We start from the raw sequence: 57671 nt of genomic DNA on the forward strand, positions 1-57671 counted from the left end.
CCCGTTGCGACCCGTAATTCAAGCCGACCCCAAACAGACGTTTTTTGTCAGGCTACGTTGGCAACCGCCGTTATCGGGATAGCTAGATATCTATCCGTGACGTTTTGCACTTCTTAGATTGCTCAATAACGAATAAATCCAGGTGTGGACAGTGACAGTACGGTGGTTTCCAATTCTGTTATATGCCGTCTCCCACACTCAACCTGGCCTTACCCCTCCGTAATTATCTCGGCAACACGGTCGCGGTCGAAGAGTTGCTCATCCGATGGAATCTCCGGATAGTGATCGCCGTCTTGGTAGGTTGGCCACGCACCGAAGATATCCGGGTACAGTTGTTTGGCAGTCATTTCGATCTGGAAGAGGTTCATGATCGGGCCGTGATATCGCATTCCGTGTGCGTACACACGGTCGTTTTTGACCGCCGAGAGTTCGCTCCCGACGTTGTGAGAGGTGAGTTTCTCGCGGACGGTTTCCATGTCATAGCGTGGTGTCATTCCCCAGAGGTGGAGGATCACGTCGGGATCGGCCTCGGCCATCGTTTCGTAGCCGACCGACCCCCAGAGGCCGTCCCACGTTTCGTCCCCGAAGGCGTCGTTGGCCGCGAGCGGACGCGTGTCGGCGAGCCAGAACCCGGGTCGGTTCAGGTGGTACGTCCAGAACTGGCCGTCCCCCAGCGTGACCCGAACGGCGGTCGGCCGCTCCTCCTTCGGCGGGAGGTCTGTCTGGATGGTATTGACGAGGTCCTCGTGGACAGCCCTGAGCTGTTCGTACCGGTTTCGCTCTTGGAAGACCGTGGCAACACGCCCGAAGAGGTCCCACAGCGTGTAATACTGGTAGCTCTCGCCGTAGGGTGCCTGTGGCTCACTGTGGGTTCCGCTGTAGAAATTACCGAAGAACGGGCCGACGTTGTCAGCGATCTCCTCGATATCGGTCACGTCCCAGTTTTCCTGGGTAATCGCCCAGGCGGGGTCGAGGAGGTGAACGTCGCTGTCGAGGCTGTAAAAGAACTCTTTGCTGAAGTTGTTGTAGGGATTCGGGAGCTCCTCCCATTCGAAGGAGACGCCGCCGAGTCGCTCGTAGTAATGGTTCATCGACGGGCCGGCCATGTCCGGCACGAACATCGAGTTGACCGCGTCACCGTGGTTGAGCGCAACCAGCATGTCCGCGTACTGATTGTACATCGTGAAGACGTTCTGCGGGACCGAGTCGAATGCTACGTCTCCCACAGGCGCAATCGACGCGGTGTAGGAGCCGTCGTCTGTGGGTGTCGATGTATCCGATTCGCCGGTGGTCCCCGTCCCAGTCGCGGTGGTGCTTGGGTCGCTACTGTCACCGGAGCAGCCGGCAATGAGTGACGAACCGAGCACTGCACTCCCGGCGGTGAGGTAGTTCCGTCGCGTGAGATCGGCTTTCTCGCCCATACTTTTAGGTAAGCCTAATACACTGTATATGACTTTCGGATCGCTTGATACGGATTATTGTAGATTATTTTCAGATTACGCCGACCCCGAGGTCAGCGGACACCGGTAAATTGCTACAATAATCCGTATGAGAGTCACAAGACAACACGGAACGCGACGACCGCCCCGACACCCGTGACGAGTGCGAGGAAAATGTTACCGGTCCGCCAGGCGACAGCCGCAACGACGCTGCCGGCGAGCCACTCTGGGGGGCCACCGGCGGCCAGTTCCGGCCCGAGAACGGCAACGACAATTGCGCCCGGAAGCACTTCCAACGCTGCTTCGACCCGGTCACTGACACCAACGCGGGTCAGCAGCCACAGACCCCCTGTTTTCGTGAGATACGTGGCTACAGCCATCGCAGCGATAATCGCGACGACCGTCGGATCGAGCGCAAACGGATCAGCCACGCCGGACCACCTCGGCGACAGCAGCGGCGACGCCACCTGCGATGACGTGCCACTGACCGGTAAGGACCTCCGCGGTGATCAGCGCGGTGACCAATGCGACCGCCCACGGGATGGCTGTCGACGCACCGTCCCAGAGCTCGACCGCGAGGGCGACGAAGGTCGCAACGAGGACGAAGTCCAGTCCGAATGTGGCCGGATCGTCGATCACGCCACCGAATGCGACGCCGACGACCGACGAGACGACCCAGAACACCCAGATGGCAAGCCCGCTCCCGAGCAGGAACGCACCCCGGTTACTGCCGGATGTGAGGTCACGCATCGTCAGCGCCCAGTTCTCGTCGGCCATGAAAAACAGGCTCCCGTAGGTCTGTGTTGCCGACAGGTGCTTGAACCACGGTCGGAGCGCTGCACCCATCAGTGAGTACCGGAGATTCACCGCAAAAACCGCGAGCACGACCGTTGCGGCCGGGATCGGGTCAGCCCACAACTCGACGGCGATAATCTGGGAAGCGCCGGCCAGGACAGTGGCGCTCATTACTGCGACTTCTGCGGCGCTCAGACCGGCCTGGTCGGCGAGCACACCGAACGCGATCCCGTAGCCGGCGACGCCGAGCGCCACTGGGACGCAGGTCACGAACCCGGCACGTATGCCCGCCCGGTCGAACGTCACCGAATCCGGTGTGGCGTTGTCTGTCGACACCTCCGCCTCGTCGGGGGTGCTATCCGTCGGCTGCTTCGTTTCGGGAGGCGTATCTGTGGTGGGCATTTCGCTACTGACACTCTAATTATACCGGCGGTGAGACACCGTCGTCCCGGGGCCGTCACTTGATTTAATACAGGTAGCGGACTAAACGGTGTTGGAAACGGATCCCTCAGTAGCCCGTTCCTAGGTACGTGTAGACGGCGTTTTCCTCTTCGAGTTCGTCGGCGAGGGCGATTGCGAAGTCTTCCATCGAGATGTAGCTGTCCCCCTCTTCGTCGGCCACGAGTTCGTGCTCGGCGGTCCGGTACGCTCCGGTCCGCTCTCCGGGTTCGATAAGCGCTGCCGGCGCGACGTACGACCACTTCAGGTCATCGGTCTCGTCGAGGATGTCGTACGCATCGATGGCCGCACGGGCGATTGGCTCCCACTCCTCGGGGAAGTCCTCCGTTTCTATGAGCATCGTGTCCGGACCGACCTTGAGTCCGCCAGCCCCGCCGGTCCAGACGAGTCGGTCGACGGCAGCACGGCGGAGGCCGTCGATAACGGCCTCCATCATTTCAGTGAGCACCTCGGGTGACTCGTCATCGCTTGGGCCGAGCGCTGACACCACGGCATCGTGACCTGTCGCTAGTTTCGTGATGTCGTCGGCGTTGGTTGCATCCCCTGCCACGGCGACGAACTCGGCAGCCTCGACCCCGTCTACGGTCCCACTGCGGGAGACGCCTGTGACGGCGTGACCGCGGTCTGTGAGTTCTGTCGCTGTTCGCTGCCCGATTCGTCCGCTCGCACCGAGTAGTAGTACGTCCATGTATTGTGTATAGTAGCTGATAGTTGCGATGCGGTACAGGGCCATGAGTCCGAGATCCCAGTCACATAATCTCACTTGGTATTAGAGCATGACCGTAATATAGTTCAGCAAACGTACGCTTGACCAAGTCACACCGATGTCATCACAGGACTCCCTGGAAGCGAAATACGGGGACTGCCCGGTTATCCAAACCCTCGAAGAGATCGGCTCCCGCTGGCGACTGACGGTAATTCACGTTCTTCGGGAGGGCGAACTCCGATTCAACGAACTCAAACGTGCGACGAACGCGAACTCGCAAACGCTGTCCCGCGTACTCGATGACCTAGAGGAAACCGGATACGTGCACCGCCGTGTCGAGGAGGGAAGTCCGGTTGCGGTCTACTACTCGTTGACACCGAAAGGCGAAGAACTGCTTTCGGCGTTCGATGAGATCAACGAATGGGGGGAGAAGTGGATCGCCGATAGTGACTGAGTACCTGTTCCTTGATACCGCTCTTAACTGACCACGAACGTAAATACATGAATAAAATAGTAGTTTTCATATAAGAAATACAGGTCTTACTAACAGACCGCAGATATGCCATCATATATATCGAGTTTACCATATCAAATACCTGGAGATGGAGATAGCTATCCCGTGGCAAAATAAAAAAGGTTACACACATAGATATCCTACTGAATTACATAAGATCAAAATATAAATTACTTGTATATAAAGTTGATTTCCGGAGGCTACATCACGTTGGTACTGTAGCGTCACTCTGTGTCTGTTTACATAACATCAGTACAGATGTTATTGTATTTCATCGTTTGGTCTCAGATTACAATCCACGCACCTGACACTTGATGGACTGTACCGAGAGCCACATCATAGACCGACCGCTGTCACCCGACTGCATCCCATTCCGTATGGCTGAAAAACACCGATTCCTCTATCAGGGATCCCATCTGAGACCTTCTAGTGGTCGTTCTGTGGTTGCAACCGGTGAACCACAGGAACGCATCTATTCCGACCGGTTCGGTTCCGCAATCATGTCTCACCGACTCGATTTCGCGCTCACCTGAGTATAAGCACCGACAGCCTGCTGCGTGCCACACTGACGAGTCATACATGAAGACCGCAAGACCATGGGTAGCCTCCTCCTCGAAGTGGACTGAGAGAACCGACGGCACGACCGCTTTTGTTCGATTATTTTGAACATGCCTCGGTAATGACGAACGTCTCGTTTTGAGACAGGATGGGAAATGGCTACGTCTGCACGGCACCGACTCGAAATACCAAACAACCGACGGTCACACGAACCGAGTTACAGTTCGACGATATCGTCGCTCTCAGCGGCTTCGTGAATGGCCCGTATGATTCGCATGTCTTGGAGACCATGGTGACCGTCCGGGAATATCTCGCCGTCAGTCAATACGCGATCCGCGAAGTAGTCAAACTCTTCCCGCATTTCGTCTTCGGCATCAAATTCCTCGTGTTCGACGGTGATGGTGGTCCCGTTTCGGGATAGGTGGAGCTTTGCCTTGCCGTGGAACGCCGGATTGAGTTGGATCTGTCCCTCTGTCCCGGTTATCTTCAGTTGCGTGTCATCGTGTGCGTTCTGACTGTCGGTCGTGACCATCTTGATACCGTCTTCCAGCGCGAGCAGTGCCCCGGAGCGTTCGTCGGGTACGTCTTCGAAGGCTTCCGCATGGGCGCTCATCTGCGCCTGAACTGCCTGGGGTTCCCTGTCAAGCAGGAACCGGGTCGTGTTAATCGAATAAATCCCCAGATCCATCACTGACGTACCGTAACCCGACAGGTCCGGATTAAGTCGCCACTGGTCAGTGTTGGGATTCATCTCGAGTAACGGCTGGCTGTTGTTGCCGTATACGGACACCGGCTCACCGATGAATCCGTCCTCGATGAGTTCCTTGGCTCGTCTGACGGCTGGATCGGTCTGCATTCGATACGCGATCATAAGCGGCACGTCGGCGTCGTCACAGACTTCAACCATCTCTCGGGCCCGCTCGACTGTCGACTCCATTGGCTTCTCACAGAGGATGGCCTTGTCCAGATCCGCAGCTGTCTCAGCATATTCTAGATGGAAGGCGTTCGGTGTCCCGATGTAGATCGCATCGTATGCGCCGGCCGCTTCGCCCTCGTGGAATTCGTCGTAACTAATCCCGTGATCGACGCCGTTCTCGTCGGCGAGTCGTTCGGCCTTCTCCGTGGAACTGCTGACGAACGTCGTGACTTCGCCCAGATCGGAGTCCCGAATCGCGGGGAGCGCCAGGTCAATCGTCCACCAGCCAAGGCCCAACAGTGCGTACCGAACTGTTCCGTCAGTGGTTGTTTGCCAGTCGCGCTCCTCATACGCGTCAATCCATTCTTTCATAGGATCCAGATTTAACCGCTGGCGGTAAAAACTTCGGATTCCGGACACGGCCCTGACGCGTGGACTGTCGTGGCAGATACCGTTTCGCTACTCCCACCAACCGACTATCTTCGTTTTGACAATGGCCCTTGATATATATTCAATACTAGGAAAGATGACAAGCAGAAGCTGGTAATGCACTCCTACCGTGATGGGATTTGAACCGGTTGGCGGTAGCGACGATTCCATGGAGACAGAACAGATACTCGACATTTCGAAAACCTGGCTTGAATTGGCGGAAAATCTGCCGGAATTTTCTCTCAAGCAGTTGTTTTAGCCTGTTAATACATGATTATGATAGTAAGTTAATATTTATAAGCATGAATCCGGCAAAATCACTCACAAAATGTAGGTACTATATAGATATTACTTCATCAACATTTGGGAGTACGTAATAGCTCACATCTCTAATGATTTCTTGAGTCTCCCCCTTATGCCGATCACCAAACATATCTTTACTCTCTAGCCGAAGTTAGTTGGAGAGTAGACGGTCCATACCTTTCACTAAGAGAGTAGTATCCGAGCCGTATTAGTAGTTACACTATCAGCTGAAGCCATAGAATATAATAACCGGACAGTGAGCTGCTGGTAACCGATGTTCTGCGTGCTGCGGAAATACGGGATTAACCTGCGTGTTTTTCGACCAATGAGGAACCCGCTAAGTGAGGGCTCCTATTACATGCTACCGATAATACAGTGAAGTCATATGTTTCCACTCGATATTACACTGTCAGCCTGTTTTTAGCAGAATTGTGAACGGTTCCCAATCCTGATCATACATGGAAACACCTGCGACGCGAACATTCTCTGACAGTGCGCGTTTAGGCCTACTACATTTCTGTTGGTATCATTTTGGTTCGGACGCGACTCAACCGGTATCATAGACGGCCTCGCTTTTGGCGAAGTATCGCCGTACGGTCGTGTAGCTGTTCGGAAAGCGGCATAAAAAACGGAAAATGGAACCTACCAGCTCTGACCGACTACTACTCGTTGTCCGTCTCTTCTCGTTCGACTGACCAGTGAAAGACGGAACACGCGGCTGCGACTCCCACTACCAGCGATAATAGAGTCAGTACCGTGCCCCCGGAAAGCGAGAGAACGATAGAGGCAGCAAGGACGATTGCACCCAGTCCGGAAACAGCAGCGTAGTACCGGTACCACTGTCGATCCTGTTCCTGGTTGGGTTGGTCGAGATACTTTTCGAAGTCGCTGGCTTTCTCGGTGAGCGTGATATGGCCCCGGTCTTGATTGAAATCAACGACACCAATGTCGTCCATCTTCGGAAGATGGCACTGGTAGAGGCCTACGTACACGCGCTTGCGCTCACTAGATGTCAGTGCATCAGTGGTGGTGTCATTCTCGATAGCCGCGACGTGTTCCGCGAGCTCTCCAAGAGAGACCTGTTCGTCTCGCTCCCGGAGAAAGTGGAGGACTTCCCGTCGACGGCTGTTTTTCAGTATTTCAAAGATAACGTCCAGGGACGCACTCGCATCGTCGCCTTCCTGTGACGCTACTTGACCAGCGTTGCTGTCAGGCTCGCTGGGCTCCGATACGGACTCATCGCTCAATTCAGTACTCGGTTCTGCTTTCGTTTGTGCGGTGTCTTTGACTCCCATATTTACCCACTTCCTGTGTGCTGCGACATCGTTTACCCGTCTGGAATCGCGCTCACACAGCCCCCCGGCTGTATCGACGGAACGTTACGCTGTCAGCCAGCATTTCAATTCAACATCACCTTGCTACTTAATACTTTGTTATGTAATGAATTGGATGATTTTACTCTGGTTACCATCACAGGTAGTCAGTGATTGTTTCGGTATTCTGGGTGTAATAGTTCTCTTCCGACGGATCTCGGCCAATTCACACTACAGAGTCAGAGCTAATTCGTATCCTCACTGATGAGCTCACAGAGACTGAATACAACGGTTGAGATACGTTTCAGTGCAGTTAGTACGCGATTTCTCGACAACCCCTCCAGCAGGGTACATCCTACCGCCACAACATGTCAATGCCTACGATGTAAGTAACTTGATCTTACAGGTGGCTGCGAATGACTCTCGGCTTACACAGATCCCTTCAAGTGCATCGAAATGTCGATGAATGAGGACATTCTTTGATAGCCGTCAGAAATTGGAACAGTACACTCATACACAGCATCCTCGACGAATTGGTCGTCGTATGGGGTGGTTTACGGACAAAACGCCTGGGAATGTAGTTCTAGCGGCAGAGCGGTATTACTCACCATATACTCATTATGCGGAGTAATCAACTAAACCCGTGTATGGCTACGAAACGAGACCAATCGACACGAGCGAAACAATTAACCACAGGCACATGGAATAACAACGTACACGAGTCTCTGTCCAATGAAGGTAGTTGGTACACTCGTGCATACGAATAGATACGATGGCAGACTTTGATCAGTGGGACGAAGTGAGCTACGTTATCAGTTCACGGTATCGAGTCGAGACTCTCCGTAGATTGTCTGAAGGCCCGGCGACACCGTCTTTAATCGCGGATGACAGGGAAATGAGTATCGCTCACGTCTCTCGCGCGTTGCAAGAGCTTCGGGAGTCGGAACTTGTCGACCTACTCGTATCAGAAGACCGGAAAAAAGGGCGCGTGTATGATATCACCGAGAAAGGTGTCGATATCTGGGAAACGATCGAACGGAAGAACATGGCGTAACTATCACGATTCGGTTCCGGACTGATGACGCTTGCTTGCCGCTAGACGTATCGATCTAGCATCATCTCTTCTTCTGTCACCCGCTTGAAGCCCGCGTTCGTATCTGCGGGCAGGGCGCGCTTTGTAGACCGTCTTACTGCGTCAATTCTGTGTACACTGGTGGATGCTGCGTCGACAATCGGCTCACCTAGCAGCGCAGAGAGTGTATACCAACGAGTATAGCGGTCGTAACAATGGTGAATTGTATCCCACATTGTATGATGCTATCAATAGATCATGGAAAATTACTGGTCGGGTGCGTTGTTGGATTGCTAGTCCTCGGTGGGGCCACGCTTGGGCTCGGAATCGGTGGGTTCGCTACTGAGCAGGCAGGGTCCAACGTCACTGACAGCGGCGCCGAATTAGAAATCGGTACTGTGAATGCTCCAACCGAAGTCCGCCCCGATGAACCGCTACAAGTACAACTTCGAATCACCAACACGGGGAAGAGGACAGCAACCAAGCAAGTAGCATTACGACTGAACAGGAACGGAGATACCCAGGCTCAAGAGACGGTCGGGGCAAAACAGGTCGAACTTTCGGCGACCGAATCCACCAACGTGACATTGATCGCGGGGGCCGACCACATACGCTCCGGGGAATACACGTTTGCAGTTGCAGTCGGCGAATCGTCATCACCGGAGACGACTGGAAACGTGCGTGTTCTCACACCACCGACGTTCTCACTCGATGACACAACTGAGAACGCTACCGTCGTTCGCGGAACAAACAGCATGATCAGTGCAAACCTGACTAACGTCGGTGCGTATCGCGGAGTCAGGACCGTTGAGATCGCTGTTGACTCCGATCGAAACGGCCAGTACCCCGACAATGAAACCCTACACGAGAGCACCCTCTCGCTTGCCGGCGGCCAAAGCCAGGAGGTCACTGCCACAGTTAATACCACGAACCTGGAACCCGGGCAGTATCAGTACAGTATCGCCACGGCAAACACCACAACGAATGGAACACTACGTGTCCAACAACCGGCGACGATACAGGTGGTGAATACGAGCCATCGAGTCACTGTCACAAACGGAGAGCCGGCAAACGTCTCAGGAGTCATCCGGAACGTCGGTGATGTGAACGGCACCGATACTGTCACGCTGTGGAGCAATTCGACGAACACCACCTACTCGCGTACCGTTTCCCTCGGTGCCAACGAAACCAAAACGGTGTCAGTTGGTGTGAACACGACGAACCTGAGCCGTGGTACATACAACTACTCGCTCGGAACTACTGACGACAGAGGGACTGTCCCGGTGAGAGTACAGGATACCCAGTTCGAGGTGTCTGAGCTGAAAGGACCAAATGTCCTGTACCTCAGAGACACCGCTGTGTTCTCCGCAGAAGTGACCAATACTGGTGATATCAATGGGACCCAAACGATCCAGCACCGCATCGATAGCGATGGCGACGACCGACCGGAGGCCTACGGAGTCGAGAGGAATATAACGCTTGCCCCCAACGAATCGACCCGCGTTCGGTTCGAGGTCGAATACACGCTGGCTGATTCGACGGAGTATCCCGTCGAACCACTGCGCCTCCAGACGTACGTCTACGGTATTTATTCACGGGACTCGCGCGCGACGACGGCCATGTCGGTTAAACCACCTTGGGTTAAATACGACGATAGCGGCTCCAGTGCCGGCGGGAGCACCACCGTCTCCAACGGTGATCGCGCGTCACTCGATGAAATAACCCAGGACAAGTACGGCCTCTATTACGACGAGGTGAGCAGCGAGACGAAACGTCAGGTCGAAGAGATTCACGAGCGTCAACCGTTTGCTGACGGGCTTGTCGCTGCCGAAGTGCGGACGCGTGAGGAAATCGCCCGCCAAGACTACGGGGCCGATGTCAAGCCCGGAGAAAACTTCGATTTCACTGGCCTCAACATTGCGGTCCAACAGAAGGTCGAAGCGGACTTCGATGCACAGTTCCAGACCCAATCCGGTGACCGGATCGAGTCCTGGGACGAACTCGCGCGGGACACGTACGGAACTTCCTACGACAATCTCACTTCCAGTCGTCAAGCGGATATCAGGACGACGTATCAAGACCAATTCGAATAGCTCTCTGTAAAACGCGGATAACCGCATTACGTCGGCGTTTATCAGATCCGGTCTAACGCGATATTTATTATCGAACAATACGCTGTATACGACAGCTAATTCTGGAAAGTAAGGAATAACAATAGATCGATTTGTCCAACATGGGGATAGAGAGGGCCGCGTACTGATGACCGGAGCGTGGTCCTACGACCTACCATGACTATCACTGAACCGGAGGTTGCTATTGACGAATGGGTCTGGCACGGGAGCCGGCCCGAGACGAGTAGTTGCCAGTTCGGTACCTCTATCTGCACTGTTGTAGCGCAGCTTCAACGATGGACCCGCACTGTGCAACTCACAGAAACGAAACAGCGCTGCTCAGTTTCAAGGGGGGTATAACGTGTACAAAAGTTCGACAGTCGGCGTCGTTATCCCCGCGTACAACGAAGAGGGGTTCATCGGCGATGTCCTCGATTCACTCCCGGAATTCGTCGACCAGGTGTTCGTTATCGACGACTGCTCGACGGACAACACGTGGGCCGAAATCAAGGAGTACGTCGACGCAGAAGCTCACCAAGCCAGTGGAACCGTTGCTGGCACAGACCAGATGATGATTGCCGATGGGGCTGGGGAGGCGGTTCCCGAAAGCCAGCGGTTCCTCGATAGGCGAATCGTTCCGGTACGTCACCAGACCAACGGGGGTCGCGGAGCCGCCGTCCAAACCGGGTACGAACTGGCTCTGATGAGTGATATGGACGTGATTGCGGTCCTTGACGGTGACGGACAGATGGACCCGGACATTCTGGATCGGATACTCGACCCAGTCGTCGACGGGGATGCGGATTACGCGAAAGGCAACCGCTTGATATCCCGAAGCCACTGTGGACAGATGTCCAACTGGCGGCTGTTCGGCAACGTCGTCCTTACGATACTGACGAAAATAGCCAGTGGGCACTGGAACATGCGCGATCCACAGAACGGGTACACTGCTATTTCCACGACGGCGCTCGAACAGTTATCGTTGAACGATCTGTTCGATGACTACGGCTTCCTGAACGATATCTTGATTCACCTAGACGCACACGGGATGACCATCCAAGATGTTCCGATGGAAGCACTCTACGGTGACGAGTCAAGCGGTATCCGGTATGGCTCGTTCATCCCACAGCTCTCTATGCTGCTGCTCAGCGGGTTTTTCTGGCGGCTTCAGCGGAAATATTTCCCGGCTTGAGTAATTTCGAGCCACCGCGTTCCGGAGATGTGCTACCCGATACTTCTCTTGCCGGCAAACGGGTCCTGGGCTGTTCAGTCCGTGTGGATCGGGACACAGGCGATGGGGAGACAGATTATGCTGTTGCTACTTATGCGTCTGGAGTAGTGAGTTCCCGTCATGGGTCGGTGGTCAGATACGTTGACAGCGGTTTCAGATTTAGTTGGTATTGTTGTACTCACAGCGATTGCACTTGCTGCGACTATCTCACCCCTTGACGGACTGTTGCTTGCTGCCGTTGCGATCCCGTTTCTCCTGTTTGTGCCGGGCTATGCGCTCATTGCTGCCTTGTTCCCGGACCGGGAGTCAACGTACCAGCAGCACCGACTTATCGGTTTAGAGCGGATCTTGTACGCTGTGGTCGCGAGTATCTGCTTGGCGGTTATAGTCGGGGTGAACTTGGATTTCACCGGCTGGCCGATCCGACCGGTCCCGGTTATCTCGGTCCTCGCTGCGGTGACACTTCTGTCGACGTTCGTCGCTCTCTATCGCCGGTTCACCTCGGATTCGGCGGCGACTAAAACAGCGGTGCAGTTCAATACAGGTTCGAACAGTACGTCACAGTCGAGTGGCGGCGGCGTACAGCTAGTCTCAATCGTTGTCGCAGTGGCTATCCTGATTACCCTGGCCAGTGTGACCTTCGTCGCTGCACAGCCCCAACGTGGGGAAGCATACACCGAATTTGGACTGTTGATCGAGAACAACGGGACGTTGCAAGCGGACGGCTATCCCGAGGAGATGACGCTTGGTGAGTCGAGTGAGCTGTACTTCACTGTCACAAACCGTGAGCAGCAACAGACAAACTACATCGTCGTTGTCCAACTCACGCGAACAGCACCTACGGGAGATGTGCTCGAAAAAGCGCGCCTCGACACGTACACTAATACAACCGATCCCGGTGAAACGTGGCGACAAAGTCACACCGTCACTCCAGTTCTCGAAGGGGAACGGCTACGGCTAACGTATCTCCTGTACCGGGACGGCGTCCCTGCGCAACCGACGGTCGACAATGCCTACCGGGAGATCCACATCTGGGTGGATGTACTCCAGCGCAACTGAGAATAGGATTCTCCGTTCGTCGCCCTCAAAATGCGGCCGGTGATTCGGGGCTGGTCTCGACTGATTCTCTGGTGGCGGGCTCGACGTACTGGCGAACGAACGCCTCGTACTCGTCAATCACGGCATCGGGTGCGAAATCGTTTGCCCGCTCGATGAGTCGGTCCGCGGGCAACGGGGAGTCCAGTGTTGCTTCGATTGCCTCCGCAAGTGCTGTATCGTCTCCAACGGGTGTCAGACGACCGTAAGTGCCGTTGTCGAGTATCTCTGCGGGGCCGCTCGGACAGTCCGTGGAGACAACCTGACAGCCACAGGCGAGTGCCTCGATGAGAACCGTCGGGAGCCCCTCGTGGATCGATGACATCGCGAGGACGGACGCGCCGCCCATGTATCCGTATGGGTTATCGACGAATCCAGGAAACGACACCACATCTTCGATATCTAACTCAGCCGCTACCGCTTCGAGTTCCGCTCGTTTTGACCCCTTCCCGACAAGTATCGCTCTCGTCTGTGGCCGGTTCTCGTGTAGTTGCGCGAAGGCTCGGAGGAACGAACTGAAGTTCTTTGCCCGTTCAAGCCGTCCGACGCCCAAGATCACCTCGTACTCCGGGGAGTCGAGCCACCGGTGGTCGACAGCCTCACGAGCCTGTTGCTGGACTTCACGCACCGGAACAGGGTTGTGCAAGACCGAGACTTTCTCCCGGTCGACGCCGACGTTCTCGACCACGCTCTCTGCAACCCCCTCCGAGACAGCGACGAACTGATCGGCCTGGCCTGCCAGCCGCCGCTGCAGCAGCTGCACGAACTTCTCCTTTGGCTCTTCCTGCATGCCGAGTGTATTGTGTATCGTCCCGATCGATACGGTCTCGGACCTCGCCACCAGCTGTGAGACCAGATAGATCCCGTTGGCGTAGGTCATCTGTGAGAACAGGATGGCCGGTGACCGTGCCGAGAGATATCGCGAGAGACACGGAACGCTCGCTCCGATTCCCAGAACCGGGATCTTCGTCGTGTCTAGGTCGACGACCGTTACCCGCTCGTCAACTTCCGCTCGAAACGCCCCATCGTTGAACGATACTACCAGATCCACCTCGTATCCCCGTTTGGCAAGTCCGTTCGCGACGGAAACCGTCACACGTTCTGCCCCGCCGACGGTCAGTGACGGTAGATAGAAGGCTATCGGCCCAGTCTTTCCCATTACTGAGATACAGTGTGTGGGGGTGTTTGTTTATGCTGTCCCTACGACAGTCCAGAGACAACGCTACAATAGGGCTCTGAAACAGCATCTCGTGCCCATTCTCCGATAGATCCGGTAGAGTCCTCCTGTCCGTACAGCTGGCGTAACCGCTGTAAGCGGTCGGAAGTGCGGTCATAAATTCAGCAGTTTGACAACGATACAGCCGCATCTAACACACCTGAAACCCCTGGAATTTGCCTTTGGCTGAACTCAATCAAGTGAAAATATTTTGTGGCGTAGAAAGCCGTTACTCGGAAAATCTGATTATTAACTAAACCTGTCTCTGCATAAGTCTGGGGTGAACAAATGCGTATTCTTCGGGTGGCTCAGGATATCTTCCCTGAAACGGTCGGTGGTGCACCGTACCACATACACGCTCTCAGTCGCGACCAGGCCGCGCGCGGTCACGACGTAACTGTCTTGACCGTTTCGGGCGAGGTGGACCAGCGTGAGACCGTCGAACGTGACGGATACACGCTTATCCGCCAACCGCCGAGGGCTGAGATCCTGGGCAATCAACTCTTCACGAACACGATCGGGACGCTCCGAAACAATGCGGACTACGATGTCGTTCACGCACACTCCCACCTGTTTTTCTCATCGAACGTGGCCGCGGCCTACTGTCGACTGGAGGATATTCCCCTTGCCGTGACCTGCCACGGTTTGAACTCCCAACGTGGGCCGTTCTGGTTCTCGCGCGCGCACCTGCGAACACTGGGGAAGTGGACGTACGACTCGGCCGACGTGACGTTCTGTTACACGGACATTGAGCGGTCGAAACTCCGAAACCTGGGAGTCGACGCGGACATCGCAGTCGTAAACAACGGTATCGATACTGACCGATTCTCTCCATCGGGGCCAAAACACGAGGGGATCGATGCAACCCCCGGTCCCGCAATCGCTTTCGTCGGTCGGCTCGTGGACGGCAAACGCCCACAGGACGCGTTGGCGGCGTTTGCTGAAATCCGAGATAGATGCCCGGACGCACAGCTTTTCTTCTGTGGCGACGGTCCGATGCGTGACAGTCTGGAGAACACTGTCACTGAAACGGGGCTGGATGATGCCGTCACCTTCCTCGGACGTGTCCCTTACAGTGAGATGCCGACAGTGTTCAGAGCGGCTGACCTGTTCGTTTTGCCCAGTCGGACCGAGGGATTCCCGCGAACGGTCTTGGAAGCCCTGTCGTGTGAGACACCGGTCGTTGCCAGCAACCTCGAACAGACTTCGAAAATCGTCGAACAGACCGGTGCAACCGTCGAGGTCGGTGACATCGAGGGGCTTGCGACGGCCGTCGCCGATCTGATTGAAGACGAGCAACTCCTGTCCGATCTCGGAAACCACGGACGCCGGATCGTCACAACACGCTACGATTGGGAAGACACTGTTCGGGAAACGACGAACGTACTGGGACAGGTCGCTGCCATCAGTGAGCCAGCGACGACAGAACGCGAGGACCCGTCCCGTCCTCAGATTCCATTGACACGAGACGATCTGGAGTCCAAGTAAGAAAACACTCCCGTGATGGACCTGTTCCACGTGGGTTCTGCTATCAGCGCGTCGGCCGGAACTGCTCGGGTTCTTCGGTGCAACCGAGCGTGTAGTTCCCGCGACTGGGCCGTTAGTTTCTGATTACTTAAGAATGGGACGGTGTAAGAGTGGTTCAGGAATGGGTCGACAACGGAGCAATAGTAACTAAAACACATGGGCTACGAGACAGATATTGACAGGGGGATCTTCGACACCTATCAGTTTGCAAACCGGGATCTACAGGAGTACCTGGTAATCATACTGGCAGGGTTCCTCGTTCTGGAAACCGCTGTTTTCCTCACGATACAGCCGGCAACAGGGTACGAAACATCTCTCAGTGGTGCAGTCCCACAATCGTTCTGGTACCTGTTCTACATCGTCCTCGGGGGCGGGATACTGACGCTGGTTGCCGCTGCAGCGACTGGGTCGGGATACTGGCGGCACGGTCTCGGTCTCATCATCGCCAACTACGCGATGTACTTCTTTCTGCCGAAGGCACGCGGCTACCGGTTCTATGGACAGGGAACGGCGGACGCGCTCCGGCACTTTGGTGATGTGAAAGGGATACTGGCGACGGGGTCGCTTCCGGGGATCTGGTACCCCGGTGAACACGTCTTGATGGCCCAGATGACGATGCTTGGGGTTCCATTGGACGCTATTCCGTATCTGACAGCGTTGCTGTTTACAACGATACAGATCATCGGTATCGGCGTTCTCGTTAGGACCATTTCCGGACAGTCCGGGAGCATGGCGGCAGGACTGGCAGCCGGGACGCCGCTTATCTACACGACGTTCCATCTCTCGAATCACCCGGCCATGAACTCGTTCATGATCGTGCCGGTGCTGCTGACGCTGACGGAACTGTACCGTCGGAGCAACGACAAGGAGTATTTCATCCTGTTCCTGCTCATCGGTGTCTTTGTCATCTATTTGCACCCGATGACGACACTGTTCATGGTGGGGCTGTTACTGCTGACTGCGGTGTACTCCGGCGTGTTCAGCCGGCTCTCACTGACCCGTATCCGGACGCTCAGTCCGAGACTCGGCGTCGCATTTTTGCCACTCCTGTTTGCGTGGCTAACGAAGTTCGGTCAGACGGAACAGGCGATTATCCAGATCGTCAATTCACAGGACGACGCGACGCCCGCAGCGAGAGAGCTACAGCAGGCCGGTTCTGTGGAGTTCTCGGCGGCGCAACTGGCCGAGAAATTCATCACACTGTATGGCACCACGGCGATATACTTCACTATCGCTGGGCTGTTCACTCTGGTGACTATCTACTGGTTCCTGTGGCGCGGCCAGCGATATGACTGGGGACTCGGAACCACGCATTTCATCGCCGGTCTCGCTATCGCGGCGACGTTCCTGCTGGGCAATCTCATCGTCAAAGGGATTATCCGAGCGAACCGCTACTCGCTGTTGTTCGCCGCTGTCGTTGTTGCACTCGCCCTCATACACAGTGCAAGCGAGAAATACTCGGGTATGACGGTTGTCCTGGCGATCCTGCTGGTGACGAGTGGCGTTTTAGCCGCGGGTGCAGCGTACGAACCGAACAATCACATGACATACGCCGAATACGACGGGACTCACTACATAGCGACCCACTACGACCAGGGAGTTCCGATCCACGCGATGGACACCTCCCACAAGATGCAGGCGTTCGTCCTCGGCAAAGACAGCCCGAGATAATATCCGGCGGACATCAACCTCAACAACAACATCCCACAGAACCTCGGGTACTTCAGCCCAGATGTCACGGCGGCGGATACGTTCGGCCGAAGCTACGTCATGACGAAAACCCACGACACAGAGCAGCACACGGCGTCGTACTATACGGAACAGCAACAGGAGTATCTGTTCAGATATGGCGAGGAGAGCCTCGCACGGTTCCACAATGACCCGACCGCGAACAAGGTGTACACCAACGGTGGCTTCAGTGGCTGGTCGGTCTCACCCGATAGCTGATCCACACTGTGTATGGCGGCACATAGTGAGGCACTAACTTTACTCCGGTATCGCTAATCCCGGGACCAAGACCATGTCGCAACCGCTGGTAAGTGTCGTTATTCCGACGTACAAACGACCGGACAAGCTCAGGCGCGCCACACGGAGCGTCGCCGAACAGACCTACCCCAACATCGAACTCATCGTCGTCGACGATCACTCACCACAGCCAGCCAGCGACACGCTGTCGGGCGACTCCTTCGATACTCTCGATCTCGTCTGTATTCGCCACGAGGAAAACCGTGGCGCGAACGAGGCCCGAAACACCGGAATCCGCGAGGCCGACGGGGAGTACATCGCCCTCCTCGATGACGATGACGACTGGCGGCCGGAAAAGATCAGCAAACAGGTCGACGTGCTCCAGCGGTCCGAAGACGGCGTCGGTGTCGTCTACACCGGCTGTGAGTACGACTACGGCGCCTACACGCGCGAGGTTATATTCACCTGTGAAGGGAACGTGGCTGAAGACCTTTTCGTCGGGAAATCCTTCGGTGAGTTCTCGACGCTGATGGTCCGACGTGATGTCATCGAGGCAGCAGGGTTGCCCGACGAGCGATTCCCGAGCTGGCAGGACCGTGAGTGGCTGATTCGCCTCTCCCAACACACGGAGTTTCGGGTCATACAGGAGCTGCTGACGCGACGGCATTGCCCGGAAGACGAGGAGCGGATCAGCAACAACTACACCGAAAAACGCGACGTTTCCTTCCCGTTACTGGTGGAAAAACATCGAGACCTCGCCAGAAGCTACGGCCGCAAATACGAACGGCTGTTTCTGGCATCGCTCCTGTTCATCCTTGGACAGGACGCCCTCCGGAATCGGTTCTACAGCGATGCCAGGAAACAACTGCTGAAGTCCGTCTACTACTATCCCTTTGACGCTGACCGGGTGATCTACGCGCTCGTGGCCCTCGGTGGCCGACTGAGCTACGAACCAGCGCGATATCTCGCACGGACGATGCACGGTCGCTCTGACGGGACGATAACCGAATGACTGCCACTCTCGCTCGGATATCCAGAATGATGAATCGCCGTGCTGAAGGGCAAATATTCGGACACAGTAGGAGTTGACTTACAATGCAATTCGATACGCAGGGATTTGGCAATATGGGCAGCACTGCACCGATGGTCTGCGACCGACCCTGGAACCATGCCGTGGGGGAATTGTGTCCTGACTGTTCGACGGAGTGGATGGTGATGTTTCCATGACCACACTCTGGTACTTTATCGGCGCACTGGTCATCGGAGGCGCTGAGCGTACCCTCGTCGATCTGGTAAACGACATCGACCACGACGAGTACGACGTGACTATCTGGACGATGTTCTCGACGAACCCGCTCGAATCGGAACTCGATTCGGCGGTGACGGTACGCTGTCTGACCGACGCCGGCCAGTTCGAAAACGGGACGATTGCAGATGTCGAGACACCGCTGGCGTACGTCATCGCGCCACTTCGGTTCTGCATCGCGGCCCGACGTGAAGACCCGGATATCATCCAGTCGTTTCTCTTCTACGGTAACGTCATCTCTCGCATAGCGGGCCTCACCTGTTCGGCGAGGATTATCACTGGGGTTCGCTCCGTTCCTGATTCGGAGCCGCTCGTTCGCCGTCTCATCGACAAAGCAACACTGCCTCTTTCCGACGCTATCGTCTCGAACTCGACGGCTGGACGGGAGTTCGTCGTTGAGCGGGGGGCATCGCGGGACGACGTTGCTGTGGTGTACAACGGTCGAAACATAGATACCTACCGCTCCGCTACGCCGGCGTCGTTACACGAAGAACTGGATATTCCCGCGGATGCGACTGTTATTGGAACGGTCGGTCGTCTTCTCGAACGGAAGGGCCACTTCGACTTACTGGAAGCCTGGGTCACAATCACTAAAGAGGTCCCTGATGCGCACCTTGTGTTCGTCGGCGATGGCCCAGCACGCCAAGATCTCGAACGGCGTATCGAAGAGCTGGACTGTTCGGATTCGGTCCATTTCCTCGGGACCCGGGACGATGTCCCGTCGCTGCTCAACGCTATGGATGTCTTCGTCTTCCCGTCGCATTTCGAGGGGCTTCCCGGGGCAGTCATCGAGGCGATGGCAGCCGGTCTCCCTATCGTCGCAACGCCGGTCGACGGCAACAGCGATCTATTAGAAAACTACCGATCCGGTCTGTTCGTCGATGTCCGGTCGCCACAGCAACTCGCCTGGGCGACGATCCGGTTGGCGAACCACCCCGACTTCGCAGCGGATCTCGGTGCGACAGCAACCGATCGGGCAGCGGAACAGTTCACTGTTGCCGCCATGGTCGACGGATTCGAGACCGTGTACCGCCAGGTATCCATGAACGCAAAAGAAGAGACTGTTTACTAAAAGAACGCGCCGGATACTCTCCGAAACGGCCTCGTTGAGTCAGTAGCGACAGTATATTTTACTAGGCTGACGGGAACTACTGGATATGGCCGAGGACACTCCGAACCACAACTATCAACGCCCGGACCGTGGGGCACAAGACTGGCACGTTCCCCTCAACGAGAACTTCGCCCGCATCGATACAGATGTCGAGATCAAAGACGCCGCCGAGAACATGTCGGACTACGAACCGAAAGCCGGTGCGCGGTTCCTCGCGACGGACACACGCCGTATCTTCATGGGGGACGGCGAGCAGTGGCAGGAGTTCGGCAGTGTTGCGGGCAGCGCGTCAGCGGTTCCTCTCGATGACACCGGAGGGACAGCCACGCGCATGAGTGACGGGACGTTTGTCGCGGAACCCGGGCAGCTCCAGTCGGTTATTGACGCTGCCGCCACAGGGTCGGAGTTCGGAGAGAGTCCCGCACAGACGGTGCGGATGGTTTCGGGGGAACAGTACGACATCAAGGACACGATACGCCTTCAACGCGGTGTCCGACTCGAATGTAACGGGGCGAAAGTCGTGCCGGAGGGTGACTTCAACATCTTTGAACTCGATCGGGACACCCAGCTCGTGGACCCGTTCGTCGACACCCGCGACATGGGGTGGAGTTCGGTGCAGGTCGTCGTTGGTCCTGAGGACGTAAACAAACTGGATACCAGAAACCGAGCGTGGGTCAAAAACGCCTATCTCCACAGTGACCCCGGGAGCGGTATCGGTATTCAGTTCCGTGGCGGCTCCGCCCCCTGTTCGATGCAGGTCGCAAGCGGGACACTCAACGGGTTCGATCGGGCACTGGAATTCTACGCGGCCGGAGACAATACCGGCGGCCAGGGCGACTGGTCCAACGGAAACCAGTTCTGGGGACGATTGCAGGATTTCCGTATCGGTATCAGCATGCGTTCAGAGGGAGCGGCAGTGAGCGGGAACTCGGTCAGAGTTCAGGCTCAGACCGGGGGTGTGAGTGAGTGGCTCTGGAAGATGGACCGGGATCCCCGGGACTCCCGCGATGATAACAATTACGTGATGAACGGGAACACTGTCATTGCCCATCCCTGGGACACCGCTGCCTATGAGGCTAACAATGAGTACTACTCCGACGGAGATCGTGGCGCTCCGTTCTGGTTTATCGGCCGCGGGAAACGGTACGGGAATTCGCTGTTTGATCTCAGTGGTACCCGCGGAAACCAGTATCTGGTGAACAATTCGGATACGCCCGACCGGAACGGCATCTTCACGGCCCACGGGAGCTTCGTCTTGGGGACGACGGAATTTCAGATAGATCCGGCATACCAGCAAAACGATAGCCGAAACTGGCACTACGAGTCACGGAACTCCTGATTATCGGTGAGTATGTTATGACGACCGAACCGGTAACGCCGCATCAAATACTGCATTATAGATCCGGCACCCGAATCAAGCAACCCCTGTCAATTATAGTGACTTGATACTACATTTATTACAATAACTCACAAACTGACAGACCATTGTCTAGTTCTTCTATTACTTTGTACTTATCATCTGATTAATCGCCTATACAGATGCGGAAAATACTGGAACGGATGGCCTCCCCGCGTATGATTGCCACCGGAATCCGAGACCCGAGTGAGGTCTTTCATTACCTCCGCTCAGTCAGACACAGGCATCCCGACCCGGAGAACCGAGCGAGGCGTTTGCACCGGGACTTCAATACCACCAACAGTTTTGAAACGCTAACGGATGTTCTGCGCACTGATATCCAGTCCCTCCGTACGTATATCGACGAATTCTCGTCGGAAGTCAAACCACGCGTCGATGACTGCCGAACGGAGTTCGAGACCAAGCCCTTCGAGATCGGCGGTATCGAAGTCGAGGCACCGATTCTGTACGCTTCGATCCGTATTTTTCAACCGGAACGCGTCGTTGAGGTCGGGGTCGCAAACGGTGTCTCGTCGTACTATATCCTCTCCGCACTAGCGGCAAACGACAACGCCGGAACGCTGACCAGTATCGATCTCCCGAAGTACGAGGACGACCACACGGGGGAATGGGATGCAGACGCCGGGGCGTGGATTCCCTCGGGACGGGATGTCGGCTGGATCGTCCCGGACGAGTATCGGGACAAGTGGGAAATTCAGATCGGGAGCATGAGCGATCTGCTCCCCAACGAACTGTATTCCGGTTCTGTAGACGCGTTTGTCTATGACGGTCCAAAGCGGTACTCCGAACGGAAGCGAACCTTCGACATGGTCGCGAATAGCGCCGGAAACTGCCTGTATTTTTGCGATGACATCGCGTGGAACCCGTCCTTCGAGCGATGGGCGGACCAGAACCGGCTACGGTGGGACACGTTTGGCAACGCCGGACTCGCTGTGGACGGCGAACTCTGAGATAGTGACCGTGCTGCACGGTCCCCGTGACATGTCCTATCTTAGAACACCAGAATGCCCGACACGGTACAACCGAAATCGAGTGCGAGTGATCCTCAGTTGATCGACCCGTCGTGCCACATGCGGCTGTCGCTGTTTGGCTGATAGGACGGCGGGTGGAAGAACTGGCTCGTCCCGGTCACCTGGCCGCCGTGATACGTGAAGATACCGTTCCGGTCGGGGTGATCGGAGTTGTTGACGATGAACTGGTTCCCCAGCGTGCCGGACTGATCGACCAGCGAGTTCGCGTAGTTTTTCCCCTTTCCGAGGTACCAGATCGGTGCGCGGCGGTCACCGCTCTCGTGGTAGGGGTTATTGTCCTTGAACAGGGCGGTGTCCCACGGATAGACGACCATCGTGTTGCTGCCCTTGACATAGGAGTTGTCACCGCGTTCACTCTCCGAGCGCGGGTCGTCCTCCATGTACCAGAGCCACTCGCTTACGTCGCCCGATGGCTGGACCATGAGGTTGAACACGTTGCCGGACACTTCGGCCCCTTCGGACCGGTGGTTGACACCGATGCGGAAGTCCGTGATGGTGCCGGAAAAGCGGTTTCCGTTGGACCAGTCGCCCTGACCGGAGGTGTCGCTGCCGCTTGCGTAACAGTCGATTGCGATATCGAATCCTGAGATGTTGCCGCTTGCGACCTGCATCGAACACGGTCGAGACCCGCCGCGGAACTGGAGGCCGATTCCTTCACCTTTGTCACCCATGAGGTACGCGTCCTCGACAGTGGCGCGATTGGCCGGTTCGATCTTGTCCGCGTCCGGCGCACCGACGACGACCTGCGTCGAACTCCAGCCGACCGGCCGCGTGTCGATGAACGGGTCGACGAGCTCCGTGCCGCGGTACATCTCGATGACGTTGAAATCACCGTCCGGCACGATTCGAGCGCCGTTGCATTCGAGCCGGACGTTCCGTCTCAGCTTGATCGTGTCTGACGGGAAGTAGTTCTCCCCGGAGACGAGCTTCACGGTCCGACTCGGGCCCTGTGCCCAAGTGTGGGATTTGGACGCCTGATCGATAACGGACTGCACGTCTCCTGGCGGTGCAATGAGCGTCCCGTCGTCAGCCTCGGAAACCGAATCGTCGGACGCACTGAGGCTCCCGACGCGGTTCCAGTTGCTGCCGTCGCCGATGTACACCGTGCCGGTGTCGGTCGCGAGGAATTTCGATCCCGTTTTCGGTTCGTACTGGCTGAGGTTGGATTCGGCGTCCCGGAGCTCCACGTGACTGTCGAGCTTCTCGAAGTTTTCGTTGAGCGGTACGTGCCAATCGAGTGTGCCCTCAGCGGGCGTGTTGTATCGTTCTGCCATTGGTCTGTATTACTGGGTACCTCCGTACCCACCCATGCCGTAGCCTTCGCTGCCGAAGTCGTCAGTTCCCGATTCGGTCGCGGTCTCCGTTTCGGTCGGTGTCGCCGTTTCCGTCGGCGTCTCTGTCTGGGTCGGTGTTTCCGTCTCTGTCGGCGTCTCTGTCTCACTCGGGGTCTGTGTCCCACCAGATTCGCGCAACTCGAACCAGTTGAAATCGATGCCGGAGCCGACTGCTTTGACCTGGATGACGTGTTTGCCACCGGAATCGACCGTTACGTCAGGGAGCGTGGCCGTTTCCCAGGTGGTCCAGCCACCAGTGTTCGGGACATCCACAGTCCCGATTGCCTGGCCGTCGAGAGACACCTGTAGCTGTCTATTGTCTCTGGTTGTAGCGACGCGAACGTCGATGTCGTAGGTGCCGGCCGAGACATCGGCGGTGTATTCGAGCCATTCGCCGTCCTCGAAGTAACCGATGTTGTACTCCCCGGAGGAGTCTTGCGTCTCTCGGATATCGACATCGGAGTCACGGTAGTCCAGACCGTACTCGCTTCCGTCGGTAGTATCGTGGTACGATACGCCTTCACCACCGAGGTCGTAATCCTGGGCCTGAACACGGCCCGGTAGCGTCGGCATGTTGTTGAACGGTTGGTTGCCGGTGCCGGTGCTGGTGGCAGTGAATTCGGCCCAGTTGAAATCGATTCCGGAGCCGATGGCTTCAATTCTGAGGATCCGCTGTCCGTCTGCATCGATGCTCACGCCCTCCAGTGTTGCCGTCTCCCAGGTGGTCCAACCGCCGGTATTGGGAACGTCGAGAGTGCCTAGCTCTTGGTCACCAAGCGAGATCCGGAGTTGTCTATTGTCCCGAGTCGTCGCAACACGGACCTTGAGGTCGTACTGACCCGGCGAGACATCGGCTGTGTACTCGAGCCATTCGCCGTCCTCGAAGTAACCGATGTTGTACTCTCCAGAGGCGTCCTGGGTCTCTCGGATGTCGACATCACTGTCGCGGTAACTGGTGTCGTACTCGTTGCCGGCGGTCGTATCGGTGTATGAGATCCCCTCGCCACCTTTGTCGTAGTTCTGTGCCTCGATGCGTCCGGGAATCTTCTCGGGAGTCCCATTGTACGGTTGCTGTGTATCGACCCGCTCGAATTCGAGCCAGTTGAACTCCACGCCGGAGTCCAGCGCCTCGACACGAAGCGTCGATTGTTCCTCGGTCTCGATTTCAATGTTCTCGACCGTGACTGTCTCCCAGGAGGTCCAGTCGCCGGTGTTGGGAATGTCGACGGTTGCGAGCGTTCGGTCTCCAAGTGACAGTTCGAGTTGTCCGTTAGAGAGCGCTGACGCGACTCGAACCCTGATATCGTACGTCCCTGGTGAGACGGCCGCCGTGTACTCAAGCCATTCTCCTGCCTGGAAGTAGCCGATATTGTACTTCCCGGACTTGTCTTCAGTCGGTCGGATGTCGACATCAGTATCTCGAGTCTCGGAGCCGTAGATGTTCCCGCTGGACGTATCGTGATACGCCTTACCCTCGCCACCGATATCGAAATTCTGCGCCTGAATCCGGCCGGGGATTGATTTGACAGTCCCTTCGTACGGTGACTGGGACTGGGTCGTGCTATCCGTAGAAACGTTCAGTGCGTACTCGCCGCCGGTTCGACTGACATCCATGACCTGTAGGTAGTGTGTGCTACCAGCATCAACGGACTCGGGGAGAAACACCGGGGCAGTCGAACTCGCGTACGCCTGGGACAGTAGCTCACCGTCGGGGTTGAATAGTCCGAGGGCAGTGGGTCCCGTCTCGGAATCAGGTGTAAACTTGACTGTCACGTCTTCGCCGTCGGGCTTGAACGCGAAGAGATCAGACGAACCTGAGGATAGTGTCGTCGACAGCGAGGAGTCGATGCTGAGACTGCTGACCGAATTCAACAAGCTCGTGTCCTCGGCCACCTTCGAAACATCGACTGCAGTGAGTTGTGCCGTCACTGGAGGCTCACCACCGTATCCGAATTTAGCTGCCGATCCACCTGTGGTAGGACCGCCTTTACCGGTGCAACCTGCGAGAGAAGCAGCGGCGACACCTGCCAGCTTCATGCACGTGCGGCGGTCTACGACGGTTGTTCCCTTCGAATTGCTATCTTCCCGCGACACTCCATCAGTGTCGCGCGAGTGATTCTGTTCTTTGTTGGTCACACTGCGTTAATCCCTATTTACTATTTTATCCGTTGTTACGAATTAGATCTTTTTCAGCTGGCTTGATCCCCAAGATATGTTTTTTGCATACCAGAGATACACTGCAACTCAATTTTGAAAATGACAACAATCCAATTTTAATCTACGCTCAGTATGAACATATTACTACACTTAGCCGCGAGTAGGTAACAATTATTGCAGCAAACCAACCGTCCAATTCCGGTCTATACTGTCCTTTCAGGGGGTAGTTACTGTATTTCGATACAAACAGGCGTCGACCAGTCGTTCCCGAAGCCAAGACACTCGGGCCGTACGTTGGCGGTTTCTGTGCCCGATAAATTGGTTCTTATTCGACTGGATTCTCAGCACTGATTCTTGGGGAACGTTATCAACCGTCTCAGTAATCGGCTACGCGGTACTACTTCTGGACTGCCTCAGCGTAAAGTGCCGAACGACCCATCTGTCCGACTGGTTGCTACTGGTCCGTTGTTGGGTCTTCGACTCCGACCGGGCACCGGTGTTGGAGGGACTCGCGCTCGCTCGTGAGACACGATAGTGAGATGATTGTGTCAGCCTTCAGAAGGGAGGTCTGAAACGAAATGTGATCTCCGACAGCGATCCCACTGTAGAGTGCTCTTGATGTTTGGTATTCTATCGTCCCAGTCCGGCCAAGGATGCTGAGACCGTCACCGTGATGGCTGACCGTCGTTTGAAAGCGCAGGTCATCGTACGCTTCACCGAGAGAGTTTGCAGCCTCTGTTGTGATCTCTCCCGGCGCCTGACCGAGCAACTCCTCGTGTTCGTTTGAGACGGTCGCTCCGTCGCTGTCGAGTACGGCGATTTCAGTCATTCCCTCGTCAGTGATACCAAGCAACCGTTTTCTGACGACCTTGCCTTGGTTAACGAGCGACAACCGATCTAACCACTGCCCGGCCTGTAACAACGGTAGGACGCCGGCAAGCACTGTTCGTCGTTTCATTGGTGTTTCTTCTTTTGTCCGGACGTTCGCTGTCTCATTTTGATCACGCGAGTGCATCGAAAATCGATTCCAGATTCTGTTTCACTTGCCAATCGAAACTGAACATGAGGGCCAGTGCGAGCGCTACGTAGACCCCGATACCTACGAGTATCAGCAGGATAAACTCCAATATCGGTGCATTGAGAGCTACTGTCTGATACACGTAGGTTACGGCTGCTGCCATCCCGAGACTTGCCACGAAGGGATACGAGACCTCTCTGAGAACCCGAATCGGAGACGCTTCGACGGTCCGGGCGATAAGATAGGTGTCTATCGGCATCATCGGGAAGATGTAGATACCGGTAATGAGGGCTGAAGTCCCTTCGATTCCGTACATCATCGTGACCGGGTAGATGAATATCGCGATAAGGATCACTCGTAGCGTTGAGAGCTTCGCGATATAATCAGGCCGTCCGACTGCCTTCCAGATGGGGCCCATCGTCGCCCCCATCGAACGCAACAGCCCGTAGATAGCTAACAACTGCATCACCGGTATCATCGGTTGCCATTCTGGCGTAAAAAACGCATCAATGAATGCGGGCGCGATTGCCGCGATTCCCATCGCCGCTGGGAACGAAGCCAAGGTCGTCATCCTGAGTGTCTGGAAGTATCCAGAGCGGAGCTTCTCAACGTCGTTTTGCACTTTCGAATACGCCGAAAACGTCACGCTGGAGATCGTCTGGGTAATTTCGGTTGCCGGCGCGTTTGAGAGCCGATAGGCAAGCTGGTAGAACCCCAGTGCGCTTGCCATGAGTGCCCAGCCGACGAACCAGTCGTCCCCTCTACTGTACAGGAAATACAGGATCGAGTTCGCTGTGACCCACTTTCCGAAACTGAACCGCTTTTTGGCGATATCGAGATCGAACGAGGGCCACGGTCGGTAGCCGTCCGCTATGTATGAGACGATGAACCGGGCTGCGTCGCCGGCGATATACCCAATCGCCAGAGCATAGACAGTTGGGTCATACAGGGCTACACCCAGAGTGACGACGAAGTACGCAACTGCACCGCTCACTCTATACACGAACTCTTTGTGGAAGTCCAGGCTTTTCTGGAAATAGACAACAGCGGGGTTCCGTAACCCGACGATGAACGGCGAGAGTGCGATGACCCGAAACAGGTTAGTCGCGGCCGGTTGGTTGAATACTGAGGCAATAAAGGGGGCCCCGAGAAACAAGACCGATCCGATTACGGTTCCTCTGGCTGTTTCGATCGTCCAAGCGGTGTTGAGTTCCTCGTCGACGTTGTCCTCCTCAGCCTGTATCAGTGCCTCTTTGATTCCCAATTCAGAGAACTTCTTGAGCGACGAGAGCGTCAGTAACGCAATCCCCATCAACCCGAACGCGCGTGGGGACAACAGTGAGGCGACGATGACGAGCAACACCAGCTCCAGTCCCCGTTCAGTGACGTTCATGACGCCGACCCACACGCCACTCTTTACGGCCTGCTCCATGACGTTATCACTGGCCGGGAGCAGTCGCTTTATGAGCCGCTTTAGCTTGTCTAACATCGCTGTCTGTCCTCCGTAGCGAATGAGCGGGGGGTGACAGCACCGTGCCGGTTAGTCCATCTCATGGCGGTGTTCCGACTTCGTATTCCATATCGCTGTTCCTGCATAGACTCGTCGTTGCTACATACTTCGGATACCATCTGTTTGTTATAGACGGTGTAATCTGTGGCCAATCGGACCATTCGGCCGAGATCATCTCCGACTGGGCTGAACTGGGGCTTATTGGTTCTCAGAACTGAGCAGTTGACCGTTTTCGACCATCGACTCCAGTGGATTGTCCTCGATCTCCAATGGAAAATCGACCCGACCACACCGCCGAGCTGACTCCCAGCACCCGAATATAAGCTCCGTGGCCTGCAGCGCATTGTCAGCAGAGAGTTCCGGTTCACGCCCCGTCGAAAGTGCGTCAACTGTGTCCGCTATGGCTCGGTCGATATAGGACTCCGGTCTGGCATTTTCGACAGAGGTTCCCGGTAGTCGCGCGCTAATCTTTTGCTTTGCAGCGTCGATAATCGTCTCGTTGGGGCCGTGTACGTCTTCTCCGCCCGTGTCGATTGATTTCCATTTTCTCCCGGTCCGGGTCCGCAGCGGCACTTCTCCGCCGATTTCGATCATGCCATCTGTACCGAGCAGCCGCATATGGCAATCGACAATTCCGCCATCTCCCGTCGAAGCGAGCCCATTGACACCGTTCGTGTACCGCCACTGTGCAATGGCCTGGTTTTCGTTGTGCGCGCCGAACTGCACGTTCTCCTCGCTGTACTCGATCCCGGCCATCACCCACTTCGACATTGCCTGGTCAGTGAAGTATCCACAGAGGTCAAACAGGTGTGAACCGTAGTCGAACAGATTCTTCCCGCCGAGTTCGATGCGCTCCAAGGACCCGATCTTTCCCTCTTCAAGCAGCGACTTGGCCTTCCGGAACGGTTTTCCAAACCGCCGCTGGTGGTTGAATGTGAGCTGGATACCGGCCCGCTTGCAGGCTGATACCATCTGCTGGCAGTCCTCCCATCTCGTTGCCATCGGCTTCTCGCAGTGGATCGCGTCCATGACACCGCTCTCAGCACACGTCATAACCACGGGAGCGTGAATATGTGGGGGCACACAAATGCTGACAATATCGGGCTCGATGGCTGTCAGCATTTTCTCAGTGTCCGTGTAGACGTTCTCTTCCGGGAGATTCCACCGTTTACCGAAGCTTTTCGCGTTCTCCGGAACGACATCGGCACAGGCAGTGAGTTCACATGAATCCAATCGCCTGTACGCACCAGCGTGTCTGTATGCCATTGCGAACCCGTCAGTATCCGGATCATCCGGATCTGCGCCGGTCCCAATGACTGCGACAGTGTAAGTCATCGCTGGATGAGTGGGGGAGTGGCCCCAATAGTAGTAACCTCGTACTGATTCACTTCGGCTGTCACTACAGACAGACTGGTGTCTTGTCACTATCGAGGCGGTACGGTTGTTTGTTTACCTTCCTCGCTACGAGAGGCAGCAAACAGCTATCTACTGTGGCTTTAGGGCGTAAACAGAATATTATAGAACTCTTAATGATACCTACGATGCACGGCCATCGGCTTGGGCTGGCGGCAAAATCGTCAGGTCTTCATTTCCGGGAAACACGCATGATCCCGTCGCAGTATGATAAATATCTGTTGTGACCTGACTGGCGTCTCTCTGTTTGGCCTGCTGTAGCTTCTATCTCAGCCGCATAAAGACAAATGGCGTCATATCCGTGTAGATGTCGGTATGACCTGTCTACTAAAACGCTCCCCGTCTTTGGATTCCTGACAAGGATGACCCGAGGCAGTCGTCGTCGAAGTGGAGCTACGGTATCGAGGGGGAACGGCGCACTGTACTGATGTCTTCAGCCGAAGACCCCACGTCCTCAGCGTCGAAACGACCTACGCGACGAACAGTTCTAGCTCTGGTCGGCACTGCACTCTCGTTTGGAGTTGCAGTCCTCTTAGAGCGGGAGCTGTTCTACCGAGGCTACGGTGAGGACGGCTACGGTGAGCAAGGCTTTGGCGGCTAACTGTCCAGTGTTGTCGCCAACCTCAGATGACAGTAATTCTGACCCAGAGAGGAACCCAAGGTTAGTTGACCATGTGGTTCCTCAACTCACGTCAATCTGAAAACTCCGATGTTGTCTCAGAGGGGCTTTTTATATCGGGGATCTCGCTGGGATGTTTTCCGGAGGTAGCGTCGTCCAAGAGCCCTCTCATACGCCCCGCCGTTTTTGCAACGGTACTGCCCGCCTCTGTGACAGCAGCTAGTGGGGTTTTCCTGACGTAATTCAACGGATCAATCGCATCGCAGAAAATCTTCTTGAGTTGCTCTGTCCGCGAAATGTTACACTCAGACCAGTAGTATGGGCTCTTAGTTTCGAGTTTATACTGCTTTTTCCAATACTCCGTAATCGACGACGCGTACGGATGTTTGACGACGAGTTTGGGATCGTACCGAATATCAAACGACTCTCTGACCCGTCTTGCAAGCTCTTTCTCTTCGTGGCCCCACCCCATTTGCTCGTCCCAGCCACCGACGGTCTCGAACACGCGCCTGTGAATGCCCATATTACATCCCCAGAAGTGGTTGACGTAGCAGGGCTCATTGCCCCAGTTGTAGTGGTTGGTGAAGTGGCGTGCAAACATATCATCGGCCGGATGGACAGTTCGACCCACGTAGGCCGCCTCCGTTTCGAGGACTTTGTTAGCTCTCCGGAGATAGCCCGGCTGGGGTCGAGAATCGTCGTCGAGAAATACGATCTTGTTTGACTTCGCTTCCTGTATCCCCTCATTTCGAGCTTTCGTAACCGGACTGTCATCACAGACGATGACCTCGAAGTCCTGGAACGAATCGTCTTCGAGGCATTGTATCGCCTCAATTTCATCACGCGACTTCAGTGTCGCAATAACAACGCTGACCGATACCATGTGATTCTTTCTATGAGGGTACAGTTTCTTTCACGATATTAGTATAAGCGTCCTGCATGAGTAGGTAGTGTCTTCACCTATCTGACTTACGCAGCCCCGGTCGATATGACTGCCTGTACCCACGAAACGACTCCGTATACGAACACGACAAACCCACTCATAGAAACCCAGCGCAATCGCTTGTGATTCTTCGGTCTAATACCGTCTGGATTACTCAACTCGACTGCAAACAGGAAGCCAGCGTAACTGAGTAAGTAGTACAACAATGGGTTCCAGAGATCAATATACACCATCCCACCGTACGAAACGGAGAGCCACCCGAGGAAAACCCCGATGAATTGTCGAAACCATGCAGCGCACATAGTCCACCTATAGAGGCCTTCCTGTTTTGTTATGCTATTACTAGTGTATGTTTGCGTCTCTGAGTCCTGATCACAATGAAAACACCTGGCGACCATGTATTTCCTATAACGGTAGATGTGAAGTGATGTCAGCGATAGTAGTACCGCAGTATACACTGGATAAACGACTTGTGTCTCTGATCGGTACAGATGAACTACCCAGTCAGATGGTTTTCGACGATATCTGAGACCAGTGAGCAAGCAAGAAGTGCGTACCTCTTTGCTTCGATCGCCTGTTCCCCGTGTCGCTAAGTAGGTTTATACCGTACTGCTGGAGACTCCCACGGACACCTCAGTCGTCGTCCATCGAAGTCGGTTCAATTTCCTTGGTTATTCCACTATCAGACGATGGCATGGGGGGTTCCGCTGTGAGGCGTTGCTCTGCGGCGTCCCGGTCTTCAGGATATCCCACATCGATACGCCAGCCGTTAAGACGAACAGCATCGATTGTTCTCCCGCTTTCCATCAGTAAATCAATGGCATCACTGAGTTCGTATTCGCCGCGGTCGGATGGTTGGACCAACCTACAGGCTTTGAATATGGCGGGTGAGAACGTGTAAAAACCAGTCATGACCAGATTCGAGGGCGGGTCATCCGGTTTCTCGACTACGTCGATGATTTCACCGTAATCGTTCGTCACGCAGACGCCGTATCTAGACGCCTCGTCTTCAGGAACCGTTTCAACCAGGAATGCACAGTCCACTCGCTGTTCCTGTTGTCGCTGCACAACCGTGTCAAGGTTCCCCCGGAAGACGTTGTCTCCCAGCATCACCATAAAATCGTCCTCGATTTCGGGTTCGGCTTGTAACAGCGCGTCTGCGAGGCCAGCTGGATCCTCTTGATGGACATATGTTATCGGCACTCCGTTGTACGAGTCTCCGTAGTAGTCGATGATCTGCTCTTTCCGGTAGCCGACCACAATAACGAACTCGCTTGCATCAAGCGAGACGAGCTCGTCAAGACAATGCGTCAGAAGTGGTTTTCCGTCGATAGTCACCAGTCCTTTGGGGAGCTCATCCGTTAGCGGGCGAAGTCGTGTTCCCTTTCCGGCCGCAAGAACTACTGCTTTCATCACTCACACGAATCCGCAGAAATGACATTGTAATGCTGCTACTAATTGGAACTAGCCTTCTGCTGGCTTCCGTATTTATATAAGTTCAGTGGGGTACCGGTTTTGGCTCACTTATCGCCGAAGGTCACGCAGTGAATCTGAGTGGATGACGATGAACTCTTCGTCACCGAGTTGGGACTCATGCTCCGGCAAAAATATCAACTGCGAATCGGTTGATGATTTCACAACCGTTAGTTCTTCCATCTCGTATCCGAGGTCCGATTCCGGGTCCGGATCTGTCGGTACTTCTTTCCACTCCTCTGAAGTCATCATTCCGATACCACTCCGTGTAAATGTCCCGGTATTGACAAACTCAACTGCGCGTACGAAAACCACACCCTGTAACTCTCTTTAAATCGCTCTAATCTTGGATTATGGATATCTTTCGACCTCCCTACTATCCTGCTAATAGCATGCATGTTCCGGAAAGGTGTAATTACTATATTAACAATTGTGCCCTCATACATAGTATTCACTTATCACCTCATATCCAGTTACTTACCAGAATTTTCTACCAGTCTCTGTCCAATGACTCGCGAAAACGGAAAACACACTGATAGTAAGGTGGAATTACTGTATCAAACTAGGTGTCTGATAGAAAGTAATATATCACAATACTGTATTGATGATTGAATAGCCGTCGAATGGAGCCACGGAATTCGCTGTCAGTCGTGACTAGGACCTCCCCTGGCGTTTGGAAGTCAAACGGTACAAACCGGCAGTTGAACCCTGGTATCTGGGCTTATTGACCCTGAGTAGCCTGATCCGATTTGTTCGTCCTATCCTGAGCGGACCCATTCACTATCGTAGTGATAGAGTCGGATACCGCAGTTCACACCGTAAACCAGGGCTGGTAGGCTTTGCTGTGTTGAAATAACACGATTATAACAATACATGCCTGCGTGTTACTGTCTGCTGGAGAGGGCAGTTACCCGACACCCACAACACCGGCCCAATCCTTACCACCCACCCCCCTCAGGGACGCTCGTGCCCTGTTTAGTCGCTGTCGACTCGGATCGCTCTCTCCACCTTTATGATGAGCCGGGACGGTTTCGGTTACACCGTCTTTCCGGCTTGTTTTGACCGATGCACCACCTACCGGTGCTGGCACGTAATCTCTGATAGTGATCATTGTAGCGATTCACCGGTACGCGCCGACCCCCCGGGGGCGGCGCTATCCGGAAATAATCTACAAGAATCACTATGAGTCAAGCTTCGCTCTAATATAGTCATAATAACGTTCTCAGACACTAGTCAGTCGAAGATAGACCATCATCGTCACTAGTTTACAGTAGATATGACCGCTTCTATGTGGCGATTTTCTCCTCAGAGATAGACTACTGCGCGTGGTCGGAGATCTTGGATGCTTGTCATGGCCTGATAAACGTTCGGTCGCACTTCGAAAGTCAAACGAAAGCACTCCGGAACTCGGATGCTTGGCACCGACCCGTCCCGAGATATCGAATACCGACAAGCGCATAGAAGAATACGACTACCTCAAATATGAACTCAATTACTAAACTGTAACAGCTACAGGTAGCGGTGTATGCCGGAACATATCTCCGACAGCGAAATGGAACGGATTTCGGAATTTGCGAGTACACCGATGTACAAGCGGTCCCCGGATCAGTTGCTGCCAGAAGGGGCGGCCGAAGACGAAGAGTAACACATTCTCGGGGGGTGTTTTTCCGTGTAGTTTCAGGTTAAGGCTCGCCAATATCGAAGGATTTGTCGTTATCATTTCGACGGATGGCGACTGCATGAACAACAGACAGAATGAGGAATGAACTAATGACGACCAATCCGATAACGATTGGACTGACCGAGCTGAGCAGTGGAATGCCGATAACCGTCCCAAGTAGTAACAGTGCGTTCAACAGGGCGACGGCCCCATAATACCGGTACCAATTAGACTCGCCATCGCTGTTGCTGATAAACGGCTCGACTTCCGGTGCGTCCTCCCGAAGTGCGATCTCACCTGTATCAGCGTTGTACGTTATCAGTCCTGCTTCTTGGAGTTTCGGAGCATGGGTTTGATACAGTGAGACGTACACCCGCTTTCGCGCCTGCGAGGAGAGCTCTTCGACGGTTGTATCGTTTTCCCACGCAGCCAGCTCCTCAGCCAGGTCGGTCAATTGGACCGGCTCCTGTTGCTGGCGCAGATAGTACAGAGTATATCGACGCCTCGAACTGCTGAGGATATCGAACATTCGGTCGCGTGAGAGCTCTGGTTCTTCCTCTACCATCGGTTCGCTCATGACCTCGATTGCTGCATTGGTTTGTGTTCAGGCCGCGAGAGCGACATATGTACACGCAACCCGGGGTAACGTTTTGTTACACCCCCGTTACCCTCTAGCTCCTGAGTAAGAAAGAGCTACTTGTCGGGATCATTAGACCACCGTTCTTCACCGGCTGGCCACAGTTGGCTTATAATCTGTGGGTCCATCGTTGTCGGAAATATTCGCTGTTCTGGAGACTGTAATCACTATACAATTGCATAAATAAAAAAAGGCATACATATGAAACCGCTGTGCAGTAGGCCATTGGTTGGCTTGGTACGAGCTGGATTACTCTCTTAGTCACGCCCTGAATACGCTTGTATTCGCGGATCTATGTTTATTAATACGACGCTATCCGGCTATGTGGGTACGCTAGGCACTGTCTAGTTCTGGACCTCCTCAGCTGGCGTTCGTCCGTCGAGAGCTTGATTGGGTCGTTCGTGGTTGTAGTGGTGTCTGAAGCGTCGTATCCACTGTTTCGCGCTCCGATGACTGCCCCTCCAGAAGGAGTGAAAGCGGTCGATTCGCATGGTCACAGTCTGGAACCATTTTTCGATGTGGTTCCGGATTCGATAGTCGAGTCGACCGCTCAAATCGTGTCGTGAGAGGGCAGTCAGATAGCCGCCAGCATCGACGAGAAACACTGAATCGGCGACATCGTGTTTCTGAGTGAGCCGGTGCAGGAACGCCGCCGCGGGGTCAGTCCCGCGGCGGCTGAATACGTCAACTTCGAGCAACAGTTTTGATTCGGTGTCGACAGCGGCGTACAACCATTTCTTTTCGCCGTCGACCTCGATTTGTTTCTCATCGACCGCGACCCGCGACGGCTCCGCCGTCGCGGGTCGCTCTGTGCTTCAGAGAGCGTATGAACCCAGTTCCAGACTGCACCGTGAGAACGATCGACACCCAACAACTCTAAAATAGCGACCGTCTCCCTGATCGACAGCCCCGCCGTGTGGAGACGCACCCCAAATCGCCGGACGGGTGTCGGGGTGCGCTCGTTCTCCCAAACGTCTTGATTGTCCTCATCTAAAGTCTCTCTGAGGAGGTCTGCGAGTTGCATGGACACTTCTCGCTACGGCCTCCTCACTTCTCAAACTCGCTCAACTAGACAGTGCCGTACGCTATATTATATCATTAATAATATATTACAATTCGGGCAATTTAAGCGGTACTGACCGATGGCACGGGTAGAGTGAATTCAGCCTGGAAGCAAATCTCGTAGTATATCTGGTCTCTATTCAGATTCACTGCTCGACACCGATCTGATCTCGGACTGCAATATTCCACACCGATGTGATAGATCATCTGGCTTTCACTGTCTCACCGATAGCAAGGCTCCCTATCGCTGGTATCTCTGCTGGGCTCTTCGGCGGTTCGGAACTACGGACCTGTCGACTGATCAGTCCGAGAACTACCCTCTTTGCTGATTGCCTTGCCAACTGATGGTCCGCTCTCGCCAACCGCTGTTTGGCTGTCGCGATGCATTCGATAGAATACGCTATTGTGGGCTGTCAGTATCTATTTACGGAAGAACTAGTAGCTGACTACCAGTGGATTACGTCGATGTTATCTCGATAGTTTCGCTGTCCCGGATCCGGACAGTGTATCCGCTGTAGGTGAAGCTGATCTGAATATCGTCGGCTGACTGCCCTACAACAAGTGTGTCCAGGGCGTCCGGATCGACCTGATTATATAACGGGGGAAGACTCGTTTCCGTTACGCGCTCTTTGGCCGCGACGGTGGTTACGATCGCTTCGCTCGGTGATTCGTGCTGGTCTGCCCAAAAGACAGTTTCTGTCTCGTTCCACTCCAGACTCATTACCTGTTGTATGAACACACACCCGTATCAGCCTATACGCTATCAGGCTAGCAAACTCAGATTGGCTATGCTAACTATCTAGATGCTGCGTCGTTCCCCCCTCGCTAAACAACTGTTCGAGGAGCTTCCGGACCGCGACCCGAAGGTGGTGGCTGAACGTTGGCTGGGAGATATCGAGTGTATCGGCGATTTCTTGGCCGGTCTTGTCCCGGGGTGATTGATAGAACCCACTGTAGAAGGCTGCGAGCAGGACCTCGAACTGTCGGGGCGTCAACTGTGACGTCAATTCCGAATAGAACGACTCCCGTGTCTGAACACCGCGTTCCTGTTTGTGCCGACTTACCAGTTCGATATCCGGACACGAGCGCTGTAATTCCGAGATAAGTTGGCGAATATCGACGGTCTGTGGGACTTCAAGCTGGATCTCCAGCATCTCACCGTCAGACCTGAGAAGTTGCGGAGCCCCGCCTTGTTCGGCGACAGTCAGTGCGAGTTGCGGGCCTGAAACCTTTGCTTCAAACAGGCTCGTGTCCTCTGTGTCGGTTAAACACTCTAATCGTTGAATCCGGGGGAGAACATCCGAACACGCTTCCAGCTCATCGGGTAGAGCGTCAGTACTGAAAAACACGATACAGCTGCTATCTCCCTGTGGGACGATCCCTTCGAAGGTGACCTCAGCGTCAACGATAGCCGCGATCCGATGGAGGATGTCGTCAGATTCCGTCGCTTCCAACTGAATCTCGATGGCACGATCCGCGACGAGACCCTGCTTCGTTTCAATGCTGTTGATCGCATATCCGACCGTGTCACTCACCTCTTCGAGTACTGACTGGGTGGGCAGATCGAAGACATCGGGTGTTTCCGCGTACACGGTCAGGATGCCATAGGAGAGTTGTTGATAGCTGAGCGGGATGCTGACAACTGATTGGAAGCCCCGCTCTAACAGCCGGCGCTGCCACCCTTTCCCGTTGAGTCGGTCTGCGATGTTGTTGTCCAACGTCTGTTCGTCAGTTCGGGCCGTCTGGACCGCTGGGGGCGGCGGTGTTTCATTCGACGGTGTCCGGGACTCTTCCAAGAAACCACGGTCGGTTCCTGCCCACGTTCGCGGCGTAACGCGATCCGTGTCTGACTCGTACTCGCCGATCCAGGCGAACGAACAGATATCGGATGCGACCAACTGGTCACACACCGCCTGCTCTATTTCGGACCGACTGTCGGCCCTGAGGACCTGCTCGTGGATCCGTTGACTCAGCTCCGTCAGTCGGTTCATTTGCTCCAGTTGAACCGTCTGCTGTTCTAAGTCTCGCTGCCTGTCTTCGAGTTCCGTTTCGTATGTCAGCCTGTCGAATGCTGTCCGAATCGTCGCACCAAGGAGTTCAGTGATCCGTCGGGACTGCGTGTCGAACACCCCGCCGACCGTGTCGCCGGCCCGGAGAACGCCGTGGTCGCCCAGCGGGACAAAAACGGCTTTCCCGTCGATCATCGCACCTTCCTCGGCCTCTTGAGTTGTACTGTCGTCGCACACGACGGTTTCTTCCGTAAAAAAGGCCGAACTCACGAGACTATTGTCGTCCGCTGGGATGGCTTGACGATCCTCTGTCCCCGAAGTTGCAAGCGGACGAAAGGCGTTTGTCTCGCTGTCGAACGCGTACAGTACAACTTCCGGGAGCCCGATGATATCGCGGGTCCGCGAGACGACGATCTGTGCGGCCTCCTCCTCCGATGTCACACCGAGGAGGTCAGTCGCCGTCTCGTACAACTGCGTGAAGCCCATCTCAGCCCGCTGTGTCTGGAGTTCGTTTCCGATCCACTTGCTCAGCAGATCCACGAGCGTTACGTCCCAGTCCGAGAATCCGGTGTCGCTCGGCCCAGACCCGTAGAAAGAGAGGGTCCCGTAGGTACTCCCACCGACAGTGAGCGGCGTTCCGAGATATCGAGTAATCCCGTTATCCCACATGAGATTTCGGTCAGTATCGCTTCTGTCGGCGTCGATGTCTGTCAGGACGACCGTTTCCCCGTTTGCAACGACCTTCGAACAGGGCGTCTTCGACAGCGAAATGGTTCCCCCCGAAAAGATCGTCTCATCGGGCGTTTGGAGCACCTCGAACTCGTATTCCGAACCGGTGATGCGTGACAGCGTCGCGTACTCGGTCCCCAGCACGCTGCGGCCGACTTGCATGAGGTCCGCGATCTGTTCCCGCAGCGACCCCTCTCGTGTCGTGAACACCTCGGTGATGGTTCGCAGTACCTCTTCCCGCATTTCGAGTTCGGCACGCGTGGCGGTCGAGTGGAGACCGTCGGCGACGATCTCAGCGAGTTCCGTCAGTACGGTTTGCTCTGCTTCGTCGAACGCGAACGGCGTATCAGCGTATATCGATATTACACTCTGTACTGATCCTGTATACTGGATCGGGAGGACGATCATCGATCGGAACCCGTACTCCGTGGCGAGTTGTTGCCACGGCTGGTCCGATGACTCGGTGCGGATATCCGACGCTACTTGCTGCGTACCGGTTTCAGAGGCACGCCCAAACGGTCCGTCATCGAACACGGAGGGGCCGTAGCGGGAACGCAACTCTTCGACGTACTCCAGTGCGTCGCCACCGCCCGCTGTGGGGACGATCTCACCCGACTCGTTTTTCTCTCCGATCCAGGCGAACTGATAGGCGTCAGAACTCGTTAGGATCTCACAGACGGCTTCCTTGATTTCCTCGGCTGTTGACGCCCGCAGGACTTGCCGATTGATTTCCCGAAACAGGGAGTTGATCCGTGACAGTCGGGCCGTTTCCCGACGGAATCGGTGTGATTCGACTGCGTTCTCGATTCTGTTTGCGAGCACCGCATACTGCTCTGGACCCCCACCTTTGACGAAGTAGTCAGTGACGCCCGCCGAAACGGCTTCGCTTGCGAGTGTCTCGCTCCCCTGTCCGGTCAACAAAATAAACGGGAGGTCCCCGTTTTTCTGGCGCACCGTTTCGACGAATTCGATCCCGTCCGCCTCTGGCATCTCGTAGTCACTGACGATACAGTCGATCGACTCGGAGTCGAAGTAACTGAGCGCATCCTCGACACTTGCGGCTTCGATGACCTCGATACGGTCGTTTTCGTGTTCTAGCAGTTCCGCCGTCGTCTGACGGAACTCGCCGTAGTCGTCGACTAATAATACTCGTATCCTTGAGGTAACCGTTTCACTACCCGTTGGTGCCGGCCCGGTCTCACCGGCCAACTTCCGCATATTGGGCTACTTATGCGACAGGCGGTATAAACGTTTGACTTGCGATGTGCCGCGGCATCTGCACCGAGAGCCGTACAATATATCGTGGCGACGCTCGGCGTTCTCCCAGACTGGCACAGAAACCGTTGACAGTCCATGGACTCCTACTGGGACGACTGTCGTGTTAGTTATATTTGGCTGATACAACTACATTTTCGGTCGGCTTCGATATCCACTTTAGGAAAAATATACGATAGATATAATACTAATATATACTGTATGATTGCGCGAGATACAAGATATCCACTTCCCAATTTCGGGATAGACACTGCTATTTGAGTTATCCATAACTGGTGTCCACGTGGATATTCAACGGTTTAATTGAATTCAACACTGGCGTTCAGTTGGGGCACTCACTTCGGTGATTTCGCTGCCACACCTACCTTAATAGTCAAATAAATATAAATATCGTACTAATATAAAAAATATAATACTCTGTGTTTGAGCGATAGGTGATTTTAAACCCGTATGAGTCCCCTCCCCATATTCACATACTAAGGGTATAAATTAACTCCCTCCAGTTCCCGAGATATGCAGACTGTACGTAACCATTCCGTCAAAAACTATTACTGAACGGGTCGAAACTGTCCGATAATGGCTGCTGACTCTGGTTGTAAAGTAGACACGGTTATCGACAAGTACGGGTTGGCGTCGGCGGACCCGGTATACGATTCGCTTGACGACGGCCTGCTTGCGCGGTGGACGGGTGCGGACGACCGAACCACAATGGGGTATCGGTCACTGACAGCGTGGTTCAACAAACGGCTCCTCAAACGAGTCTACACTGAACACGGCCGTGAATCCCTCGATACCCGTATAGATAGCGACTACGAAACGTTGCGAGGCGATGACGACCTACGGCGGGACGAACTCATCGAGCGGCTGCAGGCCGTTGGAATTCCCGGTGGAACACTCCGAGATGACATGGTTTCGTGGGGCACAATGCGAACCCACCTCAACGACTGTTTGGACGGTCGAAAGGAGCCACAGAAGGCGACGACTAACTGGGAGCGTGAGAGCGTCGCAACGGCCAAAACCGTCGTCGAACGGAAGGCCGAAACAGCACTGTCCTCGCTGGCGAAGAAAGGCGATATCGACGGCGGCGACGCCGCGGAGATTGAAGCCCAGATCCAGCTCGGGTGCCCTGACTGTCCCACTCGTGTCCCGTTTGACGTAGCACTTCAACGTGGGTACGTCTGCAAGCAACATCGGAGCCCGCAACTCCCGTCACACAACTCATGACTTGGACCCTCGAAATCAAACGGATCGCTGGGATCCTGGATGGCTCGTCGACACTGGAGCCGGGCGTGAACATCGTCCGTGGTTCGAACTGGCAGGGGAAGTCGAGCTTCATCGAAGCTATCAAAGCGGCGCTCGGTGTCTCTACCGAACTGACTGAAGGGGCTGACAGCGGGACGGTACATCTCGAAACCCCGAGCGGAGTGTATGACGTGACGCTCACCCGTGAGAACGGTGTTGTTTCCCAGCAGGGCCAGCCATACCTCACCGACGAGTATGACGTTATCCGTGCTGGGCTGTTTGCGTGTCTGGATGAGCGGAATGCCGTCCGTCGCGCTGTTCGGGCGGGGGAAAACCTCGAAGACGTACTGTTGCGTCCACTCGACTTCCAGAATATCGATGCACAGATCGAGACATTACAGCGGGAGCGCGAACAGATCGAAACAGAACTGTCGCAGGCGCGCGAGGCGAAAAAGCGGCTCCCGACCGTTCAAGAGAAAGTGACACGGCTGGAAACTGAAATCGAGGAACTACAGGCCAAACGTGAGACAATCGACAACCAGACGAGTAGTGCCGACAGTTCGGAGTCGGTTCGCCGCCAGCTCAGCCAGGCTCGGTCCGAGCAGAACCAGGCTCGGAACCGTATCGACAGACTCGAACAGAGTATCGAGCGGACGGAACAGCGACTCTCGGAACGGCGCGCTGATCTCGATGCACTCGAAATCCCGGAGTACACTGATATCGAGGAGCGACTCGCGGACGCGCGCGAGAATCTTTCGCAAGTAGAACGGGACGTTGAGGTGCTCCAGTCCGTGTACTCCGCCACTGAGATGGTCCTCAGCGAGAACCGACTGGACTTGCTTACTGACGTAGAGCGCGATATCGACGGGGATACCGTCGCCTGCTGGACCTGTGGCAGCGAGACCACACGGGCGGACGTAGCGGACCAGCTGAACGCGCTGGGGGACGAACTCACGGCGCGTCGCGCACAGAAGGAGACCTACCGCGATACCGTTGAGGAACTGGAAACACAGCGCGAGGAGATAAGCCAGGCGCGCCGTCGCAAAGGCGACTTAGAGGAGGAAATCGCTGATCTGGAGGCGACGCTAGCAGACCGGGAACAGAGCCTCGAAGCGGCCAGAAACAGGCTCGAACAGGCCCAGGCGGAGGTTGAACGACTGTCCGACCGTGTCGATGAGACGGTGGCGGAACTGTCGGATGTCGAAAGCGAAATCAAGTATCGCGAGGCCGAACTGGAGGAGACGGCCGACGAACTGGCACAACTGGAAACGAGGGCCGCCCGTGTCGAGGCCTTAGAAAGCGACCTCGAATCGGTTCGTGACGATCTCACGGAACTCCGGAGCCGTAAAGACCGAACCAAACGCGAGGCACGGGAGGCGTTTGATGCGGCGATGCAGGACATCCTTGCTCGGTTCGGGACCGGGTTTGAAACGGCCCGGCTCACCCCGGAATTCGATATCGTCGTGGCTCGGGACGGCCAGGAAGCGAGCCTGGATGCGCTTAGCGAGGGTGAACTCGAACTCATCGGCTTCGTGGCAGCGTTGGCCGGCCGACAGTCCTTCGACGTTGACGAGACTGCCCCACTCATGCTGGTCGACGGCCTGGGGGGGCTTGATGATGACAACCTCCACACCCTTATCGAGTATTTACAGCAAGGAACCGAGTACTTGGTGTTTACTGCGTATCCGGAATACACGGCCTTCGATGGGCACGAAATCGATCCAACAGAGTGGCACGTCGCAAACGAGAAACAGGCCTCGGCTGACTGATCCCGTCAGCTGTCTCTCTTTCAAGATATTTGCTGTGACGAAATGCTTCACAGACGGACAGTCGACAGTCTGACCCTCTCCCCGACCGAGTTAATGATTTGGCGGTTCTCTCTGCCCTGCGTTATCCATTTATTACTGCTTGTTGAGAGTGTGGTAGGTGTATTTTTACTTCTAGGGGCATTATACAAAAATCCTATTAGTATTAGCTCCATCTCTAGCTCAAATGGCGACTATTAGGGTTAAAGACTGGACGAAAACGGAATTAGAGAAAATACGGAATGAGGAATCACACTCATCACACGATTCGGTCATCAAATCGCTGTTGAAAGACCGCAAACTCGCGAAGTACGCGGACGGTTCTCCCGAGGCTGTACCGGACGAGACCGGCCAGTCACGGGGTTCCGAAGTCGACAAGACGTTTGAGGACTTGACTGTGCTGGCCGAAGTGACTGACGTGGACAACGACGTGTTGTTCCTGTGGTGTCCGAACTGCGGGAACGAACTCGTCCATCTGACTGTCGAGCGCCCGCTTGGCCTGTCCGTGTTCGAAATGGAATGTCAGCGCTGTCTCACCCATCTCGACCGCCACGCTATCGTCGCTATCGAACTGCGATATCCCATCGAGCAGAAGATGGTCGAGGGACGCCTGCAAGCGGACCTCAAAGACTGTGTTATCGACTACTGGGACCGGACGCTGGCGGCGGCCGCCGATGGCACGCTCGAAACTGAGACCGCTGTCGACCGGCTCGTGTGGCAGTTCGACCAATATCAAAAGCAGTTCACCTGGGACTGGCCCTCTGATGTGCCGGTTGTCAGCATCGCGCCCGGTGTCACGTACCGCAACACCGTTACTGATGACCGAATCGAAATCGTCGAACCTGTCACCGAAAACCGGAACGCACTGGATTCGTATGCAATCAACCGCTGTACTGCGGACGGTGATGTGGTATCGGACCAGATGGACAGCAGTACGATTGTCGACCGGATCGTCAACCGTGAACTGGTCGTCACCGAGCAGTCCGTAGACACGACCAGCCCCGCGAAGTGAGGAGTTTCGTTGCCGTTCAATCTGTTTTGTCGCCGATTAAATCAGGGTTCTCTCGGATACGACTCGGTGAAGTCTGTTGTGCGTCACCGGGGACACTCCAACAGTGTTTCGTACACCATGCACCCAGACCATTGTTTTACGAATAGACAATTATCTCGCAAAAACTCATCCTATCTAGAATCTATAGCTTTGCAATTCATATGACTTCGATAGATTCACCGAGAAAAACTTTATATAACTAAATGTAATATATAAGGTGTATCGAGGCTACCAAAGACACTCATGACGTTTGTCGACAACAGTTATACGACACCAGTGGACTACTTCCTATCATGACTAGGCTGGTTGGATGCATGCGTTCCGGTAGTCGCATCTCTAAGGTACATCGCGGTTGGCGCGGGAGGGAACTGCTGTGAGTAAAGCAACGCATCCCCACACGCTCAAACTCCCCCGCGAGGACAACGGATTAGCCACGTCGAAAGCAGCGACCAGGCGGATCCAGGGGATCCTCCCGGCGTTTTTAGAGAACAAGATCATCGAGGCGGAGGCAAACGGGCTGGTTGTCCCGCTCGATGGCAGTGTCGAATCGACTGTCGCGGCGGCGCTGGCCGTCGACGGGATCGGGGCTGATTACGTGACTGGACTGGTGATGCCGGTCCAACTGAACGACGAAGCGCCTGCCCGGACGGCCGAAACCGTCGCGTCGCTGCTTGACATCGAATGTCATCGCCTTCAGCTACAGCCCGTGCTGACGGCGTTCCAGCGGGTCGTCGGCGACGCCGGTGAGCCGACTGACGACCTCATGGCGATGCAAAACGCCAGCGAGCGCTTCCGGATGGCGTGTAAATACTACGTCGCAAACACCAGAAACGAGCTGGTCGTGGGAACAGTCCCCCGGACGGATCGGCTGCTTGGCTCCGTTGCGAAATACGGCGAAAACGGTGTGGACCTGTCGCTGTTCGGTGACCTCTACCGGACCGAGATCGAGGCGCTGGCCGATGCCCTCGCTGTCCCTTCGGAGATACTCGACCACTCCCCCCATCCGATCAAGCACACGAGCGCAACTGATGCGGCGGAACTGGGCGTCGATCAGACGGACCTCGACAGCATCCTCCACTTTGCGATTGACAGGGACTATTCCGCACCTGAGGTCGCCGACCGAGTCGATGTCGAGCAATCCGTTGTCGAGCGAGCGATTCGGTGGTGTGCCCAGACGCGGCACAAACGACACACGCCGCCGAAACCCTCGATGGATCACTGAGCCAGCGTTCTGTGAGCAAAGCAGTTAACAGCCTCACTCCGGGAGACTCACATCCATGGATGCTGACCCCCAGGAGATAATCGACGCCGGCGACAGGCTGCTGGCGGAGTATCCGGAGTTGTTTACAGAGCAGTACGAGACCAACACTCGCTTGGTGCAACGACTCGTCGGCGTGGACTCGTTTCGCATCCGAACCCGGCTCACTGGATACATTACACGGAAAAAGCGGACGGGGAACGGCACCCAACGGTGACGCCACCTCGACGCACACGGGCCACACGGCGTGGCACATGTGTGTTGTGGGGTCTCATCACGTCGGCGGTCGGCCCGGCATGGGGACCTTCTTTATGCTGAGACCGTTTTGCAGGACGTATGTTACTCACTGGGACTGTCGTTGCGGATTCCGAGACTGTCCTGCCGGACGGGGCGGTTGCAGTCGACGGAGACCGCATCACGGCTGTGGGTTCCCGTGCCGACCTCGAAGCACAGTACGCCGACCACGAACACCAGTCCTACGATGTGTTGTTGCCGGGACTCGTCGGCGGTCACATCCACTCAGTGCAGAGTCTCGGCCGCGGTATCGCCGACGACACGGAACTGCTCGACTGGCTGTTCGACTACATCCTCCCGATGGAGGCCTCCCTGACGGCAGAGGAGATGGAGGTCGCGGCGAAACTGGGCTATCTGGAGATGATCGAGAGCGGAACCACGACCTGTATTGACCACCTCTCAGTTGCCCACGCGGACCGCGCCTTCGAAGCGGCCGGCGAAATCGGTATCCGCGGCGTGCTCGGCAAGGTGTTGATGGACCAGCGCTCGCCCGAGGGGCTGCTGGAGGACACGCAGGCTGGACTGGACGAATCAGAACGGCTGATTCAGGAGTACCACCAGTCCTACAACGGCCGAATCCGGTACGCCGTCACGCCCCGCTTTGCCGTCTCCTGTAGCGAGGCCTGTCTTCGCGGCGCACGCGAACTCGCTGACAAATACGACGGTGTTCGCATCCACACCCACGCCAGTGAGAACCAGAGCGAGATCGAGACCGTCAAAGAAGACACCGGCATGCGCAATATCCACTGGCTCGACGAGGTGGGCCTCACCGGCGAGGACGTGGTGCTGGCCCACTGTGTCTGGACCGACGAGAGCGAGCGCGAAGTCCTCGCCGAGACGGGAACGCACGTCACTCACTGCCCGTCCTCGAACATGAAACTCGCCAGCGGTATCGCGCCGGTCTGGGACTACCGCGACCGCGGTATCAACGTCGCCATCGGCAACGACGGGCCGCCCTGTAACAACACGCTCGATGCCTTCACCGAGATGCGACAGGCGAGTCTCCTCCAGAAGGTCGACCAGTTGGACCCGACGGTAACTCCGGCGAGCGAGATATTCGAGATGGCGACGCGCAACGGCGCGAAAGCCGCTGGCTTCGAGAAGCTCGGGGCGATTCGGGAGGGCTGGCGTGCCGACATCGTCGGTCTGGATACGGACCTCACGCGGGCGACGCCGCTGCACGACGTACTCTCACATCTGGTGTTTGCGGCCCACGGCGACGATGTTCGCTTTACGATGGTCGACGGCAACGTCCTCATGGAACACGGCGAGGTAACCACCATCGACGCCGATGCTGTCCGCTCTCAGGCTTCGAGGATGGGCCTGGAGATGGACCTCGAAGCGGAACGCAGGTCCGCCCAGGAACAGAAACCCTGACACAATGTGTGTTTTCCTGAACAAGCCACTGGCCTCAGCCCAGTCGCCTCCGCACCCGTGACGCGAGCCAGTCGCTCGTGATGACCAGCCCGAACACGGCGAGGATAGCAGTCAGGAGTTTCCCGTACTGCAGCCGCTGGATCGTGATGACGAGGTAGTATCCGATGCCGCCCGCGCCGACGAACCCGAGGACAGCGGCCGACCGAATGGTACACTCCCAGCGGTACAGCGTGTACGAGGCAATCGTGGGCGTCACCTGCGGGACCATCCCGTGACAGACCGCCTGGAGCCGTGTCGCGCCGCTCCCGGCGACCGCCTCGGTCGTCCTCGGATCCGTGTCTTCGAGGAAATCGGCGTACAACTTCCCCAGGACACCGGCGTTGTGGACCGCCAGCGCGAGAACGCCAGCAAAGGGACCGAGACCGATAGCGGTGACGAACAGGAATCCCCAGACAATTCCGGGGACGGACCGCAGGAAGCTCAGTACACTTCTGCTGGCGTGATAGATGCCACGGCCGACGGCGACACGCCAGGACGGGGCGGTGGTGTACAGCGGCCCGCGATGCGTGACGGTGGCAGCACTGGTCAGCCCTAGCGGGACGGCGAACACGACTGCGAGCGTGGTTCCGACGACACTGATCGCCAGTGTCTCGACGACAGCCCACAGCAGTCCATCCCGCAGACCTCGGCCCAGCAGATACTCGCGGCTCGTCTCCGGTGGAAATCCGTCGGCTACGAACGCGACCATCTGCTCACGAGCGCCGGCGGAGAGCAGGGCCATCGGGTCTACTTCGGCGATCCACGCCGCGAGGGCGAAGATGAGACAGCCGGCCAGTAGTGTCGTGAGCTGGCGTTTCGAGAGTCCACCATCACTGTAATCGGCCGCGTTCGGACCACTATATCTCTCAGACATACCACGCGGGGGACGGGGTATCGTTCTCTGCTTTTGGCTGCCTGGCAGCTGTGTCCGGCGTGGACGCGCCTGCTGCAAATAGGGCGTCGAGCTGGTCGTCGCTCACCGCTTTCGGGGTTGTGTCGAATCTGATACGGCCATCGGCGATACCGACGATCCGATCAAAGTGTTCCAGTGCCAGCTCAACCTCATGGAGAGCGGTAACGAGCAGTTCCCCGTCGAGGACAGCGCCGAGTACGTCGATGACGTTCCGGCGAGAACTGGGGTCGAGGTTCGCTGTCGGTTCGTCGGCGAGGACGACTTCGGCATCCTGCATGAGTGCTCGGGCAACGGCGACGCGTTGGCGTTCGCCGGCGCTCAGGGAGTGTACGGGAACGTTGGCCCGTTCCGCCAGCCCAACCGCAGCCAACCGTTCGAGGGCGGGCTCGGGATTTCGCGGCACAATCGGCTCGAGAAACCCACGGACCCAGGACAGCGCGCCGACGCGCCCGCTCAGGACGTTCGACAATGCCGTCCGCCGGTCGACGAGCGTCTCCCCCTGATAGGCAAGCGTTACAGCCGAACCTGTGATCGTGGCCCCGCCGAACGTCACTGTTCCCGTATCGGGTCGCAATGCGCCGGCTGCCAGCCTGAGCAGCGTGGTCTTGCCGGCACCCGACGGGCCGATAACCGCGACCCGCTCACCGGCTTCCAAACTGAGCGACACCTCTCGAAGCGCGAACTCCTCGCCGAACCGCTTGGTCACGCCGTCGAAGACGAGCCGTCGACGCGGTCGCGTCCCCTGCGACTGTGCTGTGGGCGTGTCCCTCATCTGCTTCCTCCCTGTTCGATGCCAGCCATTTCGACGGCGGTCTCTAGCGAGGTGAACGCCTCGTGGCTCACCCCAACGTATCTGTCGACGGCTTGCTGGTCGAGAATGTCTGTTCGGCCCTTTGCATCGAGGCTCGTGAACGCTGCCCGGACGGCATCTGCTGTCGTCGCTTCCAGCGATGGGGCGACGGCCCACGGGTAGTCCGGGAAACCGGGCGTTCGCCAGAGCTCTCGAACCCCTTCGATCACGCCGTCCGCGCGTAATCTATCGTAGATACGGGCGTTTAGCGCTCCGACAACGCCGTCAGTCCGGCTGACTGTTTTCGCCGTTGCGTCGTGAGCACCGACGTGGGTGACCTGTGCGAACGCTTCGGTGTGCAGCTCGTACTCCGTCCGAAGATGGTACGTCGGCATCACCGTCCCGCTGGTCGAGAGCGGGTCGCCGAACACCAGTTCAGTCTCGCTCGCGGTCTCGACCACCTCCGCCATCTCCGTTAGGTCACCGTCCGCCGGAGCGATGAACACGGAGTGCCACTCCGTCTGTCCGTCCTTTGACCCGACGACCACTGGCGTCGCACCGGCCCGGTGATGTGCGAGAACGTATGATACACCCCCGTAGTAGGCGATGTCGACTTGCTCCGCTACCATCGCCTGGACCATCCCGGCGTAATCAGCCGCAGTACGGAGTTCGATTTCGACGCCGAGTTCCTCCGCCAGATACGCCGCAAGCTCCGTGTTCTGTTCGATGGCTGTATCCGGATCGACATCCGGCACGATACCGACGGTCACTGTCGGCGTCGCCGTGCTTCCGAGACAGCCGGCCAGCGAGAGTGCTGCCGCTGTGCCCAGGAACCCGCGCCTCGTGTGCTGCATGTACCCTCCGATGGTGATCCACCAGGCTTGAAACTTGTGTGGGACACATCTCGGGTGGTCCGGAACAGAAACCCTGTGTGACCCCTCACTCGCTCGTTGCGATAGCCTCGATCTCGACACCGACTCCCTTTGGCAGATTTGCGACCTCGACTGCGCTGCGAGCCGGCGGCTCCTCGTCGAAAAAGCCCGCGTACGTGTCGTTCATTGCATCGAAGTCCTCGATATCGTCCAGATAGACAGTCACTTTCAACACGTCGCTCATCTCCACTCCCTCTGCGGCAAGCACCGCCTCGATGTTCGACAGCGCCTGTTCTGCCTGCGTGGAGATCGGTTCGTCGTCTAAAAGTTCGCCGTCGGGTGTCAACGGGATTTGACCCGCGGTGAACACGAGCGATTCATCTATTGTCGCCTGGCTGTACGCGCCGACTGCATCTGGGGCATCAGCCGTGTTGATGGTTCGTTTCATCGGTCGGCTTTCCACCAACAGCGGCTTAAATTCACAGGCCGCTGTGGCGGTCGGAGAACTCCTCAAGGTCGGATTCAGTATCGATATCGCGGTGGATACCAGGGTCCGCCACTTCGATTACTGCCGCCCCGTCGTGGGTTTCGATGAGTTCCCGACCGCCGCGGTCCCCGGAGACGGAGGCGAGCGTCTCGAAGTGGCGGCTGTCGAAAAGCACGGGGTTGCCCCGCTGTCCATCGTGTCCGGGCGCAACGATAGTCGCCGTCCCTGATCGGTAGGTGTCGATCAGCCGCTCGATTGTCCCCGGCCGCACGAACGGCATATCGCCCAGCAGGAACAGGGCTGCGTCCCAGCCGGATTCCTGTGCGTAATCGACGCCGTGGCGCACGGACGTACTCTGCCCTGCCGCGTACTCGTCGTTGTCCCGTTCCTCCAGTGCCAACCCGGCCAGCGTCTCCGCGACAGCCACGCTCTCGTAACCGAGGACGGCGACGGTTTCCGACAGCGACGACTCGCATGCGGTTTCGGCGACGTGCCGGACGACTGCTTTGCCGTCGATGGTCGCAAGCAGTTTGTTGCCAGACTCGTACCGTGAACTCTGCCCAGCGGCAAGGATGACACCGCCGACTGTTGTCCGGTCCGCCGTGTTCATGGCTCACTTCCTCTTGTGCTTATACTGGCTATTTCCCAGAAATCAGTCATTGCTCGCCTCCCGCTCAGGTGTCGCAGTGACGACTTCACAGATGCCTGCCTCGAACGACGTAACAATTCCCCGAGAACACCGCGAAGTCTGCGATAACGCATCGGTGAGTACCGCCTTGGCCGTCTGTCGCCGAGATTCAGTGTCGGCCTTGTTGACAAGCGGTATCACAGTCGCCTCGGATGGAGCGTTCCGCAGGCCTCCGGCAGGATGGGTGAGTACCGTCCCGACAGCCATCGCCGTTATCGTGTCGCCTACGTCGAGGGCGGTGATGGCCGCAACCCGCTCCGGTCGGTGAACCACGTCCGTTGTCAGTGTCTCGCCGACAACAGCGACCGATGCGACCGGGACGACGTGGGTCGCCGTGCTTGGGATGACTGGCTCCCCGCTACCGGGGGCTTTGAACTCCCGCTTGCGTGCGCCGTCGGCCTTGACGAGCAGCCAGTCGAACAGCCCGCTGTCGGCTATCCGGTCGACCACTTCCGGCTCGAAACCGCGAACTTTCCGTTCCACTCGCTCCGGGTCGGCCACACTTTCATGGGCAAAAGCAACCGGTGGCTCCTTGGCTGTGAGATCGGACCGCCATTCGTCAGGACCAGTCAGCACTATCGGCAAGTCAGGTGGTGGCGGCATCGCCGTCGTCGTCGTGTACCCGACTGCGTCGCCGTCGCTGGTCCCTTCGGCGGTCAGTTGGCCCATCGCGGTTTTCTTCCCGCCAGCCCCGACGAGGGCCACAACGGCACTGGAACCCAGCCCCAGCGCGTCAGCCAGGTGCATACGATAGCTCTGCGAAGCACACAAAAATAGCTGCTGGGACAAGCGGTGTGGCGGCGACAGCGTTTTTGTGACCAAATCATACACATTGGGTATGCCTCGCGTAGACGTTCGCGGTGAAATCTGTCCCCGACCGGCGCTCATCGTCCGCCAGGCGCTTGCAGACCTCGACACCGGCGAGATCCTCATTGTTCGGGGGGATTACCCACCAGCCGAAGAGAACCTCCGCCGGATGTGTACCAAGCATGGGATCGACGTGACAGCCACAGAAACCACCGCCGAGGCCGATGAGTTCGAACTCAAACTCCAGGTAACCGAGATGGCATCGTTATCGGAGGCCTGAGCGTGGGACGTGACGCGGAGACTGACGGCGACGACCGGCCGACCCGCCTGACGGAGTACACGGAACTCCACGGGTGTTCCTGCAAGGTCGGGCAAAGCGACCTCGATTCGCTCCTTGACGATGCGGGTCTCTCCGGTAACAGTGACCAACTGCTGTTTGGCATCGGTGCGGACGCCGCTGCACGGCGACTGACCGACGACCTTGCGCTGGTTTCAACGGTGGATTTCTTTACCCCTATCGTCGATGACCCGTACGACTTCGGCCGAATCGCGGCCTGCAACGCCGCCAGCGATGCCTTCGCCACGGGCGCGGTCGAGAATCTCGACTGCCTGGTGGTCCTCGGGCTACCGCGGGAACTGATCGACAGCGCGGCACCGATCCTTGCCGGCATGGCTGACGCGCTGGACGGGATGAACGGCGTTATCGCTGGCGGCCACACCATCATGAGTCCGTGGCCCTTTGCCGGCGGCGCTATCTCGGCGACGGCCCACCCTGAAACCCTGCTCACCGCGCAGGGAGCCAGCCCCGGCGACCACCTCTACCTGACCAAACCGCTCGGGACCCAGCCGGCGATGGGGGCGACCCGCGTGACTGACGAGCAGTTCGTCGCGACGGTTACCGATGCCACTGACCGCCCACTCGACCGGATCGCCTCGGAGGCCGTTGCGTGGATGAGGACGCCGAACCGCGACGCGGCACTCGCGTGCCGCGAGTTCGCTACTGCCGCGACCGACATCACCGGCTTCGGCCTCGCCGGACAGAGCCGTGTGGTGGCTGCCCGCTCGAACGTCAGTATCGAACTGACACACCTTCCGGTCATCGCAGGAACGCCCTCCCTCTCGTCCCTTTTCGGATATGGACTGACTGACGGCGAGAGTGCAGAGACCAGCGGCGGACTGCTCCTCTCTGTCCCGCCGGCTGAGACAGATGCTATCGAATCGGCCCTCGATGAGGCTGGCGTGTTCTATCGGGCTGTCGGGCGCGCCACGGCCGGACGCGGCGTCACTCTTGACGACCCGACTATCGAAGAAGTCAGTCGCTAATGTCGATTAGGAGCGTTCTACTGGAATCGAAGCACCGCCTCCAGCACGCCACCGCCGAGGCAGAGCGCCTTGTCGGAGATTTTTGTCGGGTCGACAGAGTCGCCCCGAGGGTCGACATCGCCGAGTTTCGTCCCTTCGCTGACGCTGAGGCCGCCGTGGACCAGGCCGCGAACGAGGCCGCCGATTTCGGTTTCGACCGGCTGGTCGCCGACGGTACCGACCACGTCGCCGGCTGTGACACTGTCTCCGATGGCGACCGCTGGGTTCCACTCACCGTCCGCGGGGGCACGAAGCACCCGTTCGTGGGTGTAGCCACGGCGCTCGCCGGGCTCGCCGTCGTACTCACTCGCGGTCCCCTCGTAGAACACGCGGCCGAGTTCGTGCCCGCGGTCCGTTTCGACGACGGCGTCCACATCCTCACCAGCCTCGAACCCGGGTCCCATCCCGACTACTACCTCGGCATCTGTTCGGCGCGTGCCGGTGTCGAACTGCCCCTTCGCCATGATGCCGTCGACGAGAACCGCGGCGTCGAGTTCGCTGGCGACGGTCGCGTCGGGGTCAACGAGTACCGGGACGACATCGTCGGCGAGGAGTTCGAGTGCCGCATCGACATCCGAGGCTGCCCGGGCGGTGATTCCCTCGACCGTCACCTCGTCTTCGTACAGCGCCGCACCGAAGGCGACCGCCCGCCGGACGACCGTCGGCTGCTTGACTTCGGTGACGATGACCGGGAAGCCGGCCTGCTGGAGGCGGTAGACCACGCCACTGCCGAGGTCGCCGCCGCCGCGGACCACGACGAGGTTGTCGAGGTTCAGGCGTGCAGCCCGCTCGCCGGTGGCGTCGTGGCGGTCCATGGTGACTTCGGCGAGAATCGAGAGCGCGACGGCGGCCGGCCCGCTCCCACCGAGGTCGAGGCCAACCGGTGTCCGGACCCGACAGAGGTCCCGACGAGCGTAGCCCGCCGCGGCCAGCGAGTCGAGGACATGTTGGGCTTTCGTCTCGCTGGCGACGAGGCCGACATAGCCCGCCTCGCCGTCCAGCGCCGCGGCGACGGCGTCTTGGTCGAAGGTTCCGCTCCGCGTCGCAACGGCTACCGCTGTTTCGCTCCCCATCGGAAGGTCGCCAAGCGCTTCGCCGTAGTCGCCGTGAACCACGTCAGTGTCGTCGGGAAACTGTGCCGGGTCGGCGTAGGCTTCGCGGTCGTCGACCACCGTGACGGCGTAGCCCAGTCGCTCCGCCAGCGGAGCCAGTTCGACGCCGATGTGGCCGCCACCGGCGATGTAGAGCCGCGCCTGCCCGCGAACGTGGTCGATAAACACGTCCATCTCGCCGCCACAGACCATACCCGTGTTGCCGCCGCGTTCGAGTTCGTACGTTCGGACGCCGGGGTCGTCGGCTCCCGAAAGCACCGCTCGGGCGTCCTGTATGGCGAGGTGCTCGACAGTGCCGCCACCGATAGTGCCGTACTCCTCGTCGGCAGTGACGACCATCTTGTCACCCACATCCCGCGGCGCGCTGCCGTCCTTGCGGACGATGGTTAGCAGCGCCGCTGGTTCCCCGCGTGCGGCCAGTTCGTCGAGCCGTTCGAACAGGCTCATACGAAGCTTTTGACCTCCTGTTCGACGATGGCATCGACTACGTCGTCGTAGGATATGCGGTCGATGTCCGGCGGGAGGCCGACCCCGCGAACGTCTACGTCTCTCTCGACCGCCGAAACGGGCGCATCGATATCCGGCGAGAGGTAGACGCCGTCCTGAATGAGGACGACGCGAGCCGCGGGGTCCCCGGCAGCGGTTCGCAGTCCGATCTCGGCCATCGGTTTGTCGATGAGATACAGCATTGTCAGAAGTCCAGTGTTCGGTCGGCCTCGCGGATGCGGGCGGTGACGCGGTCGCCCGACCAGACCGCCACGTCGTCGGCGATTTCGCTCTCGTCGACACCGCGCTCTGCCATCGCCGCGCCGTCCGCGACCATCTGTCCGTCCTGTTCCGCCAAGTCGGCGACGTGCCCGCTCATGTTGAGCGCGTCACGGTCGACAGCCGCCCGAGCGCCGTACACGCCGTCTTCGGTGAACAACACCGTCACGTCGTGCCTCTCAAAGCCGGCTGCGACGCCACGGGCCGCGCGCAGTCCCTCCGGGATGTGGACCCTGCCGTAGGGGGCACGGGTCAGCATCACGACAACGTCTCGCTTCATAGCGAGACCACCCGGTCGGCTTCGCCGATGATGTCCGCGAGGTCCGGGAGCAACCCGACTTCGACGCCCTCGGGGTAGTCGTCGGGGGCGTCGATTCCGCGCGCGTCGACACAGAGCCCACAGCAGATGACTTCTGCACCGTCCGCGATGAGTTCCTGGAACTTCTCGGTCGGCATCTCGTCGTACAGCCCGGTGTCCGAACAGCCGGGAAGCGTCTGATCAGCGACGGGGACGAGCGCGCCGTCGAGGTAGTGGAAGTAACTCACCTCGTGGCCCTGGTCCAGTGCCGTCCGCCCCAGCTCGTAGGCGGTGCGCCAGCGCTCGCTGTCGAAGGGACCGCCTGTCAGCAGAACCCCGATGTACGCCATACTGTCGGGATTTCGGTGAATCGCTCTTAATGGTTTGCCCGACACACGCTTCGGTGTGTCGAATGTGACATTAGTCGGTGGGAAACCGACCGGACGACAACTTACCGTTCACCACCTGCCTGCTCGTCGAGTGCCGCCTTCACGTCGTCCGCGGTAAACGGCAGTTCGGTGAGCCGAACGCCGACGGCGTCGCGGATGGCGTTGCTCAGGGCCGGCGGGACGCCGTTCGTCGGGAGTTCTGCGATGGATTTCGCGCCGAATGGGCCCGTTGGTTCGTGCGTTTCGACGAGGATGGTCTCCATCTCGGGATGGTCCGTCGTCCGTGGCATCCCGTACTGGCGGAACCCAAGCACGTCGGGGTTCCCGTCGTCGTCGAACGAAAGGCCGCCGCTGGTGGCGTATTCGAGGCTCATGTGCTCGCCACCCTCAATCTGCCCCTCCACCAAGGCAGGATTGATGGCGACGCCGCAGTCGGCCGCGAACACCAGTTTGTTCAGGTCGTACTCACCCGTTTCCTCGTTGACCGTCACGTCGACGAACTGTGCCCCGTAGGGCGGGGGACTCTCGTCGGTCGAATGATTGCCGTCCCCGAGGATGTGTTCGCGCTGGTCGTCGCCGTAGGTGGCTTCGTAGCCGATTTCCTCAAGCGACGCGCGGTTCCCGGTCTCCCTGCTGTACACCCTGCCGTCACCGGTATCCAGCACTTCCGGCGGCTCGTCGAGTAGCTTTGCCCCCCACTCCAGTAACCGCTCTTTGGCGTCCTCGGCAGCGTTCTTGACTGCGCGACCGCTGATGTACGTCGTCGAGGAGGCGTAGGCGCCGTAATCGAAGGGGGTCAGGTCCGTGTCGGCGGCGATGACGACGACATCCTCGGGGGGACAGCCAAGCACTTCGGCAGCTATCTGGGAGAACATCGTGTCCGCACCTGTCCCGGTGTCGACGCCGCCGACTTGCAGGTGAAAGCTCCCGTCCTCGTTCATTTTCACCTGCGCCGCGCCGAGTTCCTTGCCCGCGACGCCGCTGCCCTGGGCGATGAGTGCCATCCCGACGCCGCGGTGTAGATGGTCAGCCTCGGGCTGTTCGAGGTCGTCGTAGCCGATTGCTTCCTTTCCGCGCCGGACGCATTCGCGGATGCCACACGAGCGGATTTTCCGAGTGAACCGGTCGCCGTCTTTCAGGATAGCAACGCTCCGGTCGAGGTCACCCTCTCGAACCGCGTTCTGCAGGCGGAACTCGATTGGATCGAGGTCGAGGCGGCGGGCCACCTCATCCATGTGGGACTCGACGGCAAAGTGGCCCTGTGGCGCGCCGTAGCCCCGCATCGCCGCCCCCATCGGGAGATTCGTGTGTACTACATCCCCGGAAAAGCGTACGTTGGGGACCCGAGGATAGAGGGGGAGCGGCTTCGTCCCGACGTTGTTCGCGACGGTCATCCCGTGGGTGCCGTAGGCTCCCGAGTTCGACAGCGTGTCGAGGTCCATCGCCTCGATGTCGCCGTCATCGGTCACGGCGGTCTTCATCCGCATCCGCATCGGGTGGCGAAAGCGCAACGCGGTGAACTCCTCGCGTCTGGTCATCTCCAATTTGACCGGACGGCCGGCTGCCAGGTGGAGCGCGAACGCGATTGGTTCTATCGCCATCTCCTGTTTCGAGCCAAAGCCCGCGCCGATACGCGGCTTTGTCACCCGCACGTCACGGATGGGCACGTCGAACAGGTGGGCGATCTGCCGGCGCGTGTGAAAGGGAACCTGCGTCGACGTGATGAACACGTGCCGGTCGTCCTCGTCCGTGTAGGCGATGGTCGTGTG

At 57.1% G+C, this 57671-nt stretch carries 49 protein-coding genes and 1 pseudogene (1 of these 50 running past the window's edge); 20 read left to right on the forward strand and 30 right to left on the reverse strand.

Translation table 11 applies throughout. The annotated features are described in order from the left end of the window. Window positions 1–209: 209 nt before the first annotated feature. The 4 genes from Harman_RS14995 to Harman_RS15010 all read right to left on the reverse strand — a co-directional run bounded on the left by Harman_RS14995 (window position 210) and on the right by Harman_RS15010 (window position 3381). On the reverse strand, window positions 210–1421 hold the full coding sequence (locus tag Harman_RS14995; protein ID WP_137684596.1) for an ABC transporter substrate-binding protein: 1212 nt from the start codon (window positions 1419–1421) through the stop codon (window positions 210–212). Between the two features lie 134 nt (window positions 1422–1555). Continuing rightward, complete coding sequence (locus tag Harman_RS15000) at window positions 1556–1870, reverse strand: AzlD family protein (RefSeq protein WP_137684597.1); 315 nt, start codon at window positions 1868–1870, stop codon at window positions 1556–1558. Then, entirely contained in the window at window positions 1863–2636 is a 774-nt protein-coding gene (locus Harman_RS15005) for an AzlC family ABC transporter permease (protein ID WP_137684598.1), read from the reverse strand. The genes Harman_RS15000 and Harman_RS15005 overlap by 8 nt, the downstream gene beginning before the upstream one ends. Before the next feature lie 106 nt (window positions 2637–2742). After that, entirely contained in the window at window positions 2743–3381 is a 639-nt protein-coding gene (locus tag Harman_RS15010; protein ID WP_137684599.1) for an NAD(P)-dependent oxidoreductase, read from the reverse strand. A gap of 136 nt (window positions 3382–3517) precedes the next feature. Here Harman_RS15010 and Harman_RS15015 point away from each other — a divergent pair, with 136 nt between their 5' ends. Continuing rightward, window positions 3518–3853 (forward strand): winged helix-turn-helix transcriptional regulator, encoded by a 336-nt coding sequence (locus Harman_RS15015; RefSeq protein WP_137684600.1) that lies wholly within the window; start codon window positions 3518–3520, stop codon window positions 3851–3853. 835 nt (window positions 3854–4688) lie between these two features. Here the strand turns inward: Harman_RS15015 and gfo6 are convergent. Both gfo6 and Harman_RS15025 read right to left on the reverse strand, forming a co-directional pair. Beyond that, the gene (gfo6, locus tag Harman_RS15020) at window positions 4689–5759 is read right to left on the reverse strand and encodes a D-xylose 1-dehydrogenase Gfo6 (RefSeq protein WP_137684601.1); all 1071 of its coding nucleotides are present in this window, start codon (window positions 5757–5759) and stop codon (window positions 4689–4691) included. Between the two features lie 1022 nt (window positions 5760–6781). After that, window positions 6782–7414 carry a DUF7344 domain-containing protein gene (locus Harman_RS15025; RefSeq protein WP_137684602.1) on the reverse strand — a complete coding sequence of 211 codons (633 nt, stop codon included), beginning with the start codon at window positions 7412–7414 and terminating at the stop codon, window positions 6782–6784. A gap of 790 nt (window positions 7415–8204) precedes the next feature. Here Harman_RS15025 and Harman_RS15030 point away from each other — a divergent pair. The 4 genes from Harman_RS15030 to Harman_RS15045 all read left to right on the forward strand — a co-directional run bounded on the left by Harman_RS15030 (window position 8205) and on the right by Harman_RS15045 (window position 12905). After that, complete coding sequence (locus tag Harman_RS15030) at window positions 8205–8486, forward strand: winged helix-turn-helix domain-containing protein (RefSeq protein ID WP_004515801.1); 282 nt, start codon at window positions 8205–8207, stop codon at window positions 8484–8486. Between the two features lie 260 nt (window positions 8487–8746). After that, entirely contained in the window at window positions 8747–10597 is a 1851-nt protein-coding gene (locus Harman_RS15035; RefSeq protein ID WP_137684767.1) for a CARDB domain-containing protein, read from the forward strand. A 379-nt stretch (window positions 10598–10976) separates the two neighbouring features. Continuing rightward, window positions 10977–11807: a glycosyltransferase family 2 protein gene (locus tag Harman_RS15040; protein ID WP_137684603.1), complete on the forward strand. Its 831-nt coding sequence runs from the start codon at window positions 10977–10979 to the stop codon at window positions 11805–11807. A 159-nt stretch (window positions 11808–11966) separates the two neighbouring features. Beyond that, window positions 11967–12905: a DUF1616 domain-containing protein gene (locus Harman_RS15045; RefSeq protein WP_200830908.1), complete on the forward strand. Its 939-nt coding sequence runs from the start codon at window positions 11967–11969 to the stop codon at window positions 12903–12905. A gap of 25 nt (window positions 12906–12930) precedes the next feature. Here the strand turns inward: Harman_RS15045 and Harman_RS15050 are convergent, their stop codons facing one another. After that, on the reverse strand, window positions 12931–14100 hold the full coding sequence (locus Harman_RS15050; protein ID WP_137684604.1) for a glycosyltransferase: 1170 nt from the start codon (window positions 14098–14100) through the stop codon (window positions 12931–12933). 345 nt (window positions 14101–14445) lie between these two features. Here Harman_RS15050 and Harman_RS15055 point away from each other — a divergent pair, with 345 nt between their 5' ends. From Harman_RS15055 to Harman_RS15080, 7 genes are all read left to right on the forward strand, one after another. Next, window positions 14446–15645, forward strand: coding sequence for a glycosyltransferase family 4 protein (locus Harman_RS15055; protein ID WP_137684605.1), 1200 nt, complete (start codon window positions 14446–14448; stop codon window positions 15643–15645). Between the two features lie 195 nt (window positions 15646–15840). Next, window positions 15841–17355 carry a hypothetical protein gene (locus Harman_RS15060; protein ID WP_235007225.1) on the forward strand — a complete coding sequence of 505 codons (1515 nt, stop codon included), beginning with the start codon at window positions 15841–15843 and terminating at the stop codon, window positions 17353–17355. A gap of 99 nt (window positions 17356–17454) precedes the next feature. Then, window positions 17455–17631, forward strand: a complete 177-nt coding sequence (locus tag Harman_RS21800; RefSeq protein WP_235007226.1) for a hypothetical protein — start codon at window positions 17455–17457, stop codon at window positions 17629–17631. A gap of 73 nt (window positions 17632–17704) precedes the next feature. Continuing rightward, a complete protein-coding gene (locus tag Harman_RS15065; RefSeq protein ID WP_137684606.1) occupies window positions 17705–18661 on the forward strand; it encodes a glycosyltransferase family 2 protein in 957 nt (318 codons plus the stop codon). Window positions 18662–18872: 211 nt separating this feature from the next. Continuing rightward, window positions 18873–20027: a glycosyltransferase gene (locus tag Harman_RS15070; RefSeq protein ID WP_137684607.1), complete on the forward strand. Its 1155-nt coding sequence runs from the start codon at window positions 18873–18875 to the stop codon at window positions 20025–20027. A gap of 85 nt (window positions 20028–20112) precedes the next feature. Continuing rightward, on the forward strand, window positions 20113–21405 hold the full coding sequence (locus Harman_RS15075) for a hypothetical protein (RefSeq protein ID WP_137684608.1): 1293 nt from the start codon (window positions 20113–20115) through the stop codon (window positions 21403–21405). Between the two features lie 332 nt (window positions 21406–21737). After that, a complete protein-coding gene (locus Harman_RS15080; RefSeq protein WP_160140696.1) occupies window positions 21738–22433 on the forward strand; it encodes a class I SAM-dependent methyltransferase in 696 nt (231 codons plus the stop codon). Window positions 22434–22528: 95 nt separating this feature from the next. On the opposite strand, the gene Harman_RS15085 is transcribed toward Harman_RS15080, so the two are convergent. From Harman_RS15085 to Harman_RS15145, 12 genes and pseudogenes are all read right to left on the reverse strand, one after another. Continuing rightward, window positions 22529–23788 carry a hypothetical protein gene (locus Harman_RS15085; RefSeq protein WP_137684610.1) on the reverse strand — a complete coding sequence of 420 codons (1260 nt, stop codon included), beginning with the start codon at window positions 23786–23788 and terminating at the stop codon, window positions 22529–22531. A 9-nt stretch (window positions 23789–23797) separates the two neighbouring features. Further along, window positions 23798–25984, reverse strand: coding sequence for a carbohydrate-binding domain-containing protein (locus Harman_RS15090; protein ID WP_137684611.1), 2187 nt, complete (start codon window positions 25982–25984; stop codon window positions 23798–23800). Window positions 25985–26459: 475 nt separating this feature from the next. Continuing rightward, window positions 26460–26963, reverse strand: coding sequence for a hypothetical protein (locus Harman_RS15095; RefSeq protein WP_137684612.1), 504 nt, complete (start codon window positions 26961–26963; stop codon window positions 26460–26462). A 43-nt stretch (window positions 26964–27006) separates the two neighbouring features. Then, complete coding sequence (locus Harman_RS15100) at window positions 27007–28512, reverse strand: lipopolysaccharide biosynthesis protein (protein WP_137684613.1); 1506 nt, start codon at window positions 28510–28512, stop codon at window positions 27007–27009. A gap of 219 nt (window positions 28513–28731) precedes the next feature. Further along, the gene (locus tag Harman_RS15105) at window positions 28732–29868 is read right to left on the reverse strand and encodes a Gfo/Idh/MocA family protein (protein WP_137684614.1); all 1137 of its coding nucleotides are present in this window, start codon (window positions 29866–29868) and stop codon (window positions 28732–28734) included. 770 nt (window positions 29869–30638) lie between these two features. Then, a complete protein-coding gene (locus tag Harman_RS15110; RefSeq protein WP_137684615.1) occupies window positions 30639–31448 on the reverse strand; it encodes a glycosyltransferase family 2 protein in 810 nt (269 codons plus the stop codon). Window positions 31449–32141: 693 nt separating this feature from the next. Then, entirely contained in the window at window positions 32142–32921 is a 780-nt protein-coding gene (aglF, locus tag Harman_RS15120; protein ID WP_137684617.1) for a UTP--glucose-1-phosphate uridylyltransferase AglF, read from the reverse strand. Window positions 32922–33032: 111 nt separating this feature from the next. Then, a complete protein-coding gene (locus Harman_RS15125; RefSeq protein ID WP_137684618.1) occupies window positions 33033–33233 on the reverse strand; it encodes a hypothetical protein in 201 nt (66 codons plus the stop codon). Window positions 33234–34663: 1430 nt separating this feature from the next. After that, on the reverse strand, window positions 34664–35206 hold the full coding sequence (locus tag Harman_RS15130) for a DUF7344 domain-containing protein (protein WP_137684619.1): 543 nt from the start codon (window positions 35204–35206) through the stop codon (window positions 34664–34666). 416 nt (window positions 35207–35622) lie between these two features. Continuing rightward, a pseudogene (locus Harman_RS15135) lies at window positions 35623–36302 on the reverse strand (IS6 family transposase). A 495-nt stretch (window positions 36303–36797) separates the two neighbouring features. Next, window positions 36798–37061 (reverse strand): HalOD1 output domain-containing protein, encoded by a 264-nt coding sequence (locus Harman_RS15140; protein ID WP_137684620.1) that lies wholly within the window; start codon window positions 37059–37061, stop codon window positions 36798–36800. Window positions 37062–37131: 70 nt separating this feature from the next. Continuing rightward, entirely contained in the window at window positions 37132–40296 is a 3165-nt protein-coding gene (locus tag Harman_RS15145) for a GAF domain-containing protein (protein WP_137684621.1), read from the reverse strand. Between the two features lie 633 nt (window positions 40297–40929). Between Harman_RS15145 and rdfA the strand changes: the two genes are divergently transcribed. The 6 genes from rdfA to Harman_RS15175 all read left to right on the forward strand — a co-directional run bounded on the left by rdfA (window position 40930) and on the right by Harman_RS15175 (window position 47380). Beyond that, on the forward strand, window positions 40930–41577 hold the full coding sequence (gene rdfA, locus Harman_RS15150) for a rod-determining factor RdfA (protein WP_137684622.1): 648 nt from the start codon (window positions 40930–40932) through the stop codon (window positions 41575–41577). After that, window positions 41574–43364: an archaea-specific SMC-related protein gene (locus Harman_RS15155; protein ID WP_137684623.1), complete on the forward strand. Its 1791-nt coding sequence runs from the start codon at window positions 41574–41576 to the stop codon at window positions 43362–43364. Before rdfA ends, Harman_RS15155 begins: the two co-directional genes overlap by 4 nt. A gap of 223 nt (window positions 43365–43587) precedes the next feature. Beyond that, complete coding sequence (locus Harman_RS15160) at window positions 43588–44412, forward strand: hypothetical protein (RefSeq protein ID WP_137684624.1); 825 nt, start codon at window positions 43588–43590, stop codon at window positions 44410–44412. Window positions 44413–44824: 412 nt separating this feature from the next. Beyond that, window positions 44825–45673, forward strand: coding sequence for an NAD(+) synthase (gene nadE, locus Harman_RS15165; protein WP_137684625.1), 849 nt, complete (start codon window positions 44825–44827; stop codon window positions 45671–45673). 55 nt (window positions 45674–45728) lie between these two features. After that, window positions 45729–45926, forward strand: a complete 198-nt coding sequence (locus Harman_RS15170; RefSeq protein ID WP_137684626.1) for a 30S ribosomal protein S17 — start codon at window positions 45729–45731, stop codon at window positions 45924–45926. 119 nt (window positions 45927–46045) lie between these two features. Continuing rightward, entirely contained in the window at window positions 46046–47380 is a 1335-nt protein-coding gene (locus tag Harman_RS15175; RefSeq protein WP_137684627.1) for a 5'-deoxyadenosine deaminase, read from the forward strand. 34 nt (window positions 47381–47414) lie between these two features. On the opposite strand, the gene phnE is transcribed toward Harman_RS15175, so the two are convergent. The 6 genes from phnE to yqeC form a co-directional block, all read right to left on the reverse strand. Beyond that, window positions 47415–48293 (reverse strand): phosphonate ABC transporter, permease protein PhnE, encoded by an 879-nt coding sequence (gene phnE / locus Harman_RS15180; RefSeq protein WP_137684628.1) that lies wholly within the window; start codon window positions 48291–48293, stop codon window positions 47415–47417. Continuing rightward, window positions 48286–49104 carry a phosphonate ABC transporter ATP-binding protein gene (locus tag Harman_RS15185; protein ID WP_137684629.1) on the reverse strand — a complete coding sequence of 273 codons (819 nt, stop codon included), beginning with the start codon at window positions 49102–49104 and terminating at the stop codon, window positions 48286–48288. Before Harman_RS15185 ends, phnE begins: the two co-directional genes overlap by 8 nt. Then, window positions 49101–49976 carry a phosphate/phosphite/phosphonate ABC transporter substrate-binding protein gene (gene phnD, locus Harman_RS15190; RefSeq protein ID WP_137684630.1) on the reverse strand — a complete coding sequence of 292 codons (876 nt, stop codon included), beginning with the start codon at window positions 49974–49976 and terminating at the stop codon, window positions 49101–49103. The genes Harman_RS15185 and phnD overlap by 4 nt, the downstream gene beginning before the upstream one ends. Window positions 49977–50061: 85 nt before the next feature. Further along, a complete protein-coding gene (locus tag Harman_RS15195; protein ID WP_137684631.1) occupies window positions 50062–50442 on the reverse strand; it encodes a Rid family detoxifying hydrolase in 381 nt (126 codons plus the stop codon). Between the two features lie 31 nt (window positions 50443–50473). Beyond that, entirely contained in the window at window positions 50474–51091 is a 618-nt protein-coding gene (locus tag Harman_RS15200; protein WP_137684632.1) for a nucleotidyltransferase family protein, read from the reverse strand. A 42-nt stretch (window positions 51092–51133) separates the two neighbouring features. Beyond that, complete coding sequence (yqeC, locus tag Harman_RS15205; protein ID WP_137684633.1) at window positions 51134–51916, reverse strand: selenium cofactor biosynthesis protein YqeC; 783 nt, start codon at window positions 51914–51916, stop codon at window positions 51134–51136. 91 nt (window positions 51917–52007) lie between these two features. Here yqeC and Harman_RS15210 point away from each other — a divergent pair, with 91 nt between their 5' ends. After that, complete coding sequence (locus tag Harman_RS15210) at window positions 52008–52256, forward strand: sulfurtransferase TusA family protein (RefSeq protein WP_137684634.1); 249 nt, start codon at window positions 52008–52010, stop codon at window positions 52254–52256. A gap of 2 nt (window positions 52257–52258) precedes the next feature. Beyond that, on the forward strand, window positions 52259–53299 hold the full coding sequence (gene selD, locus Harman_RS15215) for a selenide, water dikinase SelD (RefSeq protein WP_137684635.1): 1041 nt from the start codon (window positions 52259–52261) through the stop codon (window positions 53297–53299). A gap of 17 nt (window positions 53300–53316) precedes the next feature. Here the strand turns inward: selD and yqeB are convergent, their stop codons facing one another. The 5 genes from yqeB to Harman_RS15240 all read right to left on the reverse strand — a co-directional run. Next, window positions 53317–54897 (reverse strand): selenium-dependent molybdenum cofactor biosynthesis protein YqeB, encoded by a 1581-nt coding sequence (gene yqeB, locus Harman_RS15220; protein WP_137684636.1) that lies wholly within the window; start codon window positions 54895–54897, stop codon window positions 53317–53319. Beyond that, complete coding sequence (locus Harman_RS15225) at window positions 54894–55139, reverse strand: hypothetical protein (RefSeq protein ID WP_137684637.1); 246 nt, start codon at window positions 55137–55139, stop codon at window positions 54894–54896. The genes yqeB and Harman_RS15225 overlap by 4 nt, the downstream gene beginning before the upstream one ends. Window positions 55140–55141: 2 nt before the next feature. Then, window positions 55142–55495 (reverse strand): DsrE family protein, encoded by a 354-nt coding sequence (locus Harman_RS15230; RefSeq protein WP_137684638.1) that lies wholly within the window; start codon window positions 55493–55495, stop codon window positions 55142–55144. Continuing rightward, window positions 55492–55863 (reverse strand): DsrE/DsrF/TusD sulfur relay family protein, encoded by a 372-nt coding sequence (locus Harman_RS15235; RefSeq protein ID WP_137684639.1) that lies wholly within the window; start codon window positions 55861–55863, stop codon window positions 55492–55494. Before Harman_RS15235 ends, Harman_RS15230 begins: the two co-directional genes overlap by 4 nt. Window positions 55864–55964: 101 nt before the next feature. Beyond that, on the reverse strand, window positions 55965–57671 hold the 3' portion of the coding sequence (locus tag Harman_RS15240; RefSeq protein WP_137684640.1) for a xanthine dehydrogenase family protein molybdopterin-binding subunit. It continues 768 nt past the right edge of the window; only the last 1707 of its 2475 coding nucleotides appear in the window; its start codon lies beyond the right edge, outside the window; its stop codon occupies window positions 55965–55967.

Source organism: Haloarcula mannanilytica (assembly GCF_005406125.1).
Lineage (GTDB): Archaea > Halobacteriota > Halobacteria > Halobacteriales > Haloarculaceae > Haloarcula > Haloarcula mannanilytica.

Bases quoted from the DNA above. Each gene is read 5' to 3' on its own strand.
- Harman_RS15060 (WP_235007225.1), top strand. From the start codon at position 15,841: ATGGGCTACGAGACAGATATTGACAGGGGGATCTTCGACACCTATCAG.
- Harman_RS21800 (WP_235007226.1), top strand. From the start codon at position 17,455: ATGACGAAAACCCACGACACAGAGCAGCACACGGCGTCGTACTATACG.
- Harman_RS15130 (WP_137684619.1), bottom strand. From the start codon at position 35,206: ATGGTAGAGGAAGAACCAGAGCTCTCACGCGACCGAATGTTCGATATC.
- Harman_RS15110 (WP_137684615.1), bottom strand. From the start codon at position 31,448: ATGGTATCGGTCAGCGTTGTTATTGCGACACTGAAGTCGCGTGATGAA.
- Harman_RS15175 (WP_137684627.1), top strand. From the start codon at position 46,046: ATGTTACTCACTGGGACTGTCGTTGCGGATTCCGAGACTGTCCTGCCG.
- Harman_RS15195 (WP_137684631.1), bottom strand. From the start codon at position 50,442: ATGAAACGAACCATCAACACGGCTGATGCCCCAGATGCAGTCGGCGCG.
- Harman_RS15145 (WP_137684621.1), bottom strand. From the start codon at position 40,296: ATGCGGAAGTTGGCCGGTGAGACCGGGCCGGCACCAACGGGTAGTGAA.
- Harman_RS15055 (WP_137684605.1), top strand. From the start codon at position 14,446: ATGCGTATTCTTCGGGTGGCTCAGGATATCTTCCCTGAAACGGTCGGT.
- rdfA (WP_137684622.1), top strand. From the start codon at position 40,930: ATGGCTGCTGACTCTGGTTGTAAAGTAGACACGGTTATCGACAAGTAC.
- Harman_RS15085 (WP_137684610.1), bottom strand. From the start codon at position 23,788: ATGGCAGAACGATACAACACGCCCGCTGAGGGCACACTCGATTGGCAC.
- Harman_RS15045 (WP_200830908.1), top strand. From the start codon at position 11,967: ATGGGTCGGTGGTCAGATACGTTGACAGCGGTTTCAGATTTAGTTGGT.
- Harman_RS15185 (WP_137684629.1), bottom strand. From the start codon at position 49,104: ATGAGGGACACGCCCACAGCACAGTCGCAGGGGACGCGACCGCGTCGA.
- Harman_RS15140 (WP_137684620.1), bottom strand. From the start codon at position 37,061: ATGAGTCTGGAGTGGAACGAGACAGAAACTGTCTTTTGGGCAGACCAG.
- Harman_RS15155 (WP_137684623.1), top strand. From the start codon at position 41,574: ATGACTTGGACCCTCGAAATCAAACGGATCGCTGGGATCCTGGATGGC.
- Harman_RS15170 (WP_137684626.1), top strand. From the start codon at position 45,729: ATGGATGCTGACCCCCAGGAGATAATCGACGCCGGCGACAGGCTGCTG.
- phnD (WP_137684630.1), bottom strand. From the start codon at position 49,976: ATGCAGCACACGAGGCGCGGGTTCCTGGGCACAGCGGCAGCACTCTCG.
- phnE (WP_137684628.1), bottom strand. From the start codon at position 48,293: ATGTCTGAGAGATATAGTGGTCCGAACGCGGCCGATTACAGTGATGGT.
- Harman_RS15095 (WP_137684612.1), bottom strand. From the start codon at position 26,963: ATGAAACGACGAACAGTGCTTGCCGGCGTCCTACCGTTGTTACAGGCC.
- Harman_RS15005 (WP_137684598.1), bottom strand. From the start codon at position 2,636: ATGCCCACCACAGATACGCCTCCCGAAACGAAGCAGCCGACGGATAGC.
- Harman_RS15235 (WP_137684639.1), bottom strand. From the start codon at position 55,863: ATGGCGTACATCGGGGTTCTGCTGACAGGCGGTCCCTTCGACAGCGAG.
- Harman_RS15210 (WP_137684634.1), top strand. From the start codon at position 52,008: ATGCCTCGCGTAGACGTTCGCGGTGAAATCTGTCCCCGACCGGCGCTC.
- Harman_RS15160 (WP_137684624.1), top strand. From the start codon at position 43,588: ATGGCGACTATTAGGGTTAAAGACTGGACGAAAACGGAATTAGAGAAA.
- Harman_RS15230 (WP_137684638.1), bottom strand. From the start codon at position 55,495: ATGAAGCGAGACGTTGTCGTGATGCTGACCCGTGCCCCCTACGGCAGG.
- Harman_RS15025 (WP_137684602.1), bottom strand. From the start codon at position 7,414: ATGGGAGTCAAAGACACCGCACAAACGAAAGCAGAACCGAGTACTGAA.
- Harman_RS15100 (WP_137684613.1), bottom strand. From the start codon at position 28,512: ATGTTAGACAAGCTAAAGCGGCTCATAAAGCGACTGCTCCCGGCCAGT.
- aglF (WP_137684617.1), bottom strand. From the start codon at position 32,921: ATGAAAGCAGTAGTTCTTGCGGCCGGAAAGGGAACACGACTTCGCCCG.
- gfo6 (WP_137684601.1), bottom strand. From the start codon at position 5,759: ATGAAAGAATGGATTGACGCGTATGAGGAGCGCGACTGGCAAACAACC.
- Harman_RS15050 (WP_137684604.1), bottom strand. From the start codon at position 14,100: ATGGGAAAGACTGGGCCGATAGCCTTCTATCTACCGTCACTGACCGTC.
- Harman_RS15065 (WP_137684606.1), top strand. From the start codon at position 17,705: ATGTCGCAACCGCTGGTAAGTGTCGTTATTCCGACGTACAAACGACCG.
- Harman_RS15010 (WP_137684599.1), bottom strand. From the start codon at position 3,381: ATGGACGTACTACTACTCGGTGCGAGCGGACGAATCGGGCAGCGAACA.
- Harman_RS15070 (WP_137684607.1), top strand. From the start codon at position 18,873: ATGACCACACTCTGGTACTTTATCGGCGCACTGGTCATCGGAGGCGCT.
- yqeC (WP_137684633.1), bottom strand. From the start codon at position 51,916: ATGCACCTGGCTGACGCGCTGGGGCTGGGTTCCAGTGCCGTTGTGGCC.
- Harman_RS15030 (WP_004515801.1), top strand. From the start codon at position 8,205: ATGGCAGACTTTGATCAGTGGGACGAAGTGAGCTACGTTATCAGTTCA.
- yqeB (WP_137684636.1), bottom strand. From the start codon at position 54,897: ATGAGCCTGTTCGAACGGCTCGACGAACTGGCCGCACGCGGGGAACCA.
- Harman_RS15105 (WP_137684614.1), bottom strand. From the start codon at position 29,868: ATGACTTACACTGTCGCAGTCATTGGGACCGGCGCAGATCCGGATGAT.
- Harman_RS15015 (WP_137684600.1), top strand. From the start codon at position 3,518: ATGTCATCACAGGACTCCCTGGAAGCGAAATACGGGGACTGCCCGGTT.
- Harman_RS14995 (WP_137684596.1), bottom strand. From the start codon at position 1,421: ATGGGCGAGAAAGCCGATCTCACGCGACGGAACTACCTCACCGCCGGG.
- Harman_RS15035 (WP_137684767.1), top strand. From the start codon at position 8,747: ATGCTATCAATAGATCATGGAAAATTACTGGTCGGGTGCGTTGTTGGA.
- Harman_RS15075 (WP_137684608.1), top strand. From the start codon at position 20,113: ATGGCCGAGGACACTCCGAACCACAACTATCAACGCCCGGACCGTGGG.
- Harman_RS15200 (WP_137684632.1), bottom strand. From the start codon at position 51,091: ATGAACACGGCGGACCGGACAACAGTCGGCGGTGTCATCCTTGCCGCT.
- Harman_RS15225 (WP_137684637.1), bottom strand. From the start codon at position 55,139: ATGCTGTATCTCATCGACAAACCGATGGCCGAGATCGGACTGCGAACC.
- Harman_RS15125 (WP_137684618.1), bottom strand. From the start codon at position 33,233: ATGATGACTTCAGAGGAGTGGAAAGAAGTACCGACAGATCCGGACCCG.